At 42.6% G+C, this 57,671-nt stretch carries 45 protein-coding genes and 1 pseudogene (1 of these 46 running past the window's edge); 23 read left to right on the forward strand and 23 right to left on the reverse strand.

What is annotated here, in order from left to right:
- Positions 1-78: 78 nt before the first annotated feature.
- Positions 79-966: a carboxylating nicotinate-nucleotide diphosphorylase gene (gene nadC, locus AAFM34_RS00855; protein WP_341659001.1), complete on the reverse strand. Its 888-nt coding sequence runs from the start codon at positions 964-966 to the stop codon at positions 79-81.
- A gap of 133 nt (positions 967-1,099) precedes the next feature.
- Between nadC and ampD the strand changes: the two genes are divergently transcribed.
- Positions 1,100-1,645: a 1,6-anhydro-N-acetylmuramyl-L-alanine amidase AmpD gene (gene ampD, locus AAFM34_RS00860; RefSeq protein ID WP_341659004.1), complete on the forward strand. Its 546-nt coding sequence runs from the start codon at positions 1,100-1,102 to the stop codon at positions 1,643-1,645.
- 87 nt (positions 1,646-1,732) lie between these two features.
- Here ampD and fldB read toward each other — a convergent pair whose 3' ends face one another.
- Positions 1,733-2,254: a flavodoxin FldB gene (fldB, locus tag AAFM34_RS00865; protein WP_341659256.1), complete on the reverse strand. Its 522-nt coding sequence runs from the start codon at positions 2,252-2,254 to the stop codon at positions 1,733-1,735.
- 181 nt (positions 2,255-2,435) lie between these two features.
- Here fldB and xerD point away from each other — a divergent pair, with 181 nt between their 5' ends.
- From xerD to lpdA, 7 genes are all read left to right on the forward strand, one after another.
- Positions 2,436-3,314, forward strand: coding sequence for a site-specific tyrosine recombinase XerD (gene xerD, locus AAFM34_RS00870; RefSeq protein WP_341659258.1), 879 nt, complete (start codon positions 2,436-2,438; stop codon positions 3,312-3,314).
- Between the two features lie 38 nt (positions 3,315-3,352).
- Positions 3,353-4,105 carry a thioredoxin fold domain-containing protein gene (locus tag AAFM34_RS00875; RefSeq protein ID WP_341659006.1) on the forward strand — a complete coding sequence of 251 codons (753 nt, stop codon included), beginning with the start codon at positions 3,353-3,355 and terminating at the stop codon, positions 4,103-4,105.
- Between the two features lie 117 nt (positions 4,106-4,222).
- Complete coding sequence (recJ, locus tag AAFM34_RS00880; protein ID WP_341659008.1) at positions 4,223-5,959, forward strand: single-stranded-DNA-specific exonuclease RecJ; 1,737 nt, start codon at positions 4,223-4,225, stop codon at positions 5,957-5,959.
- A 406-nt stretch (positions 5,960-6,365) separates the two neighbouring features.
- Complete coding sequence (gene pdhR / locus AAFM34_RS00885) at positions 6,366-7,133, forward strand: pyruvate dehydrogenase complex transcriptional repressor PdhR (RefSeq protein ID WP_341659010.1); 768 nt, start codon at positions 6,366-6,368, stop codon at positions 7,131-7,133.
- 49 nt (positions 7,134-7,182) lie between these two features.
- Positions 7,183-9,852: a pyruvate dehydrogenase (acetyl-transferring), homodimeric type gene (aceE, locus tag AAFM34_RS00890; RefSeq protein WP_341659012.1), complete on the forward strand. Its 2,670-nt coding sequence runs from the start codon at positions 7,183-7,185 to the stop codon at positions 9,850-9,852.
- 19 nt (positions 9,853-9,871) lie between these two features.
- Positions 9,872-11,752, forward strand: coding sequence for a pyruvate dehydrogenase complex dihydrolipoyllysine-residue acetyltransferase (gene aceF / locus AAFM34_RS00895; protein WP_341659014.1), 1,881 nt, complete (start codon positions 9,872-9,874; stop codon positions 11,750-11,752).
- A 253-nt stretch (positions 11,753-12,005) separates the two neighbouring features.
- A complete protein-coding gene (gene lpdA, locus AAFM34_RS00900) occupies positions 12,006-13,436 on the forward strand; it encodes a dihydrolipoyl dehydrogenase (RefSeq protein ID WP_160929240.1) in 1,431 nt (476 codons plus the stop codon).
- Between the two features lie 121 nt (positions 13,437-13,557).
- Here lpdA and AAFM34_RS00905 read toward each other — a convergent pair whose 3' ends face one another.
- On the reverse strand, positions 13,558-14,163 hold the full coding sequence (locus AAFM34_RS00905; protein WP_341659018.1) for a LuxR/HapR/OpaR family quorum-sensing transcriptional regulator: 606 nt from the start codon (positions 14,161-14,163) through the stop codon (positions 13,558-13,560).
- Between the two features lie 304 nt (positions 14,164-14,467).
- Here AAFM34_RS00905 and hpt point away from each other — a divergent pair, with 304 nt between their 5' ends.
- Complete coding sequence (gene hpt, locus AAFM34_RS00910; protein ID WP_341659020.1) at positions 14,468-14,998, forward strand: hypoxanthine phosphoribosyltransferase; 531 nt, start codon at positions 14,468-14,470, stop codon at positions 14,996-14,998.
- 72 nt (positions 14,999-15,070) lie between these two features.
- Here the strand turns inward: hpt and can are convergent, their stop codons facing one another.
- Positions 15,071-15,730, reverse strand: coding sequence for a carbonate dehydratase (gene can / locus AAFM34_RS00915; protein ID WP_341659022.1), 660 nt, complete (start codon positions 15,728-15,730; stop codon positions 15,071-15,073).
- A gap of 330 nt (positions 15,731-16,060) precedes the next feature.
- Here can and AAFM34_RS00920 point away from each other — a divergent pair, with 330 nt between their 5' ends.
- Complete coding sequence (locus tag AAFM34_RS00920; RefSeq protein WP_341659024.1) at positions 16,061-16,975, forward strand: ABC transporter ATP-binding protein; 915 nt, start codon at positions 16,061-16,063, stop codon at positions 16,973-16,975.
- Position 16,976: 1 nt separating this feature from the next.
- Positions 16,977-17,747: an ABC transporter permease gene (locus AAFM34_RS00925; protein WP_341659026.1), complete on the forward strand. Its 771-nt coding sequence runs from the start codon at positions 16,977-16,979 to the stop codon at positions 17,745-17,747.
- A 71-nt stretch (positions 17,748-17,818) separates the two neighbouring features.
- Here AAFM34_RS00925 and panC read toward each other — a convergent pair whose 3' ends face one another.
- From panC to sfsA, 7 genes are all read right to left on the reverse strand, one after another.
- A complete protein-coding gene (gene panC / locus AAFM34_RS00930; protein WP_341659028.1) occupies positions 17,819-18,721 on the reverse strand; it encodes a pantoate--beta-alanine ligase in 903 nt (300 codons plus the stop codon).
- Between the two features lie 11 nt (positions 18,722-18,732).
- Complete coding sequence (panB, locus tag AAFM34_RS00935; RefSeq protein WP_341659030.1) at positions 18,733-19,527, reverse strand: 3-methyl-2-oxobutanoate hydroxymethyltransferase; 795 nt, start codon at positions 19,525-19,527, stop codon at positions 18,733-18,735.
- Positions 19,528-19,549: 22 nt separating this feature from the next.
- Complete coding sequence (gene folK, locus AAFM34_RS00940; RefSeq protein WP_341659032.1) at positions 19,550-20,035, reverse strand: 2-amino-4-hydroxy-6-hydroxymethyldihydropteridine diphosphokinase; 486 nt, start codon at positions 20,033-20,035, stop codon at positions 19,550-19,552.
- Positions 20,032-21,402, reverse strand: a complete 1,371-nt coding sequence (pcnB, locus tag AAFM34_RS00945; RefSeq protein ID WP_341659034.1) for a polynucleotide adenylyltransferase PcnB — start codon at positions 21,400-21,402, stop codon at positions 20,032-20,034. The genes folK and pcnB overlap by 4 nt, the downstream gene beginning before the upstream one ends.
- Before the next feature lie 112 nt (positions 21,403-21,514).
- Positions 21,515-22,405 carry a tRNA glutamyl-Q(34) synthetase GluQRS gene (gene gluQRS / locus AAFM34_RS00950; RefSeq protein ID WP_341659037.1) on the reverse strand — a complete coding sequence of 297 codons (891 nt, stop codon included), beginning with the start codon at positions 22,403-22,405 and terminating at the stop codon, positions 21,515-21,517.
- 70 nt (positions 22,406-22,475) lie between these two features.
- A complete protein-coding gene (dksA, locus tag AAFM34_RS00955) occupies positions 22,476-22,922 on the reverse strand; it encodes an RNA polymerase-binding protein DksA (protein ID WP_341659039.1) in 447 nt (148 codons plus the stop codon).
- Positions 22,923-23,061: 139 nt separating this feature from the next.
- The gene (gene sfsA / locus AAFM34_RS00960; protein WP_341659041.1) at positions 23,062-23,775 is read right to left on the reverse strand and encodes a DNA/RNA nuclease SfsA; all 714 of its coding nucleotides are present in this window, start codon (positions 23,773-23,775) and stop codon (positions 23,062-23,064) included.
- Between the two features lie 54 nt (positions 23,776-23,829).
- On the opposite strand from sfsA, the pseudogene hrpB reads away from it, so the two are divergent.
- The 5 genes and pseudogenes from hrpB (at position 23,830) to AAFM34_RS00985 (ending at position 34,339) form a co-directional block, all read left to right on the forward strand.
- Positions 23,830-26,288, forward strand: a pseudogene (gene hrpB / locus AAFM34_RS00965) (ATP-dependent helicase HrpB).
- The gene (gene mrcB / locus AAFM34_RS00970; protein ID WP_341659043.1) at positions 26,285-28,630 is read left to right on the forward strand and encodes a penicillin-binding protein 1B; all 2,346 of its coding nucleotides are present in this window, start codon (positions 26,285-26,287) and stop codon (positions 28,628-28,630) included. The pseudogene hrpB and the gene mrcB overlap by 4 nt, the downstream one beginning before the upstream one ends.
- A gap of 79 nt (positions 28,631-28,709) precedes the next feature.
- Positions 28,710-30,971 carry a patatin-like phospholipase family protein gene (locus AAFM34_RS00975; RefSeq protein WP_371833242.1) on the forward strand — a complete coding sequence of 754 codons (2,262 nt, stop codon included), beginning with the start codon at positions 28,710-28,712 and terminating at the stop codon, positions 30,969-30,971.
- A gap of 287 nt (positions 30,972-31,258) precedes the next feature.
- Positions 31,259-33,856 (forward strand): bifunctional aconitate hydratase 2/2-methylisocitrate dehydratase, encoded by a 2,598-nt coding sequence (gene acnB, locus AAFM34_RS00980; protein WP_341659045.1) that lies wholly within the window; start codon positions 31,259-31,261, stop codon positions 33,854-33,856.
- Between the two features lie 111 nt (positions 33,857-33,967).
- The gene (locus AAFM34_RS00985; protein WP_341659262.1) at positions 33,968-34,339 is read left to right on the forward strand and encodes a YacL family protein; all 372 of its coding nucleotides are present in this window, start codon (positions 33,968-33,970) and stop codon (positions 34,337-34,339) included.
- Positions 34,340-34,406: 67 nt separating this feature from the next.
- Here the strand turns inward: AAFM34_RS00985 and AAFM34_RS00990 are convergent, their stop codons facing one another.
- The 3 genes from AAFM34_RS00990 to AAFM34_RS01000 all read right to left on the reverse strand — a co-directional run bounded on the left by AAFM34_RS00990 (position 34,407) and on the right by AAFM34_RS01000 (position 35,361).
- Positions 34,407-34,661 (reverse strand): hypothetical protein, encoded by a 255-nt coding sequence (locus tag AAFM34_RS00990; protein WP_341659048.1) that lies wholly within the window; start codon positions 34,659-34,661, stop codon positions 34,407-34,409.
- A gap of 164 nt (positions 34,662-34,825) precedes the next feature.
- On the reverse strand, positions 34,826-35,041 hold the full coding sequence (locus AAFM34_RS00995) for a hypothetical protein (protein ID WP_341659049.1): 216 nt from the start codon (positions 35,039-35,041) through the stop codon (positions 34,826-34,828).
- Between the two features lie 83 nt (positions 35,042-35,124).
- The gene (locus tag AAFM34_RS01000) at positions 35,125-35,361 is read right to left on the reverse strand and encodes a hypothetical protein (RefSeq protein ID WP_341659051.1); all 237 of its coding nucleotides are present in this window, start codon (positions 35,359-35,361) and stop codon (positions 35,125-35,127) included.
- A 327-nt stretch (positions 35,362-35,688) separates the two neighbouring features.
- On the opposite strand from AAFM34_RS01000, the gene AAFM34_RS01005 reads away from it, so the two are divergent.
- The 7 genes from AAFM34_RS01005 to AAFM34_RS01035 all read left to right on the forward strand — a co-directional run bounded on the left by AAFM34_RS01005 (position 35,689) and on the right by AAFM34_RS01035 (position 44,826).
- Positions 35,689-36,921, forward strand: coding sequence for an HlyD family efflux transporter periplasmic adaptor subunit (locus AAFM34_RS01005; protein ID WP_341659053.1), 1,233 nt, complete (start codon positions 35,689-35,691; stop codon positions 36,919-36,921).
- Complete coding sequence (locus AAFM34_RS01010) at positions 36,918-39,017, forward strand: peptidase domain-containing ABC transporter (protein ID WP_341659055.1); 2,100 nt, start codon at positions 36,918-36,920, stop codon at positions 39,015-39,017. The genes AAFM34_RS01005 and AAFM34_RS01010 overlap by 4 nt, the downstream gene beginning before the upstream one ends.
- 264 nt (positions 39,018-39,281) lie before the next feature.
- Entirely contained in the window at positions 39,282-39,620 is a 339-nt protein-coding gene (gene glnK / locus AAFM34_RS01015) for a P-II family nitrogen regulator (protein ID WP_341659057.1), read from the forward strand.
- A gap of 25 nt (positions 39,621-39,645) precedes the next feature.
- Complete coding sequence (locus AAFM34_RS01020) at positions 39,646-40,875, forward strand: ammonium transporter (RefSeq protein ID WP_341659059.1); 1,230 nt, start codon at positions 39,646-39,648, stop codon at positions 40,873-40,875.
- Between the two features lie 143 nt (positions 40,876-41,018).
- A complete protein-coding gene (locus tag AAFM34_RS01025; RefSeq protein WP_341659061.1) occupies positions 41,019-42,032 on the forward strand; it encodes a Fe(3+) ABC transporter substrate-binding protein in 1,014 nt (337 codons plus the stop codon).
- Positions 42,033-42,169: 137 nt separating this feature from the next.
- Complete coding sequence (locus AAFM34_RS01030; protein WP_341659063.1) at positions 42,170-43,795, forward strand: iron ABC transporter permease; 1,626 nt, start codon at positions 42,170-42,172, stop codon at positions 43,793-43,795.
- Complete coding sequence (locus AAFM34_RS01035) at positions 43,795-44,826, forward strand: ABC transporter ATP-binding protein (RefSeq protein WP_341659065.1); 1,032 nt, start codon at positions 43,795-43,797, stop codon at positions 44,824-44,826. The genes AAFM34_RS01030 and AAFM34_RS01035 overlap by 1 nt, the downstream gene beginning before the upstream one ends.
- Positions 44,827-44,847: 21 nt before the next feature.
- Here AAFM34_RS01035 and AAFM34_RS01040 read toward each other — a convergent pair whose 3' ends face one another.
- From AAFM34_RS01040 to AAFM34_RS01080, 9 genes are all read right to left on the reverse strand, one after another.
- A complete protein-coding gene (locus AAFM34_RS01040; protein WP_341659067.1) occupies positions 44,848-46,761 on the reverse strand; it encodes a beta-N-acetylhexosaminidase in 1,914 nt (637 codons plus the stop codon).
- On the reverse strand, positions 46,758-47,648 hold the full coding sequence (locus AAFM34_RS01045; protein ID WP_341659069.1) for an N-acetylglucosamine kinase: 891 nt from the start codon (positions 47,646-47,648) through the stop codon (positions 46,758-46,760). Before AAFM34_RS01045 ends, AAFM34_RS01040 begins: the two co-directional genes overlap by 4 nt.
- Position 47,649: 1 nt before the next feature.
- Positions 47,650-49,368, reverse strand: a complete 1,719-nt coding sequence (locus tag AAFM34_RS01050) for a glycoside hydrolase family 9 protein (RefSeq protein WP_341659071.1) — start codon at positions 49,366-49,368, stop codon at positions 47,650-47,652.
- A gap of 49 nt (positions 49,369-49,417) precedes the next feature.
- Entirely contained in the window at positions 49,418-50,410 is a 993-nt protein-coding gene (locus tag AAFM34_RS01055; protein ID WP_341659073.1) for an ABC transporter ATP-binding protein, read from the reverse strand.
- Positions 50,411-50,446: 36 nt separating this feature from the next.
- Complete coding sequence (locus AAFM34_RS01060; RefSeq protein WP_341659075.1) at positions 50,447-51,430, reverse strand: ABC transporter ATP-binding protein; 984 nt, start codon at positions 51,428-51,430, stop codon at positions 50,447-50,449.
- Positions 51,427-52,458: an ABC transporter permease gene (locus AAFM34_RS01065; RefSeq protein WP_371833240.1), complete on the reverse strand. Its 1,032-nt coding sequence runs from the start codon at positions 52,456-52,458 to the stop codon at positions 51,427-51,429. The genes AAFM34_RS01060 and AAFM34_RS01065 overlap by 4 nt, the downstream gene beginning before the upstream one ends.
- A complete protein-coding gene (locus tag AAFM34_RS01070; protein WP_341659077.1) occupies positions 52,455-53,444 on the reverse strand; it encodes an ABC transporter permease in 990 nt (329 codons plus the stop codon). Before AAFM34_RS01070 ends, AAFM34_RS01065 begins: the two co-directional genes overlap by 4 nt.
- Positions 53,445-53,605: 161 nt before the next feature.
- The gene (locus AAFM34_RS01075) at positions 53,606-55,279 is read right to left on the reverse strand and encodes an ABC transporter substrate-binding protein (protein ID WP_341659079.1); all 1,674 of its coding nucleotides are present in this window, start codon (positions 55,277-55,279) and stop codon (positions 53,606-53,608) included.
- 599 nt (positions 55,280-55,878) lie between these two features.
- A protein-coding gene (locus AAFM34_RS01080; protein WP_341659081.1) for a response regulator crosses the window boundary here: on the reverse strand, positions 55,879-57,671 show its 3' portion. Its footprint extends 1,594 nt past the window's final position; only the last 1,793 of its 3,387 coding nucleotides appear in the window; its start codon lies off the right edge, out of view — the gene reads right to left on this strand; its stop codon occupies positions 55,879-55,881.

The raw sequence follows: 57,671 nt of genomic DNA on the forward strand, positions 1-57,671 counted from the left end.
AGCCGATACCCCAGAAAAAACAATGCCGCTCACCTTAAGTGAACGGCATTAGAGTGATTAGCTCTCTCTTGCTGTTTGTTATTTGAAGCGCATTGACAGATCGAGTGCTTTGATATGCTTGGTGAGAGCCCCCACTGAAATATAATCTACACCCGTCTCGGCATACTCTCGTAGTGTCTCAAGAGTCACGTTACCTGAGTTTTCCAGCGCTGCGCGCCCTGCGTTGATTTTGACCGCTTCACGCATCATATCTGTGGTAAAGTTGTCCAACATAATAATATCAGCACCAGCGTCAATTGCTTCGGTTAGCTCTTGTAGGTTTTCTGTTTCAACCTCAATAGGTTTGCCCGGGTGAAGCTGTTTTGCAGTGAGTATGGTTTGAGTAATGCCACCATTGGCGATAATGTGGTTTTCTTTGATCAGGTAAGCATCAAATACACCAATACGGTGGTTAAAGCCTCCTCCACATGCAACTGCATACTTTAAAGCACTGCGCAAGCCAGGAATGGTTTTACGAGTATCGAGAAGACGGCAGTTGGTCCCTTCTAACTGCTTTGCGTACTGGGCGGTAGTGGTTGCACAACCAGATAATGTTTGGATAAAGTTCATCGCATTACGCTCACCAGTGAGTAGAGCTCGTGATGGGCCTGAAAGGTCACAAAGGACTTGGTTTGGCTCGACTTTATCACCGTCTTTAACATACCATTTAATGTTTACTTCACCGCCCAGCTGTTTGAAAACTTCATTGGCCCATTCGCTACCGCAAAATATTCCATGTTCCCGAGTAATGATACTTGCTTCATTATGCGCGTTTACCGGAATTAAACTCGCGGTAATATCTGCGGCAGGATCAAGTGTACCACCTAAATCTTCTTTGATTGCTTCAGTCACTGAGCGAGAAATTTCTTTTGGTAGCTGTTGTTTCAAATACTCGAGGCGTTCGTTGCTGTTGTGGGTGTTTTTCATCACAAATTTAATAGGCAGTTTTACATGAGTGGATGCATAATACGATGACTAGCAGGGAAATTCAGCCATTATTCTGGTATTTAGTGCTCGAAGTTCTAAAATCAATAACTTAACAATAGACTAGGTGATAGAGATGATAGATGGCAGTGGTTGGTACAAAGGAGCGCGGCATGTTCCATCTCCATTTTCTGATTCTAGGCCGGATGTTGAAGATATCTCATTGTTGGTGATCCACAATATTAGCTTGCCTCCGGGGCAGTTTGGTGGTCCTTTTATTGAACAGCTTTTCACAGGTCGACTGCAGCCGACTGCGCATCCTTTTTTTGCTGCGATATATCAAAGTAAGGTATCGGCTCATTGTTTGATTAGACGAGATGGTGAAGTGGTCCAGTTTGTTCCATTTACCTCTAGAGCTTGGCATGCTGGCATTTCAAGCTTTGCGCAGCGAGACAAATGTAACGACTATTCGATTGGTATTGAACTTGAGGGCAGTGATTTTGTTTGTTATACCGATGAGCAGTATCAGGCATTGAGTGTTTTGACAAAATGCATACAAACCCGTTTTCCCCAAATTACGCTACCTAGAATTACGGGACATCAATATATTGCACCCATGCGCAAAACCGACCCTGGGTTGGTTTTTGACTGGCAACGCTATCGTAATGGCTTAAAGCGCTAAGGTTTTCTCTAGCGATAAGAATCAATGAGATAAGCCCTCATTTAGGTAAGGCAGGCTGATGTTCTAACACCAACCTTTATGACGTAGTTAAAGAGTATCTTGATACTCTACCAAAACTTGCTCAATCCAAGTGGCTATTCGCTCATCGCTGAGCTCGTATTGAGAATCTTCATCCAAAGCCAGGCCAACAAATTGCTTTTGATCTGCTGTAAGTGCTTTAGATGCGTCGAATTGGTAGCTTTCATCATTTGGCCAATAACCAATAAAATTAGCGCCTACTTTTTCTAATTGTTCGTAAAGCATACCCATCGCATCTAGATACCATTCACCGTACCCTTCTTGATCACCCAATCCAAATAAGGCAATGGTTTTGCCACTAAGCGATAAGCTAGCAATATCATTCCAAACTTCATCCCAATCTTCTTGAATCTCGCCAAAGTCCCACGTCGATATGCCAAGAATGAGCAAATCATAGTTTGCCATTTCAGCCAGAGGAGTTTGCTTGACATTGAAGATGTCGACTAAGTCCTCACCTAAAATAGCTCGCATTTTTTCTGCAGCCATTTCTGTATAGCAGGTGGTTGAACCGTAAAACAGGCCAATTTTCATCGCTTTCTTTTTCACTTATTCCAATTAATAGCGAATTCTAACCATAAAATGGCGAGCTTTGCAGCGAATATGCAGAATAAAAAGCAATTTTTATGGCTTTATTATCTCACGCCACTTACATTGAGCACATATCTTACAGGTGAGGATTAATGTGTCAGACAAGATTTCTTTCGAACAGGGTATGATTGAACAGTTTCTTGATGCGATGTGGATGGAAAGAGGACTGTCTGAAAATACTTTGGCATCTTATCGCAATGATTTGTCTAAGTTGACGAAGTGGATGCTAGATAATAACTATCGGCTTGATTTTATAAGCTTATCTGGGCTGCAGGACTATCAGAGTTGGTTAATGGAGCAGGGGTATAAACAGACCTCCCGTGCGAGGATGTTGTCCGCAATTCGGCGTTTATTTCAGTATCTTCATCGTGAAAAAGTTCGAGGTGATGATCCGAGTGCACTTTTGGTCAGTCCCAAATTACCTAAACGTTTGCCCAAAGATTTGAGCGAAGAGCAAGTCGAAGCATTATTAAATGCTCCTGACCCTAATAATGCGATGGAACTAAGAGATAAAGCCATGCTTGAGTTACTCTATGCAACTGGCCTTAGGGTGACTGAGCTTGTTAGCCTGACCATGGAAAATATTAGCCTGAGACAAGGTGTTGTTCGTGTCACAGGTAAGGGTGGAAAAGAGCGCTTGGTTCCTATGGGAGAAAATGCGGTTGAATGGATTGAAACTTTTATGCAAGATGGGCGGTCTGAATTGCTAGGGGAAACAACGTCTGATGTGGTGTTTCCCAGTAAGAGAGCGCGTCAAATGACACGTCAAACATTTTGGCATCGGATCAAGCATTATGCCATTATGGCCGGAATTGATACCGAGTTGTTATCGCCACATGTACTGCGTCATGCCTTTGCGACTCATTTGCTTAATTACGGTGCAGATCTTAGGGTTGTACAAATGTTATTAGGACATAGCGATCTCTCGACAACACAAATTTATACTCACGTGGCAACAGAACGACTAAAACAGTTACACAGTGAGCATCATCCAAGAGCATGAGGGAATGCCCTTTTGCAGTAAATTATAAGGTGAATTCAATGAGCGTATTACGCCGAATGACTCTACTTAGCCTTCCTTTGTTAGTCGCTGCTCAGGTAGTGTCTGCGGCAGAGACAAAAGTAGATAAAGCCCAGCTTGAAAAGCGATTCTCTAAGCTAGGATTAGAAATCAACAAGGTAGCGCCTGCTGATATCAAAGGCTTAGTTGAGGTGCAAACCAGTGGTGGGGTTCTGTTTGCTTCGCCAGATGGTGAATACTTTTTAGCTGGGACTTTGTACAAGTTAGACAAAGACGGCCAGTATGAAGATGTACTTGCTAAGCGTCAGGCTCCTATCAATGCCGCTAAGATCAACAAGTTCCAAGACAGCATGATTGAATTCAAAGCTAAGGATGAGAAATATGTTGTCACTGTATTTACCGATATTACCTGTGGTTACTGTGTTCGTCTGCACAATCAGATGAAGGACTATAACAATTTAGGTATTACTATTCGCTATATGGCCTATCCGCGCCAAGGTGGAACTGGTTCAGTTGCTGACCAAATGGCAAGTATTTGGGGAGCGAAGAACCCTCAAGAGGCAATGCATGATGGAAAGGTGAAGCGTGAATTCCCTGAAAAGAGCAAAGACTTTGCCAAATATCAAAATATCATCAAGAAGCAGTATGCTTTGGGTCGAGAATTAGGTATCAGTGGAACTCCTGCGATATTCTTACCTGGTGGCGAAATGGTTGGTGGTTATCTTCCGCCAGAGCAAATGCTAAAACGTTTACAACAGACTGAAAAATCATAATCTACTGTTGTCTTACTAAAAAGTAGTGAATCACCTCAATGATAGATGGATTCATTGAGGTGGTTATTTTCTGAAGCTTTTTATCTCGCCATAAAATATCTACTCAATGAAACATTTATGATAGAAATCCAACGTCGTCCAGAAGTGGATCCTGCATTGCTTGAGGCAGACATAGCGCCTCTTCTCAAACGTATCTATATTTCGCGTGGCATTACTCGCCAAGAGCAACTAGATACCGCAGCGCGATCTCTACACTCCTTTCAAAAGTTAGACGGTATTGAAATAGCTGTAGGGATCTTGCATCAGGCAATTATAGAAAATAAACGCATTATTGTGGTTGGTGATTTTGATGCCGATGGAGCAACCAGTTCGGCGTTATCTGTGCTTGCGCTGCGAATGCTTGGCTCAACAAATGTGGATTATTTAGTGCCCAATCGCTTTGAAGATGGGTATGGACTTAGTCCTGAAGTGGTCGTTCAGGCGATTGAGATCGGTGCTGAAGTTATCATGACGGTTGATAATGGGGTGTCCTCTATTGAAGGAGTGCGATATGCCAAGTCACAAGGCTTAACTGTACTGGTGACCGATCATCACCTGCCTGGGAACGAACTTCCTATCGCTGATGCCATGGTTAACCCGAATCTTGAATCTTGCGCCTTTCCATCAAAAGCTTTGGCTGGAGTAGGAGTTGCATTTTATTTGATGATGGCGTTGTGCGTTCATATGCGCAATTTAGGCTGGTTTTCCCAACAGGGTATGACAGAGCCAAAATTAATGGAATTGCTGGATCTGGTTGCTCTTGGCACTGTTGCTGATGTTGTCCCTCTGGATGAAAACAATCGAATTCTAGTTCATCAGGGATTACAACGCATACGAGCGGGCAAGGCTAGGCCGGGAATTCAGGCGTTAATAGAAGTGGCAAAGCGTGATGCGAGAAGGTTGGTCGCTGCCGACTTTGGCTTTGCTTTAGGTCCACGTATTAATGCAGCGGGACGTTTGGATGACATGTCATTTGGCGTGGAGCTTTTACTTACCGATAATATTCATGCCGCGCGGAGAATGGCGAGCGAATTAGATGGCCTCAATCAAACCCGCAAAGAAATTGAAGAAGGGATGAAGCAGGAGGCGATGGCATTTTGCGAGCGTTTACAGTTTAGTGATGATGCTATGCCCTATGGATTAGTGTTATTTCAACGCGACTGGCATCAAGGTGTGATTGGTATTTTGGCATCTCGAATCAAAGAAAAATTTCACCGTCCTGTGATCGCATTTGCCGATGGTGGTGAGGGTACGTTGAAAGGTTCGTGCCGCTCCATTCCCGGTTTACATATGCGTGATGCACTCGATCGTATTGATACACAAAACCCTGGTTTGATTATTAAATTTGGTGGTCATGCGATGGCTGCGGGCTTAACCATTTTAGAGCAGGATTTTGAGCGCTTTTCGCAATTGTTTGATGCTGGAGTAAAAGTAGAACTTGATGAAGCGGCATTAAAAGGTGTTATTCTTTCTGATGGAGAGCTTAAACCCGAAGAATTTTCAATGCATACCGCTGAATTACTTCGCTCTGCTGGACCTTGGGGACAAGCATTTCCAGAACCAGTTTTTGATGGAGAGTTTAAACTGCTCCATCAAAAACTGGTGGGGGAAAAGCATCTAAAGCTTATGTTGGAGCCGCTGCATAAAGGCCATCCAACCAATATCATGTTGGATGGAATTGCTTTTAATGTTGACTTACGCCGTTGGCCAGACGCATCAGTCAAAACGGTTCGTTTAGCATTCAAACTCGATATTAATGAATTTCGAGGTAATCAATCATTGCAGGTAATGATTGACCACCTTGAAGCAAAGTAAAGACTAGGTCCCTATACCTATCTAGGTTGGTTTGAATGAGATCTTCCAATCAAAACTGAACTGGTTTTAACTCAAGTCAGTTCAGTAACTTCCCTTTTCACTTCTTCACATTGAGTTGTCAATTTTGATAAACAAATCCTGCTTATCAATTGAAACTTAACTTATATATCTTGCTCTAAAATTGAGTTGTGGCGTCGTTTAAGATTTATATGTTTATTTTTTGTAATTGGTCTGACCAATTGAGTTGTTGTTTTAATCAGCTATTGTTATCAAAGTGTTGATGGTTATCCAGTTCAATGATGTGGGTCAATTTATAACTGGAACTTGCGTTTTAATTATGTTAATTTCGTCGCCAATATGAAATTGGTAATACCAATTGACTGCAAAGAGTAGAAGAACAAAAAATATGGCTTATCAAAGGATTCGTCAGCCGAAACTTTCCGATGTTATTGAACAAGAGTTAGAGAGGCTGATTGTGGAAGGAACCTTATCTCCTGGACAGCAGTTGCCTCCAGAGAGAGAACTGGCAAAACAGTTTGATGTTTCTCGCCCCTCAATCCGAGAAGCCATTCAGCGTTTAGAAGCCAAACGTCTTCTCACACGTCGCCAAGGTGGCGGGACTTTTGTTAGCGAGAAAATTTGGACGAGTTTCTCCGATCCTCTGCTAAATTTATTGTCTAGCCACTCGGAAACACAGTTGGATTTGCTTGAAACGCGTCATGCGATGGAAGGTATTTCCGCTTACTTTGCAGCAGTTCGTGGAACCGAACAGGACTTTACTCGCATTCAAGCTTGCTTGAAGCACATTAGCGAAGAACAAACGAAGAAGAATGTTGAGGCGGAAGCAACTGCGGTTATGCAGTTTCTCATCGCTTTAACTGAAGCGGCTCATAATGTGGTTTTATTGCACATTGTGCGCAGTTTGGCGCCGTTATTGGAGCAAAATGTCCTGCAAAACCTCAAACTCTTACATCGCCGCGATGATGTGGTTGAAAAAGTAAGTAAACACCGAGCTAATATTGTAGATGCGATTGTTTCAGGTAAGCCTGAGAAAGCGCGTGAAATGTCACATTCACATTTAGCTTATATTGAAGAAACATTGTTGGATTTGAGCCGTGAAGAGTCCCGGCGCGAGCGTTCTTTACGTCGAATTCAGCAGGGTAACGATTCATAAAGTCGTTACTTAAAATAAGTAGATCCAACCAACAGAAGGATAGATCGCCATGTCTGATATGAAGCATGACGTAGATGCACTCGAAACTCAAGAATGGTTACAGGCCCTTGAGTCAGTGGTACGTGAAGAAGGTGTAGAGCGTGCTCAGTTCCTACTAGAGCAAGTTCTAGACAAAGCACGTCTAGACGGTGTTGACATGCCAACTGGAGTCACAACGAATTACATCAATACGATTCCAGCAGATCAAGAACCCGCTTACCCAGGTGACACAACCATTGAGCGTCGTATTCGTTCCATAATTCGCTGGAATGCAATCATGATCGTTTTGCGTGCATCGAAGAAAGACCTTGACCTAGGTGGTCATATGGCGTCTTTCCAGTCTTCTGCTGCATTCTACGAAACATGTTTCAACCACTTTTTCCGTGCACCTAACGAGAAAGATGGTGGTGATTTGGTTTATTACCAAGGCCATATCTCTCCGGGGATCTATGCGCGTGCTTTTGTTGAAGGCCGCTTGACTGAAGAGCAACTTGATAACTTCCGTCAGGAAGTCGATGGGAAAGGCATTCCTTCTTACCCACACCCTAAACTCATGCCTGAATTCTGGCAGTTCCCAACGGTTTCTATGGGACTTGGCCCTATATCTGCTATCTATCAGGCTCGCTTCCTTAAATACTTAGATGGTCGTGGTCTTAAAGATACTTCTGAGCAGCGCGTTTATGCCTTCCTAGGTGATGGTGAGATGGATGAGCCAGAATCACGTGGTGCTATCTCTTTTGCAGCTCGTGAAAAGTTGGATAACCTTTGCTTCCTTATCAACTGTAACTTACAGCGTTTAGATGGCCCTGTAATGGGTAACGGTAAGATCATTCAAGAGCTTGAAGGTCTGTTCAAAGGTGCTGGCTGGAACGTTGTCAAAGTTATTTGGGGTAACAACTGGGACTCTTTACTGGCTAAAGATACCACAGGCAAGTTGCTTCAATTAATGAACGAAACAATTGATGGTGATTACCAAACGTTCAAAGCTAAAGATGGCGCGTACGTTCGTGAGCACTTCTTTGGCAAGTACCCAGAGACAGCGGCACTTGTTGCTGACATGACAGATGATGAAATCTTTGCGCTTAAACGAGGCGGTCATGAATCATCTAAGCTTTACGCGGCGTACAAAAATGCTGAGCAGACCAAAGGTCGTCCAACTGTCATTTTAGCTAAGACAGTTAAGGGCTACGGTATGGGTGATGCGGCTGAAGGTAAGAACATTGCTCACCAGGTTAAGAAAATGGACATGACTCATGTTCTGCATATGCGTGACCGTTTAGGCCTACAAGATCTATTGACTGACGAAGCTGTTAAAGATTTGCCATATCTGAAGCTAGATGAAGGCTCAAAAGAATACGAATATCTGCATGCTCGTCGTAAAGAACTTAAAGGTTATACACCTCAGCGTCTGCCTAAATTTACTCAAGAACTCGCGTTACCTGAACTCGAAGAGTTTGGTCCTCTGTTGAGTGAACAAAAGCGTGAAATCTCTACCACAATGGCCTACGTTCGTACCTTAAATATTCTATTGAAGAATAAGGGCATTGGTAAGAACATTGTTCCAATCATATGTGATGAAGCTCGTACTTTTGGTATGGAAGGTCTATTCCGTCAAATCGGTATTTATAACCCACACGGTCAGGAATACACGCCTGAAGACCGTGGTGTTGTTTCTTATTATAAAGAAGCAACCTCGGGTCAAGTACTACAAGAAGGTATTAATGAGCTAGGCTCTATGGCTTCTTGGGTGGCTGCTGCAACCTCATACAGCACTAACGATCTGCCAATGATCCCATTCTATATTTACTACTCAATGTTTGGTTTCCAACGAGTAGGTGATATGGCATGGATGGCTGGTGACCAACAATCACGTGGCTTCTTGCTTGGTGCGACCGCCGGTCGTACAACACTTAACGGTGAAGGCTTACAGCACGAAGATGGTCACTCACACATTATGGCAAATACGGTACCTAACTGTATTTCTTACGACCCAACTTTCGCTTACGAAGTTGCAGTCATCATGCAAGATGGTATTCGTCGCATGTACGGTTCAGAGCAAGAAAACGTGTTCTATTACCTGACGCTGATGAATGAAAACTACGCAATGCCAGCAATGCCAGAAGGTGCGGAAGAAGGTATCCGTAAGGGTATCTACAAACTTGAAAGCTATTCAGGTAAGCGTGGTAAAGGTAAAGTTCAATTAATGAGCTCTGGTACCATAATGAATGAAGTGCGCAAAGCGGCGCAAATCTTGAGCGATGATTACGGTATTGCTTCTGATGTTTACTCAGTAACGTCTTTCAATGAAGTAACTCGTGATGGTCAAGCAGCAGAGCGCTTTAACATGCTGCACCCTGAAGCAAAAGCTCAAGTACCTTACATTACCAAGCTAATGGGTAAAGAGCCTGCAATTGCTGCAACTGACTACATGAAGAACTATGCAGAGCAAGTTCGAGCATTTATGCCTTCTGAATCATTCAAAGTTCTTGGTACTGATGGTTTCGGTCGTTCGGATAGCCGTGAAAACCTTCGTCGTCACTTTGAAGTGAATGCAGGCTATGTTGTAGTGGCAGCACTAACAGAACTTGAGAAGCAGGGTAAAGTTGATAAGTCAGCGATCACTGAAGCGATCAAAAAGTTCGATATCGATACTGAGAAAACTAACCCGTTGTATGCTTAATTAGAAAGGTAGATAAGAAATGGCAATCGAAATTAATGTACCAGATATCGGTGCGGATGAGGTTGAAGTTACTGAAATTCTTGTAAGCGTTGGCGACAAGGTTGAAGAAGAACAGTCTCTAATTACTGTTGAAGGTGACAAAGCTTCTATGGAAGTTCCAGCATCGGCAGCGGGTATTGTTAAAGAAATTAAAGTCGCTGAGGGTGACAAGGTATCGACTGGCTCGCTGATCATGGTATTTGATGCCGATGAGGGTGCAGCAGACGTTGCCCCTGCAGCTGTTGCCGAAGCGCCAGCGGCTGCTCCAGCATCATCTGAACTGAAAGAAGTTCATGTACCTGATATTGGCGGTGATGAAGTTGAAGTAACTGAAATCATGGTTGCCGTTGGTGATAGCATTGAAGAAGAGCAATCTCTTCTGACTGTTGAAGGTGACAAAGCTTCGATGGAAGTACCTGCACCATGTGCTGGTACTCTAAAAGAGATCAAGGTTGCAACCGGTGATAAGGTTACAACGGGTTCTCTGATTATGGTGTTTGAGGTCGCAGGTTCTGGTGCAGTATCAGCGCCAGTCGTGGCAGATACGCCAGTTGCTGCAGCACCGACAGCTTCTGCAGTAAAAGAAGTGAATGTTCCAGATATTGGTGGCGATGAAGTTGAAGTAACTGAAATCATGGTTGCTGTTGGTGATACAGTGGAAGAAGAGCAATCTCTTATCACTGTTGAAGGCGATAAAGCTTCTATGGAAGTGCCTGCTCCATTTGCAGGGACTATCAAAGAAATCAAAATCTCAACCGGTGATAAAGTATCGACGGGTTCTCTGATCATGGTCTTTGAGGTTGCTGGCGCAGCACCTGTAGCCGCTACTACTTCAGCTCCAGCTCCAGCTCCAACCCCAGCGGCAGCACCTGCTCCAAAAGTAGAGTCTCCGGCTGCAGCTCCAGCCGCAACAGGTGACTTCCAAGAAAATAATGAGTATGCGCATGCATCTCCTGTCGTTCGTCGTCTTGCTCGTGAGTTTGGCGTTAACCTAGCTAAGGTTAAGGGAACTGGTCGTAAGAGTCGCATCCTCAAAGAAGATGTGCAGTCTTATGTGAAAGATGCGCTCAAGCGCCTTGACTCTGGTGCTGCATCAGGCCAAGGTGATGGCTCTGCACTTGGCCTATTACCATGGCCAAAAGTCGACTTTAGCAAGTTTGGTGAAACTGAAGTACAGAAGCTCTCGAAGATTAAGAAGATCTCAGGTGCAAACCTACATCGTAACTGGGTGATGATCCCTCATGTTACACAGTGGGACAATGCTGATATCACCGAGCTAGAAGCCTTCCGTAAAGAACAAAATGCGATCGAAGCGAAGAAAGACTCGGGAATGAAGATCACTCCTCTAGTCTTCATCATGAAAGCTGCCGCGAAAGCGTTAGAAGCTTTCCCTGCGTTTAACTCTTCATTATCTGAGGATGGTGAAAGCATCATTCTTAAGAAGTATGTCAACATAGGTATTGCAGTCGATACGCCAAACGGTCTTGTTGTGCCAGTATTTAAAGACGTGAACAAGAAAGGCATTTACGAGCTGTCTGAAGAGCTAATGGTAGTGTCTAAGAAAGCACGTGCAGGTAAGTTGACTGCTGGTGACATGCAAGGTGGGTGTTTCACTATCTCTAGCCTTGGTGGTATCGGTGGTACTGCGTTTACCCCAATCGTAAATGCGCCAGAAGTGGGTATCCTAGGTGTGTCTAAGTCTGAGATGAAGCCTGTATGGAACGGTAAAGATTTCGAACCGCGCCTGCAGTTACCTTTATCACTATCGTACGATCACCGCGTCATCGATGGTGCAGAGGGCGCCCGCTTTATCACTTACTTGAACGCTTGTCTGTCAGACATTCGTCGTTTAGTTCTTTAACCAAAATTTGTTACCTAGAGGCGGCTGTTTAAGCCGCCTCTGTTACTTAAAACATCTGGCAGTTAAGTGAGGCAAGAGGTTTTCCTCGCTGAATTGTCGGCTAGCTCACAGGCTAAATGGAATTGCTTTTCACACCATTAACATCTCTGTAAACTGTTGGCGGTCTGAAAATAACTGTTTAAAACTAACCACTCTTAAACATAAGAATCAATACCCACTCGCCTGTTAGGGATAATGACTACAAGAGGTCAAAATGAGCAAAGAAATTAAAGCCCAAGTTGTTGTACTTGGTTCTGGTCCTGCTGGTTACTCCGCTGCATTCCGTTGTGCAGATTTAGGTCTAGAAACCGTACTTATCGAGCGTTACAGCACTCTTGGCGGTGTATGTTTAAACGTGGGTTGTATCCCATCGAAAGCACTTCTTCACGTTTCTAAAGTGATTGAAGAAGCAAAAGCGATGGCAGATCACGGCGTTGTATTTGGTGAGCCACAAACGGACATCAATAAAATCCGTATTTGGAAAGAAAAAGTCGTTAACCAGTTAACTGGTGGTCTTAGTGGTATGGCTAAGATGCGTAATGTAACGGTTGTTAGCGGCTATGGTAAATTTACTGGCCCGAACTCAATTCAGGTTGAAGGTGAGGGTGAATCAACGGTTGTTAATTTTGACAACGCAATTATTGCAGCGGGCTCTCGTCCAATCAAATTGCCGTTTATTCCACATGAAGACCCACGTATTTGGGACTCTACTGACGCATTAGAATTAAAAGAAGTTCCAGAGAAACTGCTTATTATGGGCGGTGGTATCATAGGCCTAGAGATGGGCACTGTTTATCAATCTCTTGGCTCTAAGGTTGATGTTGTCGAGATGTTTGATCAGGTTATTCCTGCGGCAGATAAAGACATAGTAAAAGTCTACACCAAGCGTGTTAAAGATAAATTCAACTTAATGCTTGAAACTAAAGTGACAGCAGTTGAAGCGAAAGACGATGGCATCTATGTGTCGATGGAAGGCAAGAAAGCTCCAGCGGATGCTGAGCGCTACGATGCTGTTCTAGTTGCAATCGGTCGTGTACCAAACGGTTTGTCACTTGATGCTGAGAAAGCAGGTGTTGAAGTTGATGAGCGTGGTTTTATTAATGTCGATAAGCAGCTTCGCACCAATGTTCCTCATATTTTTGCTATTGGTGATATTGTTGGTCAGCCAATGCTGGCTCACAAAGGCGTGCATGAAGGTCACGTAGCGGCAGAAGTTATTGCTGGTAAGAAACACTACTTTGACCCTAAAGTTATTCCTTCAATTGCTTACACTGAGCCTGAAGTTGCTTGGGTTGGTAAAACAGAGAAAGAAGCGAAGGAAGAAGGTATCAAGTACGAAGTGGCGACCTTCCCATGGGCTGCTTCTGGCCGTGCAATTGCTTCTGATTGCTCGGATGGTATGACTAAGCTTATCTTTGATAAAGAAACTCACCGTGTTATTGGTGGTGCAATTGTGGGTACCAACGGTGGAGAGCTACTTGGCGAGATAGGTCTAGCAATTGAAATGGGCTGTGATGCTGAAGATATTGCTCTTACCATTCACGCTCACCCGACGCTACATGAGTCTGTTGGTCTAGCGGCTGAAGTTTTTGAAGGTTCAATCACTGATCTACCAAATAAAAAAGCAGTCAAAAAGAAGAAATAACTTTCTTCTAGCCAAAACAGTATAGCCGCTGAAGTATCAGCGGCTTTTTTGTATCTGATGAGCCAAAGATACAAAAAAAGCCGAGTATCGTTAGAGACTCGGCTTGGACTTCAGTTAACGCTTATTTATAGATACAAAGCATATCTAGGTAGCTTTGTGTTAAGCGGTTTACTGAGTCATCATCCTGTGTACGATTTGCCTGTACAAACAGTGAGTAACAAATGCCATGGAATAGCGTCGCTAGATCCGCAGGATCATGGGTATCGCAGACTTCGCCTCTTTCGATTGCTTTAACAAACATATTTTGAACTAACAGTTGGTTAGTACGGTTTGTTGACACGAACAGTGGCCAAACTTCATCGCGTGTTGAAGCGCTCCACTCGAACCAGACTTTTAGCCAGTGGCAGTCGTTAACCACTAGATCAACCATTGCAGAAGTTAGGTTGCGAAGGTTTTCTTTAGCATGAATGTCTAGATCGATATTATCTGATAGGAAGTTTGAGAACTGACGTACAACATAATTTAATACATCATCGACCAAATCTTCACGGGTCGGAAAGTAGTTAAATACTGTTGCGACAGAAACTTGAGCAATTTCTGCGATGTCTGCGTGACCACCACGGCCAATGCCACGACGAGCGAACACTTCTAATGCGATTTCCATTAGTTGTTGCTTGCGTTTTTGTGGAGAAAGGCGCGTACGCGGTCTTTTAGCTATAGAATCCATAGTTATATTTCCTTGCCAATTGAGTTGTATATATGGGCTTATGTCCTAATTAGAATATTATTATTGCTTTCGCAGGTATGAGTGTAATGGTGCATATCAATTAAGTCAACGATTTCAGTTTATTTAATAATCATTTTTATTAATAACGTGCTTGAGATCATGTAGTTGCATATATTTATTGCAGCCTTTAATCAGGCAAACGTTTTACCTGTGGCATAGTGATGATAAAATATGTGTCTAAATCTTGGGTTAGTGCCGAATTCCTCGCCTAATAAATTTCCATTAAATGAAAAATGAGATTGATATGAAGCATACAGTAGAAGTAATGATTTCTGAACAAGAGGTTCAACAGCGGGTAAGTGAATTAGGAAGAGAGATCACGGCACATTACCAAGGGAGTGAAAATTTGGTGTTAATCGGTTTACTACGAGGCTCATTTGTCTTTATGGCTGATTTGGCTAGAAAAATTGAATTAACCCATCAAGTCGATTTTATGACAGCCTCTAGCTACGGCAATAGTATGGAAAGCTCTCGTGATGTAAGAATACTCAAAGATCTTGATGATGATATCAAAGGCAAGGATATCTTAATTATCGAAGATATTATCGACACAGGTAACACACTCAATAAAATACACGAGATATTGTCTCTACGTGAACCTAAATCCATTTCTATTTGCACTCTTTTAGACAAACCCTCTCGCCGTGAAGTTGAAGTCCCTGTTGATTGGGTAGGTTTTGCTATTCCTGATGAGTTTGTCGTGGGGGTTGGTATTGACTATGCACAAAATTATCGTCATTTGCCGTACATAGGAAAAGTGGTCCCCCAAGAATAAATTGATTCATTTTAGACCAACAATAAAGCCCTGCTTATAAATAGGCAGGGCTTTATTGTTGCCAAAGCAAGCTTAGCCAAGCACAGGCGAAGCTAAAATCTTATTTAAGGCTTCTTGGTGCCCAGACTCGAGAGATTCGCGACTAGAGCAGCGAACACCTAAGTCTTGTAGCTTACCATTACCTATACCATATACAACGCCATGGATCTCGATCTCTTGGCCTCGCTCCCAGGCTCCTTGCAATATGGTTGAGTTGCCTAGGTTATAGACTTGCTCTGCGACATTAATTTCACACAGCTTATCTCCCCACTGCTCGCGTGGTAGGGATTCAATATGAGCCTTGTATTTGTGGTAATTATCACGAATATGGAGTAACCAGTTATTGATGAGTCCCAATTGAGGATTGTCAATGGCAGCGTTGACGCCACCGCACCCATAGTGACCACATACAATGATGTGTTTTACCTTAAGAACTTCAACTGCGTATTGCACTACAGATAAACAGTTAAGATCAGTGTGAATGACTTGGTTAGCTACATTTCTATGTACGAAGAGCTCACCAGAATACAACCCAGTAAGGCGTTCGGCTGGAACTCGACTGTCGGCGCAGCCAATCCAGAGAAAATCAGGACTCTGTCCTTCTTTTAATTTTGCAAAGTACTCTGGTCGTTCAGCCTTAATGGATTCAGACCACTTTGAGTTGTTGTCAAAAAGCTGTTTTATTTCCGGCATTTTACAATTATTCCTTAACGAACCTTGCACCACTATACACAATGTCTGGTTTCCCTTCTCGTTAAATTGTAGTCATCGCTTACTCATCTGATGTCTCTATAACCCCTGTATTTAGAGGGTTTAAGCGGTTTTTCCTTGCTTTTAGGGTTATTTTTCTAATAGATTCTATATTTCTAATCGAATCGAAATAATGGTTGTATATGCAGGAATTCAGCGATAAACTCAGTTGCAGCTGTGGTGATTAGGAAATCTTCGGCCACTCTTTTTGTCGGTTTACTTTTCCAATACTTCTACCACAAGACACATGACCTTTTATTAGCAGTGAATACTATGTACGCATTAGAAATAGAACAGCTTCGCAAAACATATTCGGGTGGGTTTGAGGCGCTGAAAGGCATTAGTCTCAATGTGGCTGAAGGAGACTTCTATGCTCTTCTTGGTCCAAATGGCGCTGGAAAATCAACCACTATTGGTGTGATTTCATCTTTGGTCAATAAAACATCCGGTAAGGTGAGAGTATTCGGTTATGATATTGAACAAAACCTTGAGTTAGCCAAGCAGAATTTGGGTCTAGTGCCTCAAGAGTTTAATTTCAATCCGTTTGAAACCGTAGAACAGATTCTCCTGCAACAAGCGGGGTATTACGGTGTTCCTCGTGCGCTTGCCAAAGAAAGAGCGCAGAAATACTTAACTCAGCTTGAGTTATGGGACAAGCGAAATGAACGTGCTCGCCATTTGTCGGGAGGCATGAAAAGGCGATTGATGATTGCAAGAGCTTTAATTCATGAGCCTAAGTTATTGATTCTAGACGAGCCTACCGCTGGCGTAGATATCGAGCTTCGTCGTTCTATGTGGGAGTTCCTTAAGAAAATTAATCAGCAAGGCATCACTATTATTCTCACCACTCACTACCTTGAAGAAGCAGAAATGCTATGTCGAAATATTGGCATTATCAATAAAGGTGAGCTGATTGAAAACACCACAATGAAGGACTTATTGAGCAAGCTTGATGTGGAAACATTTATTCTTGATTTAGAAGAAGGTACAGGAGAGCCAAGACTGGAAGGAGTTATTAGTCAACGCATACAAAATGGGTCGTTAGAAATTGAAATAGAGAAGAGCCAGGGTTTAAACAGAATTTTCAGTCAGTTAACAGATCAGGGAATTAAGGTCCTATCGATGAGAAATAAAGCCAACCGTCTCGAAGAGCTTTTTGTCAATATTGTTCAGCAGGGAGAGCAGTAGTATGTATCGTCTATATTGGACCGCTTTTTGTAGCCTTTTGGGCAAAGAGGTACATAGATTTACTCGAATCTGGGTTCAGACACTGGTTCCTCCTGCTATCACTATGAGTTTGTATTTTATTATTTTTGGTAGCTTAATAGGCTCGCGAATTGGTGAAATGAATGGCTTTAGCTATATGGAGTATATTGTTCCGGGCCTTATTATGATGTCAGTGATCACCAATTCTTATTCCAATGTCGCTTCGTCATTTTTTAGCGCCAAACTTCAAAAAAATATTGAAGAACTTCTGGTCGCGCCTGTGCCCAATTATGTGATTATATTTGGCTATGTGATGGGAGGGGTTACTAGGGGACTATTGGTTGGTTTTATCGTCACCTTGGTTTCACTGCTATTTGTTGATCTTCAAGTCGATCATTGGGGAATTATCTTTCTTACCGTATTAATGACGTCGATTGTTTTTGCTCTTGGTGGCCTAATTAATGCTGTATACGCGAAAACATTTGATGATATCTCGATTATCCCAACTTTTGTTTTGACCCCACTTACGTATCTAGGCGGTGTGTTTTATTCGATCAGCTTGTTGCCTGAGTTTTGGCAGGGAGTATCGAAAATTAATCCGATAGTGTATATGGTTAATGCCTTTCGTTATGGATTTTTGGGTATTTCCGATGTAGGTATTGTAGAGTCATTCAGCGTTTTAGCTGTATTTGTGATTCTACTTTACTCTGTTGCCCACTACTTAGTCACCAAGGGAATTGGACTAAGAAGTTAGCTTTATGTGTCAAATAAAAAGGCTGGGATATTCACCCAGCCTTTAAAAGAATTTAATCCGTTTTATTCATGTTACTCGGCGCTTTCGGAGGGCGATTCTACATTAGTTTCTTCTTTCGTATCAGTTGCTAGATCGACAACTTGATTATCTATCAGGCGAGCTTGCCCCAAAAATGCTGACATTAAAATAACGACTTGAGTCGTCTCTGTACTTACCACACCTAGACTATTGGCATCGCGAATAAATATTTCGTCAGGTTGGAGCCCTGCGGCGCGAAGCTGATCACTTGCATCTTCGATAATTGAGGCATAGTCGTCACGCCCACCACGTATTGCACTGCTTATCCAGCGCATGGTGCGAGCTAAAACAGGTGCACGCTGGCGCTCATCCATGGTTAATAGATTATTGCGAGAGCTCATGGCAAGGCCATCCATTTCGCGAACGGTCGGCACGTTGACAATTTTTATGTCCATTGCCAAATCTTCGGTCATCTTTTGAATAACAGCGAGCTGCTGGAAATCTTTTTCACCAAAACATGCAACTTCGGGCTGAATAATGTTGAACAACTTGGTCACTACAGTTGCAACACCGCGAAAATGCCCCGGTCGAGAAACGCCTTCGAGGATGTTTGACAGCCCTGGTACATCGATAAAAGACTGTTTGTCTGTTCCGTTTGGGTAAATGACATCAGGTGTAGGCGTAAAGACAACTTCTATGCCCTCATTAGCTAACTTGCTTAGATCATCTTCGAGTGTTCTAGGATAGTTGTTCAAGTCGTCACTACGCTCAAACTGCATAGGATTAACAAAAATACTCGCGACAACAATGTCAGCATGCTCCCGAGCCTTGCGCATCAGAGCTAAGTGCCCTTCATGCAAATTACCCATGGTTGGCACAAAGGCAATACTACGGCCATCGCGTTTGTACTGCTTGATTTGCTCACGAAGTGTGGCAATCTCAGCAAAAGTTTGCATTAGTTAACTCCTTACGCAATGGTGTGGGCATGACTTGGGAAAGCACCACGTTCAACTTCGTCTTTGTACATGGCGACCGCTTTACGCAGGTCTCCAGTTTCAGCAAGGAAGTTCTTTGAAAACTTAGGCATGTAGTTTGCCGAGATACCGAACATATCATGCATAACTAGGATTTGTCCGTCTGTGGCATTACCTGCACCAATACCGATAACAGGGACATCACAGATATCTGTGATACGAGCCGCTAGCTCTCTAGGAACGCATTCCAATAGAATAATTTGAGCCCCGGCTTCTTGTAGTGCAATGGCATCACGAACTATTCGCTCAGCTTTATCTTGCTCACGCCCTTGTACTTTAAATCCACCAAAAATGTGGACTGATTGTGGTGTTAACCCTAAATGAGCACACACAGGTACCGCACGTTGTGTTAAGACTTTTACTGTCTCGACTAGCCAATCTCCCCCTTCAATTTTGACCATGTTGGCTCCGGCTCGCATTAGCTTAGCTGCACTATCGCATGCTTGCTCAGGCGTTGCGTAGCTCATAAAGGGCATATCAGCCATTAACAGACAGTTTGGGCTGCCCGCTCGCACACTGCGAGTATGATAGGCCACATCTTCGACGGTAACTGGCAATGTATCAGGAGCGCCTTGCAAAACCATGCCTAAGGAATCGCCGACCAGAAGAACGGGCATTTCTTCACTTTCAAACAGCTGGGCGAAGCTCGCATCATAGGCGGTGGAAGTAGCAAATTTATGACCTTCCTGCTTCCACTTCATCAGATCAGATATGGTAACTTTTTTCATGATTTTTCCTTTCAGGGCTTGGCTACGATTGCCAAACACGCAGACCGTTTTTCGAGACAACTGATAGCAAGTCATCTAGTCTGGTCCCACATGGGAGAGTGATACTTGGGGCAATTTCAGCCAGTGGGTAGAGTACAAACTCGCGTTCTTTCATTCCGTAATGAGGAATAGTTAAGCGCTCAGAATCAATCACCTCATTGCCGTAAAGAATGATGTCTAAATCCAGGGTGCGAGGTCCCCAGCGCTCATCTTTACGAACACGTCCTTGCTCTAGCTCAATTGCTTGTGTGCAGTCGAGCAATTGTATTGGCGTTAATTGTGTCTGGATTTTGACTACTGCGTTGATGTAATCAGGTTGATCTTGTGGACCCATTGGTGAGCTAGTGTATAGCAAAGAGCTACTGATAAACTCAGATTCTGGTAATTCTTTAAGCGCGTTAATTGCATTGTTTGCTTGAGCTACTGGGTCAGATAAATTGCTCCCAACAGCGATGTAGACCGTAGTCATGAAGATGAAACCTTGTTTTTTTTGTTACGATATGGCTTACGACGACGCTTTTTGCCTTGCTCTGGCGCATCTGATTCTAAATCAGAGACCATAGCTTGTCTCATTTCACGTCCCGCATTTTGGAATGTTTGCCACCATTTGGCGAGTTGTTCTGTGTCGCCAGTTTCGACTTCTCCTCTCATTTCGAGAAAATCAAAGCCTGCTCTAAACTTGTTGAGCTCCATTAAACGAAAAGCTCGCTTACCGTTTCTTCGTGGTAGACGAAGCTGTAATTGCCATATTTCTCGAATCGTTGCTGTATGACGACGAGGTATGGCAATGGTACGTACTTGTTCGTCGAGAATATAATTGCTTGCTTCCATAATAGCGTCGTATTCCGACAGCTTACGTTTGGCCATGAGTATGTCAGCGCGTGCGAGAAGTGGGTACCAAAGCATAGCGGCGAACATGAAAGCAGGGTTTATACGCTTGCCTTGTTCTATTCGTATATCGGTAGAATCTAGGACTAAATCCAACATTTGTTCAGTTTTTGATGAATAGTCTTGAGTAAAGTCATTGGCAATTAAGGGAAATAGTTGTTGGAATAGGTTGTACTCACGCATTAGGTGGTAGGTTTCTAGTCCATAACCAGACTGCAACATTTTGAGAGATTCTTCATATAAACGTGCTGCGGGTATGTCTTGCAGGAGGTGCGACATGCCTTCAATTGGTGCTGCTGTATCTTCTTCAATATCGAAATCCAGCTTCACGGCAAAGCGAATCGCACGCAGCATACGAACAGGGTCTTCACGATAGCGGGTTTGTGGTTCGCCAATCAAGCGTACCAGTCGCTCCTCAAGGTCTTCATGTCCACCTGCGTAATCATGAATGGAATAATCACCTATGTTGTAATACATAGCGTTAATTGTAAAATCGCGACGCTCTGCATCTTCATCTATGGTGCCATAAACATTGTCGCGTAAAAGCATGCCTTCTTTGGACTGCTGAGAGACATTTTTTGTGCTTTCCTGATGGTGACCACGGAAAGTGGCCACTTCAATAATGTCTCTGCCAAACATAATGTGGGCGAGTCGAAAGCGGCGACCGATAAGACGGCAATTTTTAAATAGTTGGCGTATCTCTTCAGGCGTTGCATTGGTGGCGATATCAAAGTCTTTAGGCCTTTGATCCAATAATAAATCTCGAACACCACCACCGACCAGAAAGGCTTCAAAACCAGCACCATGAAGTCGGTATAATACCTTGAGGGCGTTATCACTAATATGTTTACGAGAAATATTATGTTCTTGGCGTGTGATGACGTTCAGAGATAACTCTGGATAGACGTCGCTTTTATTTGGTATTTGGTCGTTTTTATTCATCTGCATCAATTACTCGTATTTCTGGCGGCTCTCATCACCAGTACTCGAGTGCGCCTATTTGGGCCTGGCTTATGGTTCCGTTTACGCTGTTAGGGCTAATTTCGCGGCTAATAATAGCCTACAGCGAGCTATTTGAGAATCGCGGTGTTAATTCGGTTGCATCTGGTAGTTGATCAATTCTCCAGTTTGCTATGCCCCAATCAATGATCCCTCTCACATTACTCTGTTTAATTTCTTTATTTAATTCAAAACCTAAAAATTGCATGGCATCAATTAAAGCGGGTTTAGGTTGCTTTAGGTCAATGGCCGGTGCGTGATTTTGTTTGGACAGTTTTTGACCAGAGTTATCCAAGGCTAAAGGTAGATGTACGTAGTTGACGGGAGAGTGATTCAGAATATGATATAAACTGATCTGCCTGCCCGTTGGTTCAATTAAATCAGCGCCGCGCACCACTTCAGTTACACCTTGAGCAATGTCATCAATCACAACTGCTAAATTATAGGCAAATAGACCGTCTCTGCGCTTAACAATAAAATCCTCTTGTGCAAGCTCGCGAGGTACAGAAAATTGGCCATGTTTTCGGTCATTAAAGCTTTCAACTGGGTGTGTCATACGCAATCTAACCGCGCAATTACCATTTTCTGTTAACTTTCTATCACGGCAAGTTCCATTATAAAATCCACCCATCGCTTTGACTTGTTTGCGCGTACATCCGCAATAATAAGCCTGGTCGGAACTTAACCAGCTCTCCAATTGTGCTTGATAAATGGCATGACGATTACTTTGATAAACAACGTCATCATCCCAATCTAAGTGATAAGCTTCCAAAGTACGTAAAATAAGATCTGCCGCGCCTTTGACTTCTCTTGGAGGGTCGAGATCTTCAATACGCACCAACCATTTTCCTCGTTGAGATCTTGCCTGAAAGTAGCTTCCTAGTGCAGCGACAAGGGATCCAAAGTGCAGTGGACCTGAAGGTGAAGGAGCAAAACGGCCAATATAAGTCATCTTGATATTCTTTTCTAACAAATCAAAAAGGGAGCAATTGCTCCCTCTATTACTCGTATCGATTACACTGCTAGCCTTGCATTTGCTTCTCTTTAATTTCTGCAAGCGTTTTGCAGTCAATGCATAAATCAGCTGTGGGTCGAGCTTCTAAGCGACGAATACCGATTTCGACTCCACAAGATTCGCAAAAACCAAAGTCATCTTCCTCAATTTTATTGAGTGTTTTTTCAATCTTTTTAATAAGTCGACGTTCTCTGTCTCGATTACGAAGCTCTAGACTGAATTCCTCTTCTTGAGATGCACGATCAACGGGATCTGGGAAGTTCGCCGCTTCGTCTTGCATGTGGTGCACAGTGCGATCAACTTCTTCCCTAAGCTGGTTTCGCCATGCGGTCAAAATTTTTGTGAAATGAGCCAACTGCTCTGGTGACATGTATTCTTCACCAGCTTTCTCTGTATATGGCTCAACCCCTGCAATGGCTAGGATGCCTAGCGCTTTTTTCTTTGATTCTGGCATGCAGCATCTCCTACTTACACCTGATCCACTGCGCTCGCAGTTAGATTTTAAGGCGGCTATCTATAGCAAAAAGAACAAAGTGAGGCAAACACTCTAGAGTAAACTTGCTGTCAATGTGAAGACGACACCATTTTTTCTCTTAACCAATGAAACGAATAGGTTTTACTAGTTTCATTTCAGTATTTGATAGCTGTGCTGCGTAACACAGTATTTCAACGCCTTGTTCTTGTGCGCTCTTCAATAAATTTGAATATTGTGGGTCTATATGGTGTGCAGGAGAGACTTTTTCAATACCAGAATGCAAAACTGTGAATAAAAGTACTGCTCTGTATCCATTTTGGACCATTTTTGTGAGCTCTCTCAGGTGTTTCTGTCCGCGAGTGGTTACAGCATCGGGAAAGAACCCCTGACCCTGATGTACTTCATCAAGTAATGTCACGCTTTTCACTTCTATATAGCAGCTTGGGTGCTCGCTTGACATGAGCAGGATATCAATTCGACTATTTTCATCTCCATATCGAACCTCTGTTTTGAGTTGTTCGTAGCCTGTAAGCTCGCTAATTACTCCTGCTTCTATCGCTTCTACTGCCAGTTGATTGGCTCGAGCCGTATTCACACAAATTGTGTTGCCTTTATTGGTTTGGGTTAGCTCCCAGCTATGCGGGTATTTACGCTTGGTATTGCTAGAAGTTGAATACCAAATGGTATCTCCAGTTGTTGCACAGCCTGTCATGGCACCAGTATTTGCGCAGTGTATGGTAATCTCTTCATTACTGGGTAAACGGATGTCAGCAAGGAAACGTTTGTAGCGTTTAATCAATATCGCAGGTTGTAATTGAGGTTCAAACTTCATTTGAGACTGGATTTATGTACAATATTTATATTATTACATCATAAGGTTTAACCCTTGTCACAGCTTCCCATAGAGAGCGTGATGCCAGAGTTATTGTCTGCCATCAAAACTCACTCCCAAGTTATTCTTAAAGCCGCACCAGGTGCAGGTAAGTCGACCCACTTCCCATTAAAGCTATTAACCGAAAATGTGGTTGATGGAAAGATCATTGTGTTAGAGCCTAGGCGTCTAGCTGCACGTAACATCGCCTACTATCTTGCTCAGCAGCTTGGAGAAAGTATTGGTCAGCGTGTTGGTTATCGAGTGAAAGGGGAGTCTAGGGTTAGCAACAACACGCAACTAGAGATTGTAACTGAAGGTATTTTAACCCGAATGATCCAAACGGATCCTGAACTGACTGGTATCTCCTTGGTCATTTTTGACGAATTAGTGAACGTAGTATTCATGCAGATACCGCTCTCGCGTTTTCTCTAGAAATTCAGGATGTACTGCGAGAGGATCTTAAGTTAGTGGTCATGTCAGCAACCCTAGAGCATGAGTCTATTAGTCAACTGATGCCTGATGCTAAGTATGTTGAATCTCAGGGCCGAAGCTTTCCCGTTGAATATCGCTATCACCCTTTAAGACCAAATCAGGGATATGAGCAGGCGGTGGTGGCACAAATTCAAAGCTTAATTGGTAAGGAAACAGGATCACTATTGGCGTTTTTACCTAGCATGGCAGCCATTAAACGAGTTGCTGAGGGTTTAACGAGCTTGCCCAATGATGTGGCTATTTTCCCCTTATACGGACAGTTGAATTTTCAACAGCAGCAGGCAGCGATTCAAGCTCCTAGCGAAGGACAGCGTAAAGTGGTTCTTGCGACCAATATTGCTGAAACTTCTTTGACCATCGAAGGCATACGTATAGTTCTCGATTCAGGTTTACAGCGCACTGCGAGGTTTGATGTTAAAAATGGGGTAACTAAGCTTGAGCAAGTTCGTATTGCCCAATCGTCAGCAGAGCAAAGAGCGGGGCGAGCAGGGCGATTGGAGCCGGGTATTTGTATAAGGCTATACTCTGAAAGTTCGTTAAATCAGCAGCCCAATGTGCCTCCCGCCGAGATACTGTCCTCAGATTTATCCAGTTTAGCGATAGAGCTTGCCCAATGGGGTGCTTCTGAACCATCAGAATTAAAGTGGCTGGATATTCCTCCGCAAGCAAGCTTTTTACAATCCAAACAGTTGCTGGTTAAACTGGGTTTATTGGATAATAAACACCAATTAACAAGCCGAGGAAAAACAGCTTGTGAACTCGGAGTAGAGCCAAGAATTGCAGCTATGTTAACCCATTCAAATAGCCCCGCATGGCTTTCCACAGCACCTGCAGTGGCGGCGTTATTGGAATCACCTGAGCGTAATATTGCCAACTTTACACATTCGGTTGATAGCTTCAAGCGAGGAAAACATTCTCAGCAACAAATGGTGTATCAACGAGGTATGGCTTTATCTCGCAAGCTTAATATGAGCTTTTCTACTGACTCTATTGACGAATCTTTGGTAGCCGTCATGTTAGCCGCCGCTTTTCCAGACCGAGTAGCTCAGTTGCGTAGTGGAAAAGCAGGGAAGTTTTTGCTTGCCAATGGGCATGGGGCTGAATTGGCGGAAGAGGAAAAGTTATCGACTTCAGAATATCTAGTTATTGCAGATCTTATGCGAACCCACTCAGGCTCTTCTCGAATCTTTTTGGCTGCGGAGCTAGAATTATCATCTGTCAAACAGTGGCTTCCTGAACTCATTAACAGCAATGATAATCTTGATTGGGATGATGACAAAGGACGACTGATCGCAGAATCTCAACAGTGTATTGGACGTTTGGTTGTTGAACGAACACCTTTACCAGCACCTCCCCCTGAAAAAATCACGAAAGCTTTACTCAACTATGTAAGACGCAAGGGACTGGCTGTATTAAACTGGTCGGAGAACAGCAAGCAATTACTTGAGCGCATCCGCTGCGCTGCTGATTGGCTACCTGAAGAGCTATGGCCAGAAACGTCGGAAGCAGAATTATTGAAAAACCTTGAACACTGGTTGGAGCCATACTTAACTGGAGTTAACTCATTGCAAGCAATGAAAAAAATTGATCTTGAACCCGTATTAATGTCCTATCTTTCTTGGCCACTTAATCAGAACATAGATAAATGGTTACCCGCTTACTATTTTTTGCCCACTGGGACCAAGAAAAAGATTCGTTACAAACAAGGTCAAGATCCTGTTTTGTCTGTACGAATGCAGGAAATGTTTGGTCAACAAGTGTCGCCTCAGATAGCACAGGGAAGAAAAAAATTGTTGGTGGAATTGCTTTCTCCAGCGCAGCGCCCATTACAAATAACAAGCGACTTGGCTAGCTTTTGGGCGAGTGGGTATAAAGAAGTACAAAAAGAAATGAAAGGGCGTTACCCCAAGCATGTATGGCCTGATGATCCAGCTAATCATGTGGCGACGACGAAAACTAAGCGACAACTGAACTCATGAGCAAGAAAACAACCTCTAAAAGTAAACAACCTAAAACCGCGAAAAGGCCATCTCCTAGGAAGAAGAGCTCAAAGAAGAATCAACGCAACTGGCTACAAATAGTTTGGAGTGTAGCTTGGAAAGCAAGTCTTGCTGGCTTAGTCGTGATTGTCTTTATTGGTGTGTATCTTGATAGCGTGGTAAGGCAGCGCTTCGAAGGTCAGTTATTTGATTTACCTACTGTCGTGTATGCGCGAATTTTAAATCTTGCTCCTGGGGACAGTATTTCAATACAAGAAGTGCGCAATGAGTTAGATGTACTCAATTATCGTAAAGTTCGACATCCTCGCTACCCTGGGGAATATTCATCCTCTTCGACCAAAATTGAATTGTTTCGTCGTCCTTTTGAGTTCACCAATGGTCCTGAACCTGATCGTCATGTGATGCTTCATTTCGATGCTACAAGCTTAAAGCGGATTGAGTCATTGGAGAAAGCAGGTGATCTTGGCTATCTGCGTATTGAGCCCAAAATGCTGGGGATGCTAGAAAAGGATCATGACGAGCAGCGCTTATTTCTCAGGCGAGATCAATTTCCTGAGATCATGGTTGATGCGCTACTTGCAACCGAAGATAGAGACTTTTATCAGCACGATGGTGTTTCCCCGCTTGCTATCGCTAGAGCTATGGTTGCAAACCTGAAAGCCGGTAGAACGGTTCAGGGTGGAAGTACTCTTACTCAGCAGCTCGCGAAAAATATATTTCTTTCCAGCGATCGAACATTGTGGCGCAAGCTGCGTGAAGCTTATATGGCTCTGATTATTGATTACCGATATAGCAAAGATCGTATTTTAGAAGGTTATCTCAATGAAGTTTACCTAGGCCAAAGCCGAGGAGAAGCGATTCACGGATTCGGCCTAGCCTCCCGGTTGTATTTTGGTCAACCGATTCAGGAACTGCGAATAGACCAGCTTGCTCTCTTGGTCGGTATGGTAAAAGGCCCTTCTTATTACAATCCGATTCGTTATCCAGAAAGAGCGAAAGAGCGACGAGATCTGGTGCTACGCTTGATGATGCAACAGGATGTGTTGAGTGCAAGCCAGTACGAAACGGCAGTAAATCGTCCATTGGACATACAAGACAACCCCCGTATTGCAAGTCGCCAGCCTGCTTATTTCCAGCAACTTAAAATCGAGCTTAAAGACAAAGTGGGTGGGGTATTTCAGTCAGATTTGGGGCTTAGGGTATTTACTTCTCTCGATCCTGTTTCACAGCAAGAACTAGAACAAGCGATTGCCAGAAAGATTCCTCAGTTAAGCCAAGTTGCAGGGAAATCTTTGGAAGGTGCTGCGATTGCTGTTGATCGTCATACTGGTGAAATACGCGCTATGGTTGGAGGAAAACGTACTGGTTATGATGGCTTTAATCGAGCCTTGAATGCCAGCCGTCAAATCGGTTCACTGGTTAAGCCTGCTGTGTATTTAACAGCTTTAGAACAGCCCCAAAATTATAACCTTGCAACCACTTTACATGATAAGCCGATCAGTTTAAAAGGCTCAAAAGGGAGCGTTTGGTCGCCACGAAATTATGACAGAAAATTCAGAGGTGATGTGCCACTGTATTTGGCATTAGCTAAATCGCTCAATGTTCCGACTGTGGAGTTAGGCATGCAGTTGGGCATTCCTAAAGTTATTAATACACTCGAAAAATTAGGTGTGGATCCTGATGAAATTAGGCCTGTGCCTTCGATGTTCCTCGGTTCTTTCACTTTGACGCCTTTTCAAGTTGCTCAAATGTATCAAACCCTAACTAATTCTGGTAAGCGTTCGCCATTATCAGCATTGCGTTCAGTGGTTGATAAAGAAGGTAAGGTGTTATTCCAGTCTTTACCTAGAACATCTCAGACCATAGATCAGCAAGCCGCTTGGCTGACTACTTATGCTATGAAACGTGGTGTTTTGGAGGGAACAGGGCGATACCTCAATAGCAAATTTGGCTGGGCTGCATTAGCGGGAAAAACGGGCACAAGTAATGATACTCGTGACAGTTGGTTTGTTGGAGTCGATGGCCGTGAAGTGACGACTATCTGGCTTGGTCGAGATGACAATCAGCCAACCAAACTTACCGGTTCAAGTGGTGCACTTAGAGTGTATGCGGAATACCTAAATCATCGTATTCCTGAAACCTTATCCTTACCTTGGCCTAAAGGTATTAGTACTTTAGGTTTTGCTTATACTGATAATGGTAGCCTTGAATTGGATTGTGGTAATACCTTTAAACTTCCTATGTGGGATATAGACAATCAGTTGAAAAGCCAGTGTGACAGTCAGCCTGCTCAGTGGATAAAAAAATTATTTAGCTGGTAGAAGCGTGTTGAGCTCAGTGAAGGTATTACGATAAGGGAACGGGATAGTGAAGAAGTTATTGTGCTTTTTACTTGTCTATATGGCTGGGCTTCAAAACGCGATGTCAGCAGAAGAACCAGAACAGCCGAAAGAAGTAGAGCGGCCTAAGATCGCAGTAGTACTTGCTGGCGGAGGAGCAAAAGGTGCAGCGCACATTGGTGTGTTAAAAGCGCTAGAAGAGCTCAGGATTCCGGTGGACTACATCACTGGAACCAGTATGGGAGCCTATGTTGGCGGTTTGTATTCAACAGGTATGAGCGCCGATGAAATAGAAAGTTTTATTACTACTGTTGATTGGAACAGCGGCTATCGTGACAGAGTTGATCGTAGTGAACGCCGCGTGCGAGACAAAGACTATGAGGACAGATACCAACTGACGACCGATTTGGGCCTTCGTTGGGGAGAGATCCATGCAGCGCGTGGTATTGTACAAGGTCAAGGGATGCTCAAGATCTTACGTGAGACCTCTGGTAATCTGCCTCCCTTTACTTCATTTGATGATCTAGCAATTCCTTATCGCTCAGTTGCCACTGACATTATAGAGCTAAAACCTGTAGTGATTGGTAATGGATATTTAGTTGACGCCATGATGGCGAGTATGTCGGTTCCTGGCGCTTTACCTCCTTATGAGCTTAATGGCCAACTGTTAGTTGATGGTGGTGTTACTAACAATATGCCAGTTGATGTGGCAAGAGCCCTAGGTGCTGATATTGTTATTGCTGTTGATATAAGTACTGACTACAGAGAAGAAGAGGAGTTTACCACTTTATTCACAGTCGCTGACCAACTGTCAAATTATTTAGTCCGAAGTACTACAAATCGTCAAGCCAAGACATTGACAGACAAAGACGTTTTCCTTCAACCCAAAGTGGGCGATATGGAAACGACGGAATTTGACAAAATGCCGTTTGCTTTTCAAAAAGGCTATCAAGCTGCAATTGCCAATAAAGCACAGCTTAAGCGATACAGTGTGTCATCATCCGAATATCAAGATTACATTGATCATAAAGAAGATGCTCGGCGCAAGCTTCGTTACGGTGATGAAATAACAATTCAACAGATCGTTATTCATAATCACAGTCACTATAGCGAAGAAACGCTAAAAACATACCTCAAACTTGAGCCTGACCAACGCTATTCAACGGCTGAGATTGAAGCAAGTGTCCAGAGCCTTTATGCGCTAGACCGGTTTGAACTTATCACCTATCGATATGAAGAAATTGATAATCAAAATACCTTAGTGCTCAATATTAGAGAAAAGTCTTGGGGGCCAAATTATGTCAACTTTCGATTTTTTCTAGAAGATGATTTTGAAACAGACAGTCAATACTCTATTGGTGTATCAACTAACTTTACGGATTTAAATTCTCAGGGGGCTGAATTTAGGCTCAATGTAGAGATGGGCTCGGACAAACTTGTTTTGGGAGAGTTGTATAGTCCGCACCTTTTTAACACAGATCTCTTTACTACAGTTATTGGCTCGTATAGTAGTGAAAAAGTCAATATTCCTAGCGGAGGAATGACAGATACTTCATTAAGTGCGAGTCGAGATTATATTCCTGTGTCCTTCAATGAATGGGGAGCGGAATGGGCACTTGGTTATCAAAATGCGCTGTGGAGTCGGGTCAAGTTTGGGGTTCGATACACAGATGGTACTGGAGAGCTCACTTCCCTTCCTTCTCTGGGCAATTCGTCATATAAGCGTGTTGGTGGCTTTATTAACTATCGAATTGATACCTTAGATAACTATAGTTTACCTAGTAAGGGCTGGTATTTGGACTTAGATTATTTGGTATCACATGATGATAGCGTTGGTGTTACAGGTAGTGTTTTCGAGGGGCATAATGAAGATACGGCTTTCGAATATGGGGCTAAAGCAATCTATGCACATAGCTTTTTCCGTCATACCGTAGTTGCCAATGTAGATGTTGGAGTGGTGGAGAGTAAAAATTCTACGCTCATTATTAACCCTAAAGAACTGGGCGGTTTTTTAAACTTATCTGGTATCCCTCGTAACAGTCTTATTGGGCAGAATAAAATCTTTGGCAGTTTAGTTTATCGTTATCGCTGGTTTGATAATGACTTTGGCTTATTTTCATCACCTTTCTATCTTGGAGGCTCATTGGAATATGGAGGAGTTTGGTCAGATCCCAGCATTAGTGCTGATAAAGCGCCTCTCTATGGTGCTGGGTCTGTATTCTTAGGAGTGGATTCTCCTGTCGGGCCAATTATGGTTGGTTATGGAAGGACAGAACAAAATTATGACTCTTTCTATCTTATTATTGGAACCAGTTTTAAATAATTATCCCATAATAAGTAATATGAATTATTAATGGACAGGGTGAGCGAACTGGGAAACAAAGTAAAGAAAATCATGGGACTTTAGTTATAACTTGCTATGTTGGTCAAGATGATGAGATTTTAATTGATCGTTAAATTTGCTATCCTAGCGCCCAAAGTTTGGTCTTTTTGATATAAGTTCTAAGCTAAGAACATAATTATCGAGAACCAAGTTTCCAAGGATGTTTACTTCGTTAATTTTGAATAATAGTAATAATAACGAAGAAACCGCAATGAGAGGAAAAAGTCGTGCTTGAAGCCTATCGTAAACACGTCGCAGAGCGTGCTGCTGAAGGAGTTGTTCCAAAACCACTAGATGCTGAACAAGTTGCTGGTCTTGTCGAACTTCTTAAAAATCCGCCTAAAGGTGAAGAAGCCGTACTTCTTGACCTTCTAGAGAATCGTATTCCTCCTGGTGTTGATGAAGCAGCTTATGTTAAAGCCGGTTTCTTAACCGCAGTGACTAAAGGTGAAGTGGCATCTCCGTTAGTCAGCCGTGAAAAAGCAGCGCAGCTGCTTGGAACTATGCAAGGTGGGTATAATATCGCGCCCCTTGTCGACCTTCTTGATGATGATGCTTTGGCTCCAATAGCGATGAAAGCTTTGTCTCATACTTTGCTGATGTTTGATGCTTTCTACGATGTAGAAGAGAAAGCTAAAGCAGGCAATACTCATGCTCAAAAAGTCATGCAGTCTTGGGCTGATGCCGAATGGTTTTTATCCAAACCAGAGCTTGAGAAAAAAATCACCTTAACCGTGTTTAAGGTAACGGGTGAAACCAATACCGATGACCTGTCTCCCGCTCCTGATGCATGGTCTCGTCCGGATATTCCAGTTCACGCTCTTGCTATGCTGAAAAACGAGCGCGATGGCATTACTCCAGATCAGCAAGGCAGTATCGGCCCTATCGCTCAGATAGAAGACCTGAAGAAAAAAGGTCATCAGCTTGTCTACGTAGGCGATGTGGTCGGAACAGGCTCGTCACGTAAATCAGCAACTAACTCAGTACTTTGGTTTATGGGTGATGACATTCCCAATGTGCCAAATAAACGTGCTGGTGGTTATGTTCTGGGTGGGAAAATTGCACCTATCTTCTTCAATACCATGGAAGATGCGGGTGCTTTGCCAATTGAAGTTGATGTATCCAAGCTCAACATGGGAGACGTGATTGACGTTTACCCTTATGAAGGTAAAGTTTGTAACCATGCAACGGGTGAGACTCTTGCTGAGTTTGGCTTGAAAACCGATGTTTTGATCGATGAAGTTCGTGCTGGTGGCCGAATCCCGCTCATTATTGGGCGAGGTTTGACAGATAAAGCCCGTCAATCTCTCGGTCTTGAGTCATCTGATATTTTCCGCAAGCCAGGCGCTGTTGCTGATTCAGGTAAAGGCTATTCTTTGGCTCAAAAGATGGTTGGTAAAGCGTGTGGTGTTGAAGGAATTCGCCCTGGCACTTACTGTGAGCCTAAGATGACTACAGTCGGCTCTCAAGACACCACAGGTCCAATGACGCGCGATGAATTGAAAGACTTGGCGTGTTTGGGCTTCTCTGCTGATTTGGTGATGCAGTCTTTCTGTCATACTTCAGCGTATCCAAAGCCAGTTGACGTTAATACTCATCATACACTGCCTGATTTTATTATGAATCGTGGTGGGGTGTCTCTTCGTCCTGGTGATGGCGTGATTCACTCTTGGCTTAATAGAATGCTTCTTCCCGATACAGTAGGAACTGGTGGTGATTCTCATACCCGTTTCCCGCTTGGAATCTCTTTCCCAGCAGGTTCAGGCTTGGTAGCCTTCGCCGCTGCAACGGGCGTGATGCCCCTGGATATGCCTGAATCGATTTTGGTTCGTTTCAAAGGTAAAATGCAGCCGGGCATTACACTTAGAGATCTTGTTCATGCCATTCCGTATTACGGTATTAAGCAAGGCCTCCTAACGGTTGAGAAAGCAGGTAAGATTAATGAGTTTTCTGGTCGTGTGCTGGAAATCGAAGGGGTTGAGCACCTAACCGTTGAACAAGCATTTGAACTGTCTGACGCATCAGCGGAGCGCTCAGCTGCAGGCTGTACCGTTAAGCTTTCTCAAGCTTCGATCGAAGAGTATCTCAATTCCAACATTGTTATGCTCAAGTGGATGATTTCTGAGGGCTATGGCGATCGTCGTACTATAGAGCGTCGTATCGCAGCAATGGAAGAGTGGCTTGCAAATCCTGAATTAATGGAAGCGGATGCCGATGCAGAATATGCCCATGTGATTGATATTGATCTTGCTGAAATCACAGAACCGATCCTCTGTGCTCCAAATGATCCAGACGATGCTCGCTTGCTATCTGATGTTCAAGGCACACAAATTGATGAAGTCTTTATTGGCTCTTGTATGACTAACATTGGACACTTCCGAGCAGCAGGTAAATTGCTTGAGCAATACGGTGGACAGCTGGATACTCGTCTTTGGGTTGCTCCGCCAACTAAAATGGACAGAGATCAGCTCACTGCAGAAGGATACTACGGAATCTATGGCCGAGCTGGTGTTCGTATCGAGACTCCAGGGTGTTCCTTGTGTATGGGTAACCAAGCTCGAGTTGCAGACAAAGCGACAGTGATGTCGACGTCTACGCGTAACTTCCCTAACCGTCTTGGTAATGGAGCGAATGTATTTCTATCCTCTGCTGAATTGGCCGCTGTTGGCGCTATTCTCGGTAAAATCCCAACTAAGGATGAATACTTAGAGTATGCTAAGCAAATTGACTCCACAGCCGCTGATACGTATCGCTATCTAAACTTCCACAAGATGGAAGAATACACCAAGAAAGCCGATACCGTGATTTTCCAAGAGCCAGTGTGAATCAAGAATAGCATTGAGAATATGAGCGCCTGGTAGCAACAGGCGCTTTTTTTTGTGCTTTTTGAACGGTATCTATATACTTTGCCTTCCTTTTTGCACACGGCAGTAATGATGGAATTTGAATTTATTCGCAATACCCTAATGGGCGAATACTATGTGAAGCCAAGCATGGGCCACGAAGTTCTCGGCCGCTGGCTTGAAGAAGAAATTGGTAAAGACAAGCAAAAAATACAGCAAGTAGAAGCACTGTTAGAGGCTGTAAAGCACTCTCCGCTGATAGAGCATAACTACTCAGGATGTGAAATCTCACTCACTATTCAGGGTGATGAAGTAACAGTAGAAGAAAATGTATTGAGCCATGGAGAATCTATACCGGAAGGTAGTGAATTCGATTATTACAACAGTGAAAGCAAAGCATCTTGTGGACTGGATGACTTTGTGTCTGTATTTGAGCAGTGGAAAGCGTTTTTGCAGCAAAAATAAGCATATTTGTTTTCACTTTTAACACTTAAAAAAGGACCCATTGTAGTGGGCCCTTTTTATTTTATTATTATTTCATTCCGTTTATCATTTTGGACATGCTTGTATATTTTCCTGCTTCTTTTTTCATATTAAAAGAGCTATTTCCTGCTGATTTTTTTACTTCTTTTCCAAATTGATAGTCCATCGCGTTTTTAGCTTCTTTTTTACCTACGGAAAAACTGCCATTTTTAAACTTTCCTAATGGCTTTTCTGTATAAGAAGGCTTGTAACCTGAACTTCCGCCAGAAACTTCAGATAGGATGTCTAATTTTAAACTTTTCATATTATGATACCATTTTTATTATTTCAAATTAAATTTTTCACTATAATTTCAATAGTGTTAATAAGGTAATTAACTTAATAAATAATCATTAAACCCCTAGCTCTAAGAGCTAGGGAAAGGAAAGAAGAATTTCATATTTTCTTTAGTTTTTTAATACTGTTAAATTAGTACTTTTTCCAGTTGTTAGTTGGATTTTTTCCGTTGCTTTGAGTGTTTTTTGTATTCTTATTGGTTGACATATTACTTTCAAGTCTTCCTTTAATTCTATTTCTAGCCTCATTAAATCTAATTTCACTTTTCTTTTTCTCAATCAAAGAGACAGGTTTATTTCCACCAGCACCAGAAACTGTAGATAGTATATCCAAATTTAAATCTTTCATATTATATCACCATGTTAAACATTTTAAATTAATATTAACACTAAATGGAAAGTGTTATATCTAATGATTAATTTACTATTTAATTAGTAAGTGTAAAAATTACCATCACGCATAGCTTTTATTTCAGTCGGAGTGTGATATTTTGACTTCATATGTACTCCTACTTTTTTAGGCTGCTGCTGAGTGTTGTTACTTTTAATGTTTTTTGAACTTGAAAAAGCTCCTATGGCCTTTGAAAACGGCGATGACTTGGATTTTTGATTGTCATTACCACCAGCACCAGAGACTGTAGATAGTATATCCAAATTTAAATCTTTCATTTTTAATTCCTAACTAAATCAATATAGGATTATGTTTAAATCCGTAATCGATACTAGTTCATTAAAATAAATTTTAGAAATTAAAGTTTTTTATTTTTACCGTTAACTTATAAACTATTGTTATTACTTTTTGTTAAACCTATTATTTTTATGTTGTTTAATTTTTAATTCAAAGTGTTTTTACTATTAATTAATAATCTACTATTTTATTTCAAATTCCTCCATTGATTTTTTTTATTATTTGTTTTTATTTATAACGATTATTTTGTTGTTTTTAACTTGTTTCTTATTAATTATATTGATAAGAAATAGATAGTGTGTACTGTTATGCTTTTTAGAAAAGAAGCTCTTGATTATCAAAAAAACACCAATATTGGTGGTGTTTTTCTTAAGCATCCAAGAGCTTATAAAATGCTTTATTTTTGTTTATTTGTTGTTTTTATTATTATGGTTTTTTTTATTGCTTTTGGAAAAGTAAGTAAAAAGGCAAAAGTTCATGGTTACTTAGAGCCATCTTCGGGGATCATGCGTTACACAACACCACTTCAAGGCCAAATTCAACAAATTCTAGTTGAAGAGCAGCAATGGGTAGAAAAGGGCACGCCATTGTTGGAAGTTGTTAACGAGCATGCTTTAAACCATGATAATGAGCTGCATCAAGGGCGGCTAGTTGAACTCAATACAATCCTTGACTCTATTGAATCTTTACTGAAGCTCTCTGAGAAAGAGTTTCATGAAAAGCAGCAACAATTACAAGTTGAATCAGTTGCCGTTAGTGAGCAACTCACTCGGTTATCGAAGGCAAAAAAAGTAGCAGAAAAGCAACTCACTATTGCTAAGCACAAGCTCAATAATATGAGTGAACTGCTGTCGAAAAACTTAGTGGCAAGATCAGATGTAGAGCAGCAAGAATCTCAGTTACTTGATTTTCAAGGCAACATTAACCGCTTGTTGCTCAACGAGTCTGAATTGGCTTCTAGAAAGCAATCTTTAGAGATGCAAGCAGCCAGTTTACCTATTGAATATCAACAGCGAAATCAAGAGCTCAAAGTTGAGAGAAGTCGCCTCAAGCATGAGAAAATCGAGTATGAAAGTCTACAACGATACTGGGTAGTGGCGACACGGTCTGGAACTGTGACTCGAATACATCATAAGTTAGGTGAGCAGATAAGCGAACATGAGCCGCTTGTACATTTGCTTCCTAAAGAGAGTCAATTAGAGGCTGTTCTACTTGTTCCTTCTGAATCCATTGGTTTTATTCGAGTTAACCAAATGGCAAAAATTAAATTGGATGCTTTTCCCTACCAAAGATTTGGTTTTCAAATGTCGACCATAACTAAAGTGTCGAACCATGTCCTGCTTCCCCAAGATTTAAATGCTCTGGTAGTGACTGAATCGCCAGTCTACCGAGTGACTGCTGAACTTCCAGAGGCTCGTCCTCAATTACACGGTAAGGATGTACTGCTAAAACCCGGCATGACTTTTTCAGCTGATATCATTCTTGACCGCCAAACCATATGGAATTGGCTGCTTGAGCCTTTATTGAGTAACAAAAAATGACCAATGAAAACATAGAATTTACCTCGAAAAAGCGCATTCAACCTCTGTTACAAGCGGAAGCGGCTGAATGTGGTCTAGCTTGTTTGGGCATGATGTTAAATTACTACCATGGCGATACAGATATCGTCAGTTTGAGGCAGAAATTTAGTTTGTCGATAAAAGGCTGCACTATGGCAGATATTTTATCTATGGCCGAGCATGTAGGTATGGCAGGGCGTGGGGTAAAGGTTGAGTTGGATGAGCTTTCCCAATTACAAACTCCCTGCATCCTTCATTGGGAAATGACACATTTTGTCGTTCTTGAAAAAGTAGGCAAAGACAGAATTACTATTCTTGACCCTGCCTGCGGGAGAGTCACAATGAGTATGTCACAAGTTAGTGAGCGCTTTACTGGCGTGGCTTTAGAGCTCACTCCTACACACTCTTTTAAAGCCCCTAAAATCAAACAAACCATCCAATTAGGTGATTTTTGGAAAAGCATGGTTGGTGCCCGAGGGTTTGTTGTTAGCTTGATTGGTTTAGCCTTAATTCTGCAATTACTAGGGTTAATATCCCCGTTTGGGATGCAGATAATAACAGATAACATCATAGCTAGTAATGATTTACATATGCTTAACGTGGTAATTATGGGGCTGGCGCTAATCGTGCTGTTGGAGCTATTTACAGGATGGTTAAGAGACTTTGTTACTCAGCGGTTCGGCCACCAACTTAGTTTTCAGATGCAGGCCAACATGCTCAATCATCTGCTTCGTTTACCAATGAGCTTTTTTGAAAATCGTCATCTTGGCGATATTCTCTCGAAAATTGAGTCTCTTACTCCTGTTCAGACTTTGTTGGCATTTACTATTCCTGAACAGATGTTAAACGCCTTGTTTGGCATTGTGACTAGCGTGGTATTGCTAATATATTCTCCTATGCTATTCGCTGTGATCGCTACCGCTTTATTGTCATATGTAGTGGTACGCCGTTTTTTTTATCCTGCTCAACGTCAGTTAGCGATGGAAAGCCTTATCGCAGAAGCTAAGAAAGAATCGAATTTGATGGAAACCCTGCGTTCTATGCAGGCAATCAAGCTTTATGGCAAAGAAGTCCAGAGACAAGGTTTGTGGCAAAATCTGGCGATAAAAAGTATCAATTTAGAGATAAAAAATGAGCGATTAGATTTTTGGCAAGCTAAGGCTAATGAGTTCATTTTTGGAGCTGAACGTTTAATCATCCTATATGTCGGCGCTTCACTGGTAATTAAAGGGCAATTCACACTCGGTATGTTTATGGCTTTTGTGTCGTATCGAGAGATGTTTGTTACACACGTTACTAGCTTGATTGATTTTATGTTTGAATATCGAATGATCAGTGTTCATTTAGAACGTATTTCGGAAGTACTGTTGAGTGAAAAAGAGATGATGAGTAAAGATAAAACATTTTGCTCAAACACTTCGTTATCAAGCATTACCGGAAACATCGAACTTAAAAATATTCAATTTCAGCATTCTGATTTCTCTGACCCCGTTTTTCGTAGTCTCTCACTTAATATCAATGCGGGTGAATCCGTGGCAATTATTGGACCTAGTGGTGTTGGAAAAACGACATTATTGAAACTAATGATAGGGTTACTCTCACCTCAAAAAGGTGAGGTCCTGATCGATGGGAAAAATATCATTGATTACGATATCAACAATCTACGATCTCAAATAGCTACTGTTATGCAAGATGAGCAACTATTTATGGGGACATTAGCTGAAAATATTCATTTCTTTTCTGAAGAACCAGATATGGAATTTGTTAAGCAATGTGCTGATTTTGCTGGACTACATCAGGATATTAACAATATGCCAATGGGTTACAATACTCTAGTAGGCGAAATGGGATCAGCACTAAGTGGTGGTCAGAAACAGCGTTTAGTGCTAGCTCGTGCGCTTTATAAACGTCCTGTGATGATGTTTTTGGATGAAGCGACGAGTCATTTGGATGTGAAACTGGAAAAAGAAATCAATAAGACAATTTCAAACATGAAGATCACTAGAGTCATTATTGCTCATCGTCCAGAGACAATTGCTAGTGCTGATAGAGTAATAGACTTAAATCTAGCCCATTAATAATAAAGCTTTTGATAATTTTAGTACTAGGTGTAGGGATGGGCTCAAGAAGTTGTAGATGTAATAGCAGTGCTTTATAAACACCTACGAGGCAGTCTGATTTTAGAACTTGCCTCATAGTAGTGAAAAGGGCGCACCAATATGGTGCGCCCTTTGTGTTTCTAATTCTTTAAAAAATACCAAGTCAATATATATCAAACACTTAATAAGTTGGCATGTAGCTTGGATTAATGGATGTAATTATATCAGCCTCGAGAGGATAAGATGAAAATCATTAATGCGATTATAAAGCCATTTAAATTGGATGATGTACGAGAAGCTTTAGCAGATGTTGGTATAGAAGGAATGACAGTATCAGAGGTGAAAGGCTTTGGGCGGCAAAAAGGTCACACCGAGCTTTATCGTGGTGCTGAATATCAAGTCGATTTTTTGCCTAAAGTGAAGCTCGAAATTGCAACCCATGCGGACAATGTTGAGCCTGTTGTTGAGGCTATCTCTAAAGCGGCTCATACCGGAAAAATAGGCGATGGAAAAATATTTGTTTACGACCTAAACCAAGCAGTACGCATACGTACTGGTGAAATGGACGAAGAAGCACTCTAAGCACGATAGGATTGGAGAATACCAAATGGAACTTACATCAACAGCTGTTGAATTACGTTACGCTCTAGACACTTTTTTCTTTTTGATTTCAGGTGCACTTGTCATGTGGATGGCGGCTGGATTCGCTATGTTAGAAGCAGGTTTAGTGCGCTCGAAAAATACTACTGAGATATTAACCAAGAATGTTTGTCTTTATGCGATTGCCTGTACTACGTATCTGGTTGTTGGCTACAACATTATGTATGTCGATAATATTGAGGGAGGCTGGTTACCATCAATCGGGGCTCTAATCGGATCGCAAAGTACTGGTGCTGATCACTCTTTAGAGTCTGACTTTTTCTTTCAGGTTGTATTTGTTGCTACTGCCATGTCCGTTGTCTCTGGCGCGGTTGCTGAACGAATGAAACTTTGGTCATTTCTTATTTTATCGGCGGTGTTGACCTCATTTATTTATCCAATGGAAGGATATTGGACATGGGGTGGTGGCTTTTTAGCACAAGCGGGCTTTAGTGATTTTGCAGGCTCTGGGATAGTGCATATGGCGGGAGCGGCGGCAGCGCTTGCTGGAGTGTTACTGCTAGGTGCGCGCTGTGGTAAGTATGGTAAAAATGGCGAAATCTACCCAATTCCGGGTTCAAATATGCCACTTGCCACCTTAGGCACATTTATTTTGTGGTTTGGTTGGTTTGGCTTTAATGGTGGCTCTCAACTAATGGTGTCTGATTTCGAAAATGCCACCGCAGTAGGAAAAATTTTTCTTAACACCAACGCGGCTGCCGCTGCTGGGGCATTTGCTGCGCTCTTAGTATGCAAAACGACTTGGGGCAAAGCCGACTTGACCATGGTGCTTAATGGAGCTTTGGCTGGTTTAGTTGCAATTACTGCCGATCCTTTATCTCCGTCTCCTATCTATTCGGTAGCGATCGGCGCAGTTTCTGGCGTTTTGGTCGTCTTTAGCATCATAGCGTTGGATAAACTCAAAATAGATGATCCGGTTGGTGCTATTTCTGTTCATGGAGTATGTGGCTTTTTTGGTTTGATGGTGGTGCCTTTGAGTAATAGTGAGGCCAGTGTTGGCGCGCAGCTACTTGGTGCTGTCACTATTTTCTCTTGGGTATTTATCAGCAGTTTAATTGTATGGTCGGTACTTAAGGCGACTCTTGGCATTCGCGTTTCTGAAGAAGAGGAGCTAGAAGGGATGGATATGCATGATTGCGGTGTTGGTGCCTACCCAGAGTTTGTGAGCGTTAAATAAGTCATAAGCTGTTACAAATAAAAAACTCAAAAACCTGCCAGCTATGGCAGGTTTTGTTGTTTCGATCATTGTGTTCTAGATCGTGATACATATAATAACGCAACTGATAAACGTTATCATTACGAAATTAAAGGACTGAACCAATGAAAAAAGTGCTGACTCTTTCGGCTTTGGTATGTGCTACTTTGGCGCCAACCGTTATGGCTGCTGAAGAAGTAAATGTTTACTCATACCGTCAACCATTCTTAGTTGAGCCTATGTTTAATGAGTTCACCAAAGAGACTGGCATTAAAGTAAACGTAAAGTTTGCTAAAAAGGGTTTAGCAGAGAAGCTGGCTCAAGAAGGCGAATATAGCCCTGCTGATGTTATTCTAACGGTTGACATCAGTCGTCTTTCTGAGCTGACAGACAAAGGCTTGGTTCAGTCTGTTGATAGTGATGTACTAGAGAAAAATATTCCAGTTCAGTATCAAGATGAGAATAATGAGTGGTTTGCGTTAACCACGCGAACGCGCAGCGTTTATTCATCTCGTGATCGTGTTGGCAAACTAGGTGATGACTTTACTTACGAGGATCTTGCTAAGCCTGAGTTTAAAGGCAAGATTTGTACTCGTAGCGGTAAACACCCTTACAATGTTTCGCTGGTTTCTTCAATGATCGCCCATCAAGGTGAGGCAGAAACGAAGAAGTGGCTGGAAGGCGTTAAAGCTAATCTAGCGCGTAAGCCCCAAGGTAATGACCGTGCTCAAGTAAAAGCAATCAAAGAAGGTCTTTGCGATGTATCTCTGGGTAACAGCTACTATCTAGGGAAAATGTATAATGATAAAGAGCAGAAAGCATGGGCTGATGCGGTTTACATTAATTTCCCTGATCAGAAGACTACGGGTACCCATGTTAATATCTCTGGTATGGCAATGGCCAAATATTCACCAAATAAAGACAATGCAATTAAGCTGATGGAGTTTTTGTCTGGTGATAAAGCTCAGAGCATGTATGCAGAGGTCAATTATGAGTATCCTGTTAAAAATGGCGTGAAGCGCTCGGCGCTGGTCGCATCTTGGGGAGACTTTAAGGCAGACACTATCTCTTTAGACGAAATCGCTGATCATCACTCATCTGCAATTAAACTACTCGACGAAGTAAAATTCGACCTGTAATTGCTGATCATTGCAATTATTTAGCCTCAAGTTGCTGTTGTTATTGGCGCGACTTGAGGTTGTTGCTATATAAGGGTATAAAATACTCTTAGTGTGATAGAGATGCATGACTCATATGCATCTATGATTGTTAGGCAATGAAAGAAAAATTATACCTATGGAAAACCAGTAGTGGGATGCTAGCCTTGCTACTGGTTTTGCCGATCTTGGCAATATTTATGACGTCAATTGGTGAGACAGATGAACTCTTTTCTCATCTTTTATCGACCGTAATGCCAACTTATACTCTCAATACTGTCGCTTTAGCTGCTGGGACTATGCTGCTGTCTGCCGTTTTTGGTATACCCTCCGCTTGGATAATGGCAATGTGTAAAATCCCAAGCGAAAGGGTTTTACAATGGGCATTGGTCCTTCCTCTGGCTATGCCAAGTTATATTGTGGGATATATTTTTACCGACTGGCTTGATTTTGCAGGCCCAATCCAAATATTTCTTCGTGACGTTATGGGGTGGCAAGCAGGAGATTATTGGTTTCCTGACATTCGAACCCTGCCGGGCGCCATTTTTGTGTTGGCATTGGTCTTATACCCATATGTGTATTTACTCTGCCGCGCCTCCTTTATGGAGCAAAATGTCTCTTTATTGCAGTCGGCACGCTTGCTCAAATGTTCACCATGGGAAAGCTTTCTCCGGATATCATTGCCACTTGCCAGACCCTCTATTGCCATAGGGCTCTCCTTGGTTGCGATGGAAACCATCGGTGATTTTGGCACAGTCAGTTACTTTGCTGTAAATACTTTAACCACGGCAGTGTATGACACTTGGCTCGGTTATTCGAGCCTAACTGCTGCCGCAAAAATATCGGCAATTATGCTGATATTTGTTGTCTTATTGCTCAGCACCGAGCGTTATAGCCGCCGCAGACAAAAGTTGTTTCAAAACCAGTTTAATAGCAGTGAAGACTTTAGATATCAGCTACAGGGCTGGAAAAAATGGTTAGCCTTATTTTGGTGCTGGGGCTTGGTCGTTATCGCGTTTGCATTTCCTTTAATGCAGTTGATTGTTTATGCATATCAATATTTTTCTCAAAGTTGGACCCCAGAATTTCGTCAATACGCTTTGAATAGTTTGTATGTATCATTTTCAGCAGCCTTAATTGGCGTTTTTGTTGCTGTCGTGGTGAATTTTTATCATCGTTTGGTCGGAAATAGCCAAAGCTTGGCCTTCATGCGTTTATCTTCGTTGGGCTATGCTGTTCCCGGCACTGTACTAGCTATTGGGGTTATGGTCCCGGTTCTTTTCATGGATCATTTGGTCAATGATGTGGCAAAAGCGATCAATGTTGCTCAGCCAGGCTTGATATTTTCAGGCTCTATGTTTGCGTTGATCTTTGCCTTAACGGTGAGGTTTTCTGCAGTGGCTATTGGTAGTGTTGAGAGCAGTCTTAACAAAGTGTCTCCCTCACTTGATATGGCCTCACGTACTATGGGGTGTAATTCCAACCAGATGCTTTGGCGTGTTCATTTTCCTCTGATTCGACGAGGTGCGTTAATTGCGGGGCTACTGGTATTTATTGAATCAATGAAAGAGCTCAATGCCGCTCTGCTACTTCGGCCGTTTAATTTTGAAACCTTGGCAACTTATGTGTATAACTTTGCCTCCGATGAGCAGCTTGAGTTAGCAGCGTTACCCGCAGTACTTTTGGTATTAGTCGGATTGATTCCACTTGTATTAGTTAATCGTTCACTGGAGCACTCTCACTGATGAGCAACGCGCTATCTATCACTAATTTAACATGTCAATATGATCTGCAAACAACCGTGCTTGAGTCCTTGTCTTTGGATGTAAACCAAGGTGAAATCGTGTGTTTGCTTGGTGCGAGTGGTTGTGGAAAAACAACCTTGTTAAAAGCGATCGCAGGTCTACTGCCGCTAAGCTCAGGGGCAATGCGTCTCAACGGCAAGCTAATAGATAACGGCAGCTGCTGGCAGCCACCAGAGCAGCGAAATATTGGCATGATATTTCAAGATTACGCACTTTTTCCTCATTTAACAGTGGAAGAAAATGTGGCTTTTGGTTTAAAAGCATTTAGCAAACATGATAAATCGCTCAAGGTTGCGGAAATGTTGGCGTTGGTGCATCTCATAGGATACGAGAAGCGTTACCCACATCAGTTATCAGGTGGGCAACAGCAACGTGTCGCTATCGCTCGTTCTTTGGCGTACAACCCTGACTTACTATTGTTAGACGAGCCTTTTTCTAACATTGACACTCAGGTTCGCCACGAATTGATCGGTGAAATTCGTAAAATCTTTAAGCAGCAGGGTGTGACTGCGATCTTTGTAACTCACAGTCGTGAAGAAGCTTTTGCCTTTGCTGATAAGATGGCGGTGATGAATCATGGCGTTATAGAGCAATATGGAACCGCGAGTGAATTATATTATCAACCATCAAGTAAATTTGTTGCAGACTTCTTAGGTGGCGGCAGCTACCTGAACGCAAAACGGGTATCGGAACGAGAGTTTGAAACTGAGCTTGGCCTTGTCGAAGCTAAGGCGCAGCAAGATATCCATATTGATGCCAAGTGTGAATTGTTACTGCGCCCACAGCACATCCAAATTAGTGCGACTGAACAAAGCAGCGTCATGGTACTTGAGCAGCAATTCATGGGAGACCACTGCCGTTATGTCATTGATGCCAACGGTAGCCGATTATTAGCTAGTTCATCGGAACCATTAAACATTGGTCAGCCAGTTTCGGTCAAAGTAGAAACACACGGTGTTTTGGCATTCTAATTCTACCTTGATCTGACGTTATTAAGTTTTTGTCTTCCATGGGTATCGGTATTGGATATTTTGCTTATCCATTAGCTGCTGATGCTGCTTTAGGCGAGATAAATAATCTTGCCAATTGCGCCTAGAGCTGTCTGTCCAGCAAACTTCAGCAAATGCAGTCAACCTTGGGAAAAGCATATAATCAACCTTGGTCTGCTCTATGGTGTTTTCGCACCATAGAGCGCACTGAAGCCCTGATATCTTCTGATGTATATTGCTCTGTGCTGATATTTTTTCAAGTGGCTGGTAACGGTAAGCTTTTTCTAAAGTAAGTACTCCTGCCCAATCGGAGCCGAGTTCATTAGGCGTGTAGTCTTGTACTAAATCAAAGTAGGTATATTGGGCTGGTTGGAGAATCACATTGAAACCTTGTTCAGCGCTATTTATGGCGGCGTTCTCACTGGTCCAAGCAACTATGACAGTATTTGAACTAACTTTATTCCCATTTTTGACTTCTTCCCAGCCAAGCATACGTTTTCCAAGTGATTTAAGTTTGTTCTCTGCATAGCGGAGAATATGACCTTGAAGCTCATCTGTGCTTTGGTAGTGATTGACTTTCATGAGTGTCTGACAAGCTTGACTGTTTTTCCATACACCAGAGGGGACTTCGTCACCGCCCATATGTATCCAAGATGAAGGAAAAAGATCCGCAATTTCTTCTAGCACTTTGTCGATGAAAAGATAAGTGCCGTCGAGGGCAGGGGAAAGAGTGTTATCGTGATAGTTTTGGACACTTAGATAGCAAGATGAGTCTTCGTCATCAGTAAGTAGATGAGGGAGAGATTTTATCGCTGCTCTACAATGCCCAGGGATATCAATCTCTGGTATCACAATAATCGAGCGATCAGCGGCATAAGCGATGATTTCTCGTATCTGCTCTTTGCTATAATAACCTTCATGACTTGAGGTAAGATGGCTCAATTGTGGCTCTAAATCGTACTGACTGCCACGTTTTGCACCTATTTGAGTGAGTTGTGGAAAAGCATCGATCTCCACTCTCCATCCTTCATCATCGGTTAAATGCCAGTGAAAATGGTTAAACTTGTAATACGCCAATTGATTAATCAATCTTTTGATTGTACTCACGGAGTGAAAATGACGAGCGCAGTCGAGCATCAATCCACGATAAGTAAATCGAGGATGATCGGTGATCTTAACCTTAGGAACGACGAATTTACCATCTAAGCTTTTAATTAGCTGCAATAAGGTAGCACTGGCGTGGGTAAAACCATTTATAGAGTTAGCCTCTAATTTAATACACTCCGTCTCCACCTCTAAATTATAGTGTCCGTCCTCTAGGGAAGAATTGAGCACAAAGAGTATACCGCTGTTACTTTTTCCCAAATGAATGCCAAACATGGTATTCATTTCTTGCTCTAGCCATGTGGCCGCTTTCTCTGCCATAGAAGTTTGGATGGAGATATTGACTTTGTCAGTCAGAGTGATCTCTCCCTCTCGATATTCGATTTTGTTGGGATGAGGGATAAGCCCGATGCAAGATGTTTCTGGAGGTGTCAAGCAAGCGTCTATTTCATGGGCTTTGGCAAGCATCATTGGCTCAATGGCGACTGGCAGTTTCTGGTTTGTGTCTAGGTTAACAACTACGGCCTCTTTTATGCCATGAGCATAGAAGCGAATAGGTGGTGACTTAACAATAAATTCGCAGTAATACTGTTTATCTGTAGCTAAGTTGTCGATATCTGGCGTGATTGTACAAAAACTTCCTACTTGCTTGACTTTGCCATGATTGATGCTGTCGAGCTTAATATTACGTTCGAAAATAAACTGTAAACCCCAGCGTGGGAGTGTGAATTCAGAGACGTTGTGCAGTGTTAAGCTGACCAAGCTCTGCTCGGGCTCTTCAGAAATCACTGCCAGTTGGAGTTGATAGCTCATGCATCCTCTCTTTTAAATAAATTATGTTCTGGCTTTCCTGCAAACATCAAAGCACCTTCGAGTGCATCATACTCAGGTGTAACCAGCCATTGATGAGTACTTGGGGTAAGCCAATCACCAATGCGCTCTGCGATACCGCCCATAAGACAAACTCTCTCAGCGCCTTTTTTAACTAAGGCTTGAACTAACATTTCAATGTCATGTGCGGTTTCTTTTAGCAGCCATATCGCAAGACGATCGTTTTGATTTGCATGATCAAATATCAGAGGACAGAACTGAGCATAATCTCGGGGTAGAGCGGTTTTAGACCAAGTAACAATTTCACTGATGTCATGGTTAAAATGTTGGAAAATGTGCTGACAAAGTGGTGTTTTTGCACGCATGTCATCTGCTGCAAGAAGAACTTGTTGTAGTAACTTGAGGCCCATGATGGCGCCACTACCTTGATCTGAAATAGGAAACTCGTGTCCTCCCACTACATATTGTTTGGTTCCAGACAAATAAAGACCGCATGATCCTGTTCCCGCAATGACAATGGCACCTCTGTCTCCGTTATGCGCACCAAGGCAAGCACCGTAGGCATCGGTATTCAAGACTAAAGAAGCAAAAGGGTGTGGTTGTGATATGAACTCGAACCATGCACTTTTATGTTCTGCGCCAGCAAGCGCTAATCCAAGGTGCATGAAAGCGAATTGGGAATGATCAAGCTTTGCACTTTGCGCTGCTTTGGATACGGTTTCAATTACAGACTGGAGCGCAAGATCGACTCCGAGTAGGATATTAGCGCTGCCGCCTTTTGCTTCGCCAAGTAATCTTCCTTGATGATCTCTTATTCTTGCTCGGCAACTGGTTCCTCCGCCGTCAATACCGACATAATATTGAATCATTCTAACTCTCCTCCTTGTTATTAAAATGATGTGATTGCGCGATGATCGCTAGAAGGAACCATGCGCTGTGAGGTAACCATTGTTCTCCCCATCGCCAATTTTGCGCCATATCATCTTTATGAGGTGAGGGGTTAAATGCTATGCCATGCGGCTCACTTACTCCCGCAGTAATGCCATTACAAATACCTCCTTTGGCATTAAAAAAACCAAGTTGAGGTAAATAATCAGGGTTATTGTGTCCATGTCCATCGAGCATACACATGTCATAGGGGTTAAGGCCTAGTATCCAGTCTATGGCATCTTGAGCATATTGAATTAAGCCATTTTTTAGGGTGATATCCTTGATATAAGGCTGCGCGAAATACCCCATCACAGCCAGTGATGATAAGCGTGCATTCTCGCCTTGCCACCAATAACCTGTCTCATTATCTTGCGCGATGAAGAAAGCTTCTCGTTTGTCATGATGCAGATCTTTAACGTATTGGCGTGGATAGCCAAATGGATTGAATACCTTGTGAGTGATTGACAGTTCAAATTGACAGGATTGAACTAGAGTCTTTAAAACGGCTTCACTGAGATTATCTTGTTTATCTATGCTGAGATACTCGCATAGTGCGATTGCAGGAAGGCCTGCTTCTGCCGCGTGAAAATAAGGTCGAGAGCCATCGTCATTGGCTGACCAATAGTGACTTACATTAGCATCCGATTGCTGACGGCTTGTAAGCCTTTTTGCCCATGTGCGTGCTTCCTCTAAGTAACAAGTTTGATGGGTTGATTTGTATAACTCGACGCTAGCAATAAGAGCGCAATACTCATCAATAATATTTTCTTGATTGTCGTTTAGATAATAGTGGTTGTGCTCTTTAAGATGTGCGTAGCCTAAAACTGCCGCTTTGAGGTACTCCTCAGCCGTATAGTCCCTGTCCTTGTTGAGTCTTGCTGCTGCTGCCAATGCGGCGATAGCAAGGCCGCCGCCTTGACGAAAGCCTGCTTGGTAGTCGTCTGACTTTTGTCCCTGCTGGGTTGAGTAGGAACATATTTCTCTTTCTTGAGGATTTTTGGACCACTTATCAAATACTGTGGTATAGAAATATCCGCTGCTGTGCTGCATTCTGAGCAAAAAATCAGCCCCGAACAAAGCTTCATCTAACATCCTTTGATAGATAAAGTCGGGCAGACTGCGCTGAGTCATTTCAATCCCTTTGACCATATTCCATACCACAATGGGCGTTTGCTGTGGGTTGAAATAGTTAGCATAGGAAAGATGAGATAAGTACTTACTTACATCTCCAGATGCGTCGTACCAGCCACCGTGCACATCAACATAGGTTTGACTATTGAGTAAGCGAACGTGTTTATCTTTCCTATCAAATAGCCCATCGCAGCGTTGGGATTTGAAATAATGGATCAGATCGGAAAGTGTTGATTGGCACAGCTGCTTATTTGAAATAGTAATTGATTTGGATTGGCAGTACTGAAATCGCAAATAATAGCTGCCGGATACTTGATGTGCGGAAAAGTCGATATGACTGAAATATCCGTGATGCCATTTTTCCACTCGCGCAATCTGCGCTAATGGAAAATGGCCGACACATTGCTTGTTATCTGCATTGATGAGTTCCACCTGAGAGCTTGGCAGTAAAGAATCCTCATCGAGCATCAAAATGGCCTTTTTAGGACCAAGTCTTTCATAACCAATATGGTTGGTCAGTATCTGCATTCGAACCTCTAGGTAGATATTCTCAATGTGATGATTTGGCTGATGTTTATTATTGGTGTAAGTAACAGCGAACAAAGTGGTTGCTTGATAGTTGTGTGATCTCCGGCAGCTGTTGTTGGCATTTTTGAGTCGAATGAGGACATCGAGCTGCAAATGGGCAGCCTGAAGAACTCGGCGTCCAAAGGGGAATTTCTCCTTTGCTACCGTCTAATTGGGTATGAATCGATTTACTTGGATCAGGTACGGCAGAGATAAGTAATTGGGTATAGGGGTGCTGAGGCTGGTGGATAACTTCTTCTGTATCCCCCCATTCGACCATATGACCGACATACATAACCGCAATGTCTTCAGCAATATAACGCGCTGTTGCTATATCATGGGTGATATAAAGTAGTGACATTTTTTTCTCAAACTTCATTTCCTCCATGAGATTTAGCACCCCTGCTCGAATAGACACATCAAGCATTGAAGTTGGCTCATCGGCCAATACCACTTCTGCTTCTACTGCTATATTGCGCGCAAGATTCACTCTTTGTCGTTGCCCTCCTGAAAGTTGATGAGGGAATTTATTGGCTGTTTCTTTCGCTGGAATTAAGCCAACTTGCTCTAACAGTGCATACACGCGATCCTGCAATTCTTTCTTGTTATTTGTTGCGACTTTTTTATGAATCAATAGAGGGCGGGCTAGATGATGAAAAATGTTGTGTGTTGGGTTGAGAGAACTAAAGGGGTCTTGCCATACCATTTGTACCCCTTTTCGATAGCTCTTTAGCTCAGAGCGGGAGCGAAAAGAGGCGAGATCTTTGCCTTTATAGTGAATTGAGCCTGAGTTTGGCGCATACATTTTGGCGATCATCTTGGCGGTGGTTGATTTACCAGAGCCAGACTCTCCCACTACGGAAAGACCACGACTCTTATACATTTTGAAGGATACGTCATTAATCGCGCGCATCATTGGCTGTTTTAATGCGTTACTATTAATCGGAAAGTCTTTGATAAGGTTTTTCCCTTCAACCAGTAGCTGTCCATATTCATCGCTCATTATCGCCTCCTGTTTATTGGTCTTTATCGTCTCAATCTAACACTTGATTTGAGTGATAGGCTCACCGTAGAGGTGGCAGTTAGAAAAATGCTTCGGCTCTATTTGGGTTAGTTTTGTGCTTTTTTGACGGCAAATGTCCTTAACTTGATGACAACGTGCTTGAAACCTGCAGCCAGATGGGATGTCTAATAGATTGAGAGGGCTACCCGGAATTCCAGTGAGTTTTGTTTTAGGCCCAGTTAGTGAAGGAAAAGAGCTGCCTAAGCCTTCAGTGTAAGGGTGGTAGGGAGCATTGAGAATCTTGTGTGATGGGGCAATTTCAACTAACTCGCCTGAATACATAACACCAATACGGTCAGAAAACTCAACCATGAGTGAAAGATCATGTGTGATAAATAAGATGGCAAAGCCAAACTCTTCTTTTAAAGCGTAAATCTTTTGCAAGATCTCCCTTTGTACCACGACATCTAAAGCCGTTGTTGGCTCATCCATAATGATCATTTTGGGATTCAGGGCTAGAGCAATGGCAATCACAAGACGCTGACGCATACCGCCAGAAAATTGATGGGGATAATCATTTAAGCGGCTAGGGTGAATATCGACAATCTCAAGCAGTCCCTCAGCTCTTTTTCGCGCTTGATTTCGAGTCATATTGGTATGGCACATAATCACATCGCAAAATTGCTCTTCCATGGTTAATACAGGGTTTAAGGCGTTCATCGCACTTTGAAAAACCATAGACATTTCCTTCCAGCGGAATGTCTGCATACGTTCATCGCTATATTTGAGTATGTCGTCACCGTTAAACCGAATTTCACCTGCGCTGATGTAAGCGGGCGGTTTGTGTAGTCGCATGAGTGAAAAAGCCACGGTCGATTTTCCGCATCCAGACTCTCCGGCCAAACCAAATACTTCTCCCGCTGCAATATCAAAGCTGACATTGCTGCATGCTCTTACATCTCCTGCATCGGTAATATAGTCAACACATAGGTTGCGGATAGAAACGAGAGGACTAGTCATAGTAATTTTTCTCCGCTGCAAAGTGGGGTTTGTGGTTTGAATTCTTGCAAGGGCTTTTGCTGCTGACGGGATAACTTCTGCCAACGTTTTAGGCCTTTATGCGATCGCAACTGAGGGTTTGCTATTTCGTCTACGGCAAAATTTAGTAAAGCAAGTCCAGTAACAAGAAGAATGAGTGCGGCGCATGGAGCCAATAACTCCCACCAAGCACCTATCAACATAGAGGAGGAGGTTTGTACGTTATAAAGCATGATTCCCCAACTGACAGTATTGGGATCGCCAAGGCCAAGAAAAGAAATCGTTGCTTCCATCATAATGGCGTACATAACAGAACCGATGAAGCTTGCTCCAACAATAGGGATTAGATTAGGTAAGATCTCGACGAAAATGATTCGCCATCGAGATTCGCCTAAAACTTCTGCGGCTTTAACAAACTCTTTTTCACGTAATGCTAGAGTTTGAGCACGAATAACTCTTGCACCCCACGCCCAGGCGGTAAAGCCTATGATAAGTGCAATGGTGAGCGGGCCAGCCTCCCCGATAAATGCGGCTAAAACAAATAACAGAGGATATTGAGGTATCACCAGCATTATATTCATTGCTGCGGTTAATATATCGTCAATACGACCACCGAAATATCCAGCCGAGATACCAATAACTGTGGCAAACAAGCACACACTTAAACCTGCTCCAAATCCAACGCTTAGGGAAACTCGTGCGCCATGGACAAATTGAGACCATACGTCTCGTCCCATGCGTGTTGTACCCAATATATGGTCGGCTTTTTTTGACATGATCAAGGTGCGCCTATCTGTCGCAAGGTTTTTGGCTATCCATCCATCAGGGTGAGATTGGGCTGACTTTACGATAATTGAAGGGTATTCATGTGGGTTACCAGTTCGTTTGTTTGGTGCATGTTTGGTTAGTAGCGGTGCAGCTAATGCAATGACAAGAAAGATACCGATAATTAAGCTACCGACAAGAGCTAAGCGGTTTCCCCAGATAAGTCTTAGTAGTGTTTTTATCATGAATGACCTCCTTGGCGCAGGCGTGGATCAAGGGCGACGTATAAGATGTCAGCCAAGAGATTAAAAAACAGCATAAACAAAGTCATAATAAGAAGCTGTCCTTGCAACACCTGGTAGTCGCGGGCTTTTATTGCGTTAAATAAAACAGAGCCTAAGCCCGGATAGTTAAAAATGATTTCTATGATCAACTGCCCACCGATAGCCATACCGATAGCCATAGATAAAGCAGTGACACTTGGAAGCAGTGCATTACGAGCAGCATAGTTAAATATCACTCGCTGCTGACTGAGGCCTTTACCTTTGGCCATCGTAATATAATCTTCTGCCAGCAAGTTGATCATGTTATTACGCATATTGACCAAGAAGCCGCCAATCTGAACAATTGAGGCGCAAAATAGGGGAAGTACAGCGTGATAGGCGACATCTTTTATAAAACCCCAACTGGTCCAATCAGGCGTTTTTCCTGCCGTATACGCATAACTGGTGGGAAACCACTTCAAACCAATCGCAAAGACAAACATAGCAATCATAGCGATGACAACCTGTGGCACAGCTTGGATGACAAGCATGCCAGGAGTAATGAAGGCATCGTATTTACTGCCGCGTTTCCAAGCTGCGTAGATGCCCAAAATAGAGCCTAGAGAGAAAGAGAGAACCACTGCACTACCAGCGAGAAAGAGAGACCAGCCAAAAGCGCCACCAAGTAATTCACTGACAGGCAGCGGGTAAAACTGGATTGATGTGCCTAGCTCCCAGCTCAGGATATTTTTCATGTAGGCAATATATTGAACAAACAGTCCGCCATCGACAAATCCTAGAAGCTCTTTCATTGCCGCAATTCGCTCGGGGGTCACCTGCACTGAAGCATTGGCAAACATCATAGTGACAGGATCGCCTGGCATGGCTCTTGGTATAATAAAATTTAGGGTTGCAGCAACCAAAAGTGCCACGCAGTAAAATGATAACCGCCTTAAGAAATAACCCATTACCTAGCTCCTTGCTCGATTTATCTAAGCGCTTTTTGTGAGTCATCGATAAAGTTCAAGATGCAACCTGTCCTGACGACATGCGCCATATACTAATAACTCAAGTTATATATAGAAACGAAAGCAGCGTCTTGAATTTGAGGCGCTGCTATGGTGTTGTTTTATTGAATGGGCTTTAAATCTAATACATGAAGAAGGCGCTCAGAAATACCTGCCCAGATATTGGGGCGACCTTTTGGATTATCTTCGTTCCACCAGCCAGTAAAGCGCGTGGTATTATATTGATACATGTAGGCACCAGATAAAATGGGAATCGTTACCTGATCTGTGGCAATGATCTTTTGTATACCGTGGGCGATATCCAGTTGCTCTTTTCTATTAGCCGTTTTGTAAAAGCTATTGAGCAGGTTATCTAGTTTGTCATTTTGGTAAAAGTGCATGGCAAAACGGGGCATACCTTCACCAGATTGAAGTGCTGAGTTATAAGCACTATTCCAATAGGTGTAAGGGTCAGCACCATGAAAATAATTGGTGTAGGCAACATCGTATTTTGCCTCGAGCATAGCTTGATTATAAACGGAGAAGTCTGGGGTACGTGCTTTAGCTTTTATGCCAACCTCCGCGAGTTGCTCAACGGCTAACTGAACTGTATTGTTAAAATCAGTCCAACCGTTAGGGGATTGAATCAATAGTTCAAATGCTTGGCCCGAAGGGGTCTCAACAAAGCCATCTTGATTGATATCTTTAAATCCGGCTTGAGCCAGTAAGTCTTTTGAGCCTTTAACATTATATGTGTTATAGGCCTTGTATTTATTATGGATGCTTTCGTCTGACCAAGACTCAAAAGCATAACCTAGACCAGAAGCAAAATCATTCACTGTACCGCCGCCATAGAAAGCAATATCTATAATGGTCTGTCTATCGAGGGCCATAGAAAATGCCCGTCTAAAATCGACATTGGTTAGAGCCTCACGTTTGGCAGGATCAGGGTTTTTGAAGTTAATAACGAAAGCTTGAGTGCCCGACGGTGGATACCAGTAGTGGTGATTGGGGTTAGAAGCCGCATAGGTACGATCGATATCTGGAATAAATGATGATGTCCAGTCGAGTTCGCCATTGACGACTTTACCTAAGAACTGGTCATTGTTCGCAATCTGTGGAACCCTCAAGCAATCTACCTCGAGGTTTTTGGAGTCCCAATAATTAGGATTGCGACATTGAATATAGAGCTGGGATGTAAAAGTGTCGATCTCTGTAAAAGGTCCGGATCCAACAGGGTTTTTGTTTGAAAAGGTGGAAGGATCTTTAACATTTTTCCAAATGTGCTCTGGCACAATAGGAACTTTGACTATCTCATAAGGTGCATTAGAGTTAGCTTCTGTAAGCTCAAATCTAACTCGGTAGTCGTTGATTTTTATTACATTGGAAACCCATGAATTGATACCACTTTGGTCAAGCTCCGGGTTATTTTTCACTAGTCCAAAGGAGTACACCACGTCATTTGCGTCAAAGGCTTGCCCGTCAGACCAATTTACATCTTGGCGTAAGTCAAATGTGACATTGGTAAGATCTTTTGAGAGTGAGTAGCTGCTCGCTAAGCGAAAAACAGGCTTATTAGCATGCATTTCATTGAATACAACCAAAGGCTCATAGATGAAATCCCATGTAGTATGTAGATGAGTAGCGCCTAAATAGGGGTTAAAGTTACGCACGAATGTGGAAAATTCTTTGGGATGGATGGTTAGCTCACTGCGCTCAGTTGCCACAGCTACGGGACTGAGCCCCGCAGCTGCGATAACTGTGGCTAGTACTGTTTTCGTTATATTGGTAAGCATAGCTGTTCCTTACTTTTTGCTTTCATGTCACATAGAGAATCACGTGTTTTCAACGATAAGCACTTCCTAGCAACTACCTCAATATTACTGACTTTAAAATGTCATTTGACTAATAAGAGTGGCCTGTAGACACTAGGTCAATTAAGCAAACACTCTATTGTTTAATTAGGCAATTCTATTTCTCGTTAAAAGCGTTAAAAGTCCTGTGATTATCGTTAATGACGTTAAATGCTAAGTATTAAGATTTGTATCTCTAGGCTTACAATAGGTTTTGTAAGCTAAATTTTTAAAGTTAAAATAAGTTTATGTGAGTGTTCACTTACCCTCTTTCGCAGAGTAAAACTTGAGTGTTTGGGTGTTAGTTACTTTATGAGATCATTATCACTAGTGTAATTCTTGGCACTATTAATGTTTTGGATAAATTCTGCCGTCTTGTTGTGATTACGCTCTCAAACTGATGACTTTATGCCAGTTTATCCAATTAATATTGCAAGCTAAGCCAGATTATAGCTTGATGTATATTGCTTTTAATTCACAAATCCCTAACGCATATTGATGCATATCTTGTGGTATAGGGAATACTTAATAGTTATCAATATCTAGTTTGTTAGTAAATGCTGCAGTTTGTCATGCAAATTTTCAATGTGGCTGCGCTCTGGAGTCATTTCTTTGCAGTGTTCTAGAATGTATTCCAATGAACTTAATACGGTTCTCCAACGCGGTGTTTTAGGTAATGTTTCTACTCTCAAATATTTATCCAGGGTCCGAGTTTGTAATGTACTGCGATCTAGATAGACTCGCCATAAACCACTTTGTTCAGCAAAATCAAATTTACTCAGGCCTGTTACATTTTCCCAATATGTAAGGCCGCTGGTCATTGAATCAACCAGTATTTCACGCATGATGTCTTGTTTTGACTTGTCACTATGAGCGCCTCTTTCGACAAGATCGCTAAATTCATCTCCAAGTTCTTTGAGCTCTAGAAGTTTCGTTTTATCGCCTTCAAATGCGTAACTAGAGAGGGCTTCTACCGCTGTTTCTAAATGATTCAAGCGAGTAGTATTAATCCCTCCACCAATGTCAAAAATATACATGGATTTGAGTCCAGAGTTGGTCGGGAGACTAACAATATCTGCAGAGAAAGATTGGCGAACTTCATTTACGTAGACATCGATAGGTCCACAATAATGAGGTTTTTTTATTTCTAGGAATTTGCGAGAGATAAGCTCATCCGCTTTCGAGCGCTTAAGCTGCTCTGAAGTACGTTTAAAGAGTAAAGAAGCCGCTTCATTGGTGAAGCGAATTTTATTGTCATCTCTGATACATATAATGGCTTCCGGCGCAGATTCAAGTTGCTCTAGTAGACGCCCTTGGGTTTCAAGTAAGCTCGCTTCGACTCTAGCTCTTTGCTGTATTTCACCTTTGAGTTGTTGATTCTCAACTCTACGCTGCTCCGCTTTACTTGCTGTCAGGTGCGCTTTGATTCTAGCCGCAAGCTCTTGTTTATTGAATGGTTTGGATAAATAATCATTAGCACCAGCTTCAAATCCTCTAACTCTGTCATCTGGCTGGTTCAAAGCGGTTAACATAATAATGGGGAGCTGAGCATGATCGAATTGCGTGCGTATGGTTTGGCAAACCTGATAGCCACTGACACTAGGCATCATAATATCTAACAGCATTAGAGCCGGCCTTTCATCATGAATAGCTTTTATTGCCTCTTCTCCATTTTGAGCTGTTCTTATTCGGTATCCTTCAACCCTCAAGAAACTGTCTAGAATTCGTAAGTTTACTGGCTCATCATCAACTAGCAGAAGCAAGGGAGCTGACGCATCTTCGGTAGTTGCTATACTTTCAAAAGGCTCAATATCAATAACCTCAGGGGCTTTAAAGTGAGGATTGTCACCATGGCGAGTTTGATCTATTTGAGTTGCCGATGCTATCGGAAGAGTAAAACTGAAGGTCGTTCCTACCATAGGTTGGCTGCTGACATATAAATGCCCCTTCATCAAGTCGATCAACTGACGGCAGATTGAGAGGCCAAGGCCAGCCCCTTGCTGATAACGCCCATTATCACTGTTTGCTTGAGTCAGAGGCTCAAATATATGCTCTAACTGACCAGCAGGTATACCTTGCCCCGTATCGACTACTTGAACACGAATATTATCGTCTATTTGACATGCTGAGATGACAATTTTGCCTTCACTAGTATACTTGATTGCGTTACCAATTAGGTTGTAGAGAACCTGCTCTAGACGCTGTGGATCGGCGCATACCCATAAGGGCTCGTCAGGAACTTGATTAATCACTCGAATGGGTTTGTTACCAATTAAGTGGGAAGAAAGTTCCATGACTAAACGCGTTGCTCCGGAAACATCAACGGCTCTAGTCT

The organism is Vibrio sp., assembly GCF_038138445.1.
Taxonomy (GTDB): domain Bacteria; phylum Pseudomonadota; class Gammaproteobacteria; order Enterobacterales; family Vibrionaceae; genus Vibrio.

Excerpts from the sequence above, each read along its gene's own strand:
- nadC (WP_341659001.1), bottom strand. The coding sequence starts at position 966 with ATGAAAAACACCCACAACAGCAACGAACGCCTCGAGTATTTGAAACAA.
- ampD (WP_341659004.1), top strand. The coding sequence starts at position 1,100 with ATGATAGATGGCAGTGGTTGGTACAAAGGAGCGCGGCATGTTCCATCT.
- fldB (WP_341659256.1), bottom strand. The coding sequence starts at position 2,254 with ATGAAAATTGGCCTGTTTTACGGTTCAACCACCTGCTATACAGAAATG.
- xerD (WP_341659258.1), top strand. The coding sequence starts at position 2,436 with ATGATTGAACAGTTTCTTGATGCGATGTGGATGGAAAGAGGACTGTCT.
- AAFM34_RS00875 (WP_341659006.1), top strand. The coding sequence starts at position 3,353 with ATGAGCGTATTACGCCGAATGACTCTACTTAGCCTTCCTTTGTTAGTC.
- recJ (WP_341659008.1), top strand. The coding sequence starts at position 4,223 with ATGATAGAAATCCAACGTCGTCCAGAAGTGGATCCTGCATTGCTTGAG.
- pdhR (WP_341659010.1), top strand. The coding sequence starts at position 6,366 with ATGGCTTATCAAAGGATTCGTCAGCCGAAACTTTCCGATGTTATTGAA.
- aceE (WP_341659012.1), top strand. The coding sequence starts at position 7,183 with ATGTCTGATATGAAGCATGACGTAGATGCACTCGAAACTCAAGAATGG.
- aceF (WP_341659014.1), top strand. The coding sequence starts at position 9,872 with ATGGCAATCGAAATTAATGTACCAGATATCGGTGCGGATGAGGTTGAA.
- lpdA (WP_160929240.1), top strand. The coding sequence starts at position 12,006 with ATGAGCAAAGAAATTAAAGCCCAAGTTGTTGTACTTGGTTCTGGTCCT.
- AAFM34_RS00905 (WP_341659018.1), bottom strand. The coding sequence starts at position 14,163 with ATGGATTCTATAGCTAAAAGACCGCGTACGCGCCTTTCTCCACAAAAA.
- hpt (WP_341659020.1), top strand. The coding sequence starts at position 14,468 with ATGAAGCATACAGTAGAAGTAATGATTTCTGAACAAGAGGTTCAACAG.
- can (WP_341659022.1), bottom strand. The coding sequence starts at position 15,730 with ATGCCGGAAATAAAACAGCTTTTTGACAACAACTCAAAGTGGTCTGAA.
- AAFM34_RS00920 (WP_341659024.1), top strand. The coding sequence starts at position 16,061 with ATGTACGCATTAGAAATAGAACAGCTTCGCAAAACATATTCGGGTGGG.
- AAFM34_RS00925 (WP_341659026.1), top strand. The coding sequence starts at position 16,977 with ATGTATCGTCTATATTGGACCGCTTTTTGTAGCCTTTTGGGCAAAGAG.
- panC (WP_341659028.1), bottom strand. The coding sequence starts at position 18,721 with ATGCAAACTTTTGCTGAGATTGCCACACTTCGTGAGCAAATCAAGCAG.
- panB (WP_341659030.1), bottom strand. The coding sequence starts at position 19,527 with ATGAAAAAAGTTACCATATCTGATCTGATGAAGTGGAAGCAGGAAGGT.
- folK (WP_341659032.1), bottom strand. The coding sequence starts at position 20,035 with ATGACTACGGTCTACATCGCTGTTGGGAGCAATTTATCTGACCCAGTA.
- pcnB (WP_341659034.1), bottom strand. The coding sequence starts at position 21,402 with ATGCAGATGAATAAAAACGACCAAATACCAAATAAAAGCGACGTCTAT.
- gluQRS (WP_341659037.1), bottom strand. The coding sequence starts at position 22,405 with ATGACTTATATTGGCCGTTTTGCTCCTTCACCTTCAGGTCCACTGCAC.
- dksA (WP_341659039.1), bottom strand. The coding sequence starts at position 22,922 with ATGCCAGAATCAAAGAAAAAAGCGCTAGGCATCCTAGCCATTGCAGGG.
- sfsA (WP_341659041.1), bottom strand. The coding sequence starts at position 23,775 with ATGAAGTTTGAACCTCAATTACAACCTGCGATATTGATTAAACGCTAC.
- mrcB (WP_341659043.1), top strand. The coding sequence starts at position 26,285 with ATGAGCAAGAAAACAACCTCTAAAAGTAAACAACCTAAAACCGCGAAA.
- AAFM34_RS00975 (WP_371833242.1), top strand. The coding sequence starts at position 28,710 with ATGGCTGGGCTTCAAAACGCGATGTCAGCAGAAGAACCAGAACAGCCG.
- AAFM34_RS00985 (WP_341659262.1), top strand. The coding sequence starts at position 33,968 with ATGGAATTTGAATTTATTCGCAATACCCTAATGGGCGAATACTATGTG.
- AAFM34_RS00990 (WP_341659048.1), bottom strand. The coding sequence starts at position 34,661 with ATGAAAAGTTTAAAATTAGACATCCTATCTGAAGTTTCTGGCGGAAGT.
- AAFM34_RS00995 (WP_341659049.1), bottom strand. The coding sequence starts at position 35,041 with ATGAAAGATTTAAATTTGGATATACTATCTACAGTTTCTGGTGCTGGT.
- AAFM34_RS01000 (WP_341659051.1), bottom strand. The coding sequence starts at position 35,361 with ATGAAAGATTTAAATTTGGATATACTATCTACAGTCTCTGGTGCTGGT.
- AAFM34_RS01005 (WP_341659053.1), top strand. The coding sequence starts at position 35,689 with ATGCTTTTTAGAAAAGAAGCTCTTGATTATCAAAAAAACACCAATATT.
- AAFM34_RS01010 (WP_341659055.1), top strand. The coding sequence starts at position 36,918 with ATGACCAATGAAAACATAGAATTTACCTCGAAAAAGCGCATTCAACCT.
- glnK (WP_341659057.1), top strand. The coding sequence starts at position 39,282 with ATGAAAATCATTAATGCGATTATAAAGCCATTTAAATTGGATGATGTA.
- AAFM34_RS01020 (WP_341659059.1), top strand. The coding sequence starts at position 39,646 with ATGGAACTTACATCAACAGCTGTTGAATTACGTTACGCTCTAGACACT.
- AAFM34_RS01025 (WP_341659061.1), top strand. The coding sequence starts at position 41,019 with ATGAAAAAAGTGCTGACTCTTTCGGCTTTGGTATGTGCTACTTTGGCG.
- AAFM34_RS01030 (WP_341659063.1), top strand. The coding sequence starts at position 42,170 with ATGAAAGAAAAATTATACCTATGGAAAACCAGTAGTGGGATGCTAGCC.
- AAFM34_RS01035 (WP_341659065.1), top strand. The coding sequence starts at position 43,795 with ATGAGCAACGCGCTATCTATCACTAATTTAACATGTCAATATGATCTG.
- AAFM34_RS01040 (WP_341659067.1), bottom strand. The coding sequence starts at position 46,761 with ATGAGCTATCAACTCCAACTGGCAGTGATTTCTGAAGAGCCCGAGCAG.
- AAFM34_RS01045 (WP_341659069.1), bottom strand. The coding sequence starts at position 47,648 with ATGATTCAATATTATGTCGGTATTGACGGCGGAGGAACCAGTTGCCGA.
- AAFM34_RS01050 (WP_341659071.1), bottom strand. The coding sequence starts at position 49,368 with ATGCAGATACTGACCAACCATATTGGTTATGAAAGACTTGGTCCTAAA.
- AAFM34_RS01055 (WP_341659073.1), bottom strand. The coding sequence starts at position 50,410 with ATGAGCGATGAATATGGACAGCTACTGGTTGAAGGGAAAAACCTTATC.
- AAFM34_RS01060 (WP_341659075.1), bottom strand. The coding sequence starts at position 51,430 with ATGACTAGTCCTCTCGTTTCTATCCGCAACCTATGTGTTGACTATATT.
- AAFM34_RS01065 (WP_371833240.1), bottom strand. The coding sequence starts at position 52,458 with ATGATAAAAACACTACTAAGACTTATCTGGGGAAACCGCTTAGCTCTT.
- AAFM34_RS01070 (WP_341659077.1), bottom strand. The coding sequence starts at position 53,444 with ATGGGTTATTTCTTAAGGCGGTTATCATTTTACTGCGTGGCACTTTTG.
- AAFM34_RS01075 (WP_341659079.1), bottom strand. The coding sequence starts at position 55,279 with ATGCTTACCAATATAACGAAAACAGTACTAGCCACAGTTATCGCAGCT.